At 71.3% G+C, this 57,671-nt stretch carries 48 protein-coding genes and 9 pseudogenes; 32 read left to right on the forward strand and 25 right to left on the reverse strand.

All coding sequences use genetic code 11. The features are described from left to right. A partial coding sequence (locus tag VSR01_RS00395) for a hypothetical protein (protein WP_326447294.1) occupies window positions 1-723 on the forward strand: 723 nt, incomplete at its 5' end. 162 nt (window positions 724-885) lie between these two features. Here VSR01_RS00395 and VSR01_RS00400 read toward each other — a convergent pair. Continuing rightward, on the reverse strand, window positions 886-1,098 hold the full coding sequence (locus VSR01_RS00400) for a hypothetical protein (RefSeq protein ID WP_326447295.1): 213 nt from the start codon (window positions 1,096-1,098) through the stop codon (window positions 886-888). 665 nt (window positions 1,099-1,763) lie between these two features. On the opposite strand from VSR01_RS00400, the gene VSR01_RS00405 reads away from it, so the two are divergent. The 5 genes from VSR01_RS00405 (at window position 1,764) to VSR01_RS00425 (ending at window position 4,924) form a co-directional block, all read left to right on the forward strand. Continuing rightward, window positions 1,764-2,801 carry an ImmA/IrrE family metallo-endopeptidase gene (locus VSR01_RS00405; RefSeq protein ID WP_326447296.1) on the forward strand — a complete coding sequence of 346 codons (1,038 nt, stop codon included), beginning with the start codon at window positions 1,764-1,766 and terminating at the stop codon, window positions 2,799-2,801. A gap of 165 nt (window positions 2,802-2,966) precedes the next feature. Then, window positions 2,967-3,770 (forward strand): hypothetical protein, encoded by an 804-nt coding sequence (locus tag VSR01_RS00410; protein WP_326447297.1) that lies wholly within the window; start codon window positions 2,967-2,969, stop codon window positions 3,768-3,770. Then, window positions 3,767-3,988 carry a hypothetical protein gene (locus VSR01_RS00415; RefSeq protein WP_326447298.1) on the forward strand — a complete coding sequence of 74 codons (222 nt, stop codon included), beginning with the start codon at window positions 3,767-3,769 and terminating at the stop codon, window positions 3,986-3,988. Before VSR01_RS00410 ends, VSR01_RS00415 begins: the two co-directional genes overlap by 4 nt. Window positions 3,989-4,259: 271 nt before the next feature. Next, window positions 4,260-4,430 carry a hypothetical protein gene (locus VSR01_RS00420; protein ID WP_326447299.1) on the forward strand — a complete coding sequence of 57 codons (171 nt, stop codon included), beginning with the start codon at window positions 4,260-4,262 and terminating at the stop codon, window positions 4,428-4,430. Continuing rightward, complete coding sequence (locus VSR01_RS00425; protein WP_326447300.1) at window positions 4,427-4,924, forward strand: hypothetical protein; 498 nt, start codon at window positions 4,427-4,429, stop codon at window positions 4,922-4,924. The genes VSR01_RS00420 and VSR01_RS00425 overlap by 4 nt, the downstream gene beginning before the upstream one ends. Before the next feature lie 170 nt (window positions 4,925-5,094). Here the strand turns inward: VSR01_RS00425 and VSR01_RS00430 are convergent, their stop codons facing one another. Further along, window positions 5,095-5,571, reverse strand: a complete 477-nt coding sequence (locus VSR01_RS00430; RefSeq protein WP_326447301.1) for a hypothetical protein — start codon at window positions 5,569-5,571, stop codon at window positions 5,095-5,097. Between the two features lie 256 nt (window positions 5,572-5,827). Here VSR01_RS00430 and VSR01_RS00435 point away from each other — a divergent pair, with 256 nt between their 5' ends. After that, window positions 5,828-6,529 carry a hypothetical protein gene (locus tag VSR01_RS00435; protein ID WP_326447302.1) on the forward strand — a complete coding sequence of 234 codons (702 nt, stop codon included), beginning with the start codon at window positions 5,828-5,830 and terminating at the stop codon, window positions 6,527-6,529. 37 nt (window positions 6,530-6,566) lie between these two features. On the opposite strand, the gene VSR01_RS00440 is transcribed toward VSR01_RS00435, so the two are convergent. Continuing rightward, a protein-coding gene (locus VSR01_RS00440; protein ID WP_442785383.1) for an IS5 family transposase occupies window positions 6,567-7,377 on the reverse strand; the annotation gives its coding sequence in 2 pieces (ribosomal slippage) (window positions 6,567-7,023 and window positions 7,022-7,377; 813 coding nt in all). Window positions 7,378-7,675: 298 nt separating this feature from the next. Here VSR01_RS00440 and VSR01_RS00445 point away from each other — a divergent pair. Then, the gene (locus tag VSR01_RS00445; protein ID WP_326447304.1) at window positions 7,676-7,924 is read left to right on the forward strand and encodes a hypothetical protein; all 249 of its coding nucleotides are present in this window, start codon (window positions 7,676-7,678) and stop codon (window positions 7,922-7,924) included. Beyond that, window positions 7,912-8,337, forward strand: a pseudogene (locus VSR01_RS00450) (transposase family protein); the annotation flags it as partial. The gene VSR01_RS00445 and the pseudogene VSR01_RS00450, both read left to right, overlap by 13 nt. Before the next feature lie 16 nt (window positions 8,338-8,353). On the opposite strand, the gene VSR01_RS00455 reads toward VSR01_RS00450, so the two are convergent. Further along, a protein-coding gene (locus VSR01_RS00455) for an IS5 family transposase (RefSeq protein WP_442785384.1) occupies window positions 8,354-9,198 on the reverse strand; the annotation gives its coding sequence in 2 pieces (ribosomal slippage) (window positions 8,354-8,856 and window positions 8,856-9,198; 846 coding nt in all). Between VSR01_RS00455 and VSR01_RS00460 the strand changes: the two are divergent. Both VSR01_RS00460 and tpg read left to right on the forward strand, forming a co-directional pair. Further along, a pseudogene (locus VSR01_RS00460) lies at window positions 9,183-9,578 on the forward strand (transposase family protein); the annotation flags it as partial. The gene VSR01_RS00455 and the pseudogene VSR01_RS00460 overlap by 16 nt on opposite strands. Before the next feature lie 333 nt (window positions 9,579-9,911). Further along, entirely contained in the window at window positions 9,912-10,271 is a 360-nt protein-coding gene (gene tpg, locus VSR01_RS00465; protein ID WP_326447305.1) for a telomere-protecting terminal protein Tpg, read from the forward strand. Window positions 10,272-10,508: 237 nt separating this feature from the next. Here tpg and VSR01_RS00475 read toward each other — a convergent pair whose 3' ends face one another. The 4 genes and pseudogenes from VSR01_RS00475 to VSR01_RS00490 form a co-directional block, all read right to left on the reverse strand. Next, window positions 10,509-11,096, reverse strand: a complete 588-nt coding sequence (locus VSR01_RS00475) for a hypothetical protein (RefSeq protein ID WP_326447307.1) — start codon at window positions 11,094-11,096, stop codon at window positions 10,509-10,511. Then, window positions 11,093-11,644, reverse strand: a complete 552-nt coding sequence (locus tag VSR01_RS00480) for a hypothetical protein (protein ID WP_326447308.1) — start codon at window positions 11,642-11,644, stop codon at window positions 11,093-11,095. The genes VSR01_RS00475 and VSR01_RS00480 overlap by 4 nt, the downstream gene beginning before the upstream one ends. Then, window positions 11,641-12,384, reverse strand: coding sequence for an ATP-binding protein (locus VSR01_RS00485; RefSeq protein ID WP_326447309.1), 744 nt, complete (start codon window positions 12,382-12,384; stop codon window positions 11,641-11,643). The genes VSR01_RS00480 and VSR01_RS00485 overlap by 4 nt, the downstream gene beginning before the upstream one ends. After that, window positions 12,384-14,005 (reverse strand): annotated as a pseudogene (locus VSR01_RS00490) (transposase). Before VSR01_RS00490 ends, VSR01_RS00485 begins: the two are co-directional and overlap by 1 nt. A 343-nt stretch (window positions 14,006-14,348) precedes the next feature. On the opposite strand from VSR01_RS00490, the gene VSR01_RS00495 reads away from it, so the two are divergent. The 12 genes and pseudogenes from VSR01_RS00495 to VSR01_RS00550 all read left to right on the forward strand — a co-directional run bounded on the left by VSR01_RS00495 (window position 14,349) and on the right by VSR01_RS00550 (window position 25,431). Further along, window positions 14,349-16,595, forward strand: a complete 2,247-nt coding sequence (locus tag VSR01_RS00495) for an RHS repeat domain-containing protein (RefSeq protein ID WP_326447311.1) — start codon at window positions 14,349-14,351, stop codon at window positions 16,593-16,595. A gap of 70 nt (window positions 16,596-16,665) precedes the next feature. Then, a complete protein-coding gene (locus VSR01_RS00500; protein ID WP_326447312.1) occupies window positions 16,666-17,028 on the forward strand; it encodes a toxin glutamine deamidase domain-containing protein in 363 nt (120 codons plus the stop codon). A 10-nt stretch (window positions 17,029-17,038) separates the two neighbouring features. Continuing rightward, complete coding sequence (locus VSR01_RS00505; protein ID WP_326453433.1) at window positions 17,039-17,308, forward strand: YrhB domain-containing protein; 270 nt, start codon at window positions 17,039-17,041, stop codon at window positions 17,306-17,308. A gap of 174 nt (window positions 17,309-17,482) precedes the next feature. Then, a pseudogene (locus VSR01_RS00510) lies at window positions 17,483-18,349 on the forward strand (integrase core domain-containing protein). A gap of 324 nt (window positions 18,350-18,673) precedes the next feature. After that, entirely contained in the window at window positions 18,674-19,051 is a 378-nt protein-coding gene (locus VSR01_RS00515; protein WP_326447313.1) for a hypothetical protein, read from the forward strand. Window positions 19,052-19,265: 214 nt separating this feature from the next. Beyond that, window positions 19,266-20,342, forward strand: a complete 1,077-nt coding sequence (locus tag VSR01_RS00520; protein WP_326447314.1) for a tyrosine-type recombinase/integrase — start codon at window positions 19,266-19,268, stop codon at window positions 20,340-20,342. Beyond that, on the forward strand, window positions 20,336-20,671 hold the full coding sequence (locus VSR01_RS00525; protein WP_073882510.1) for a helix-turn-helix domain-containing protein: 336 nt from the start codon (window positions 20,336-20,338) through the stop codon (window positions 20,669-20,671). Before VSR01_RS00520 ends, VSR01_RS00525 begins: the two co-directional genes overlap by 7 nt. A gap of 47 nt (window positions 20,672-20,718) precedes the next feature. Beyond that, the gene (locus VSR01_RS00530) at window positions 20,719-22,728 is read left to right on the forward strand and encodes a hypothetical protein (protein ID WP_326447315.1); all 2,010 of its coding nucleotides are present in this window, start codon (window positions 20,719-20,721) and stop codon (window positions 22,726-22,728) included. 245 nt (window positions 22,729-22,973) lie between these two features. Beyond that, the gene (locus tag VSR01_RS00535; RefSeq protein WP_326447316.1) at window positions 22,974-23,771 is read left to right on the forward strand and encodes a HEAT repeat domain-containing protein; all 798 of its coding nucleotides are present in this window, start codon (window positions 22,974-22,976) and stop codon (window positions 23,769-23,771) included. Between the two features lie 201 nt (window positions 23,772-23,972). Further along, window positions 23,973-24,131: a hypothetical protein gene (locus VSR01_RS00540; RefSeq protein ID WP_326447317.1), complete on the forward strand. Its 159-nt coding sequence runs from the start codon at window positions 23,973-23,975 to the stop codon at window positions 24,129-24,131. 282 nt (window positions 24,132-24,413) lie between these two features. Beyond that, entirely contained in the window at window positions 24,414-24,665 is a 252-nt protein-coding gene (locus VSR01_RS00545; protein WP_326447318.1) for a peptidase inhibitor family I36 protein, read from the forward strand. A gap of 448 nt (window positions 24,666-25,113) precedes the next feature. Beyond that, window positions 25,114-25,431, forward strand: a complete 318-nt coding sequence (locus VSR01_RS00550) for a hypothetical protein (protein ID WP_326447319.1) — start codon at window positions 25,114-25,116, stop codon at window positions 25,429-25,431. Between the two features lie 830 nt (window positions 25,432-26,261). Here VSR01_RS00550 and VSR01_RS00555 read toward each other — a convergent pair. Both VSR01_RS00555 and VSR01_RS00560 read right to left on the reverse strand, forming a co-directional pair. Further along, on the reverse strand, window positions 26,262-27,041 hold the full coding sequence (locus VSR01_RS00555; protein WP_326447320.1) for a hypothetical protein: 780 nt from the start codon (window positions 27,039-27,041) through the stop codon (window positions 26,262-26,264). Then, a complete protein-coding gene (locus VSR01_RS00560; RefSeq protein WP_326447287.1) occupies window positions 27,022-27,612 on the reverse strand; it encodes a sigma-70 family RNA polymerase sigma factor in 591 nt (196 codons plus the stop codon). Before VSR01_RS00560 ends, VSR01_RS00555 begins: the two co-directional genes overlap by 20 nt. A gap of 733 nt (window positions 27,613-28,345) precedes the next feature. Here VSR01_RS00560 and VSR01_RS00565 point away from each other — a divergent pair. Both VSR01_RS00565 and VSR01_RS00570 read left to right on the forward strand, forming a co-directional pair. Next, window positions 28,346-32,422 (forward strand): SGNH/GDSL hydrolase family protein, encoded by a 4,077-nt coding sequence (locus VSR01_RS00565; protein WP_326447321.1) that lies wholly within the window; start codon window positions 28,346-28,348, stop codon window positions 32,420-32,422. Beyond that, a complete protein-coding gene (locus tag VSR01_RS00570; RefSeq protein ID WP_326447322.1) occupies window positions 32,419-32,910 on the forward strand; it encodes a hypothetical protein in 492 nt (163 codons plus the stop codon). The genes VSR01_RS00565 and VSR01_RS00570 overlap by 4 nt, the downstream gene beginning before the upstream one ends. Window positions 32,911-33,220: 310 nt before the next feature. Here VSR01_RS00570 and VSR01_RS00575 read toward each other — a convergent pair. The 3 pseudogenes from VSR01_RS00575 to VSR01_RS37615 form a co-directional block, all read right to left on the reverse strand. After that, window positions 33,221-33,383, reverse strand: a pseudogene (locus VSR01_RS00575) (replication initiation protein); the annotation flags it as partial. Continuing rightward, window positions 33,384-33,858: pseudogene (locus VSR01_RS00580) on the reverse strand (transposase); the annotation flags it as partial. It abuts the pseudogene before it with no gap. Between the two features lie 258 nt (window positions 33,859-34,116). After that, window positions 34,117-34,278, reverse strand: a pseudogene (locus VSR01_RS37615) (hypothetical protein); the annotation flags it as partial. A 474-nt stretch (window positions 34,279-34,752) separates the two neighbouring features. On the opposite strand from VSR01_RS37615, the gene VSR01_RS00595 reads away from it, so the two are divergent. The 5 genes and pseudogenes from VSR01_RS00595 (at window position 34,753) to VSR01_RS00615 (ending at window position 42,208) form a co-directional block, all read left to right on the forward strand. Next, on the forward strand, window positions 34,753-35,292 hold the full coding sequence (locus VSR01_RS00595; RefSeq protein WP_326447324.1) for an RICIN domain-containing protein: 540 nt from the start codon (window positions 34,753-34,755) through the stop codon (window positions 35,290-35,292). A 405-nt stretch (window positions 35,293-35,697) separates the two neighbouring features. Beyond that, entirely contained in the window at window positions 35,698-36,237 is a 540-nt protein-coding gene (locus VSR01_RS00600) for a hypothetical protein (protein WP_326447325.1), read from the forward strand. A gap of 525 nt (window positions 36,238-36,762) precedes the next feature. Next, a pseudogene (locus tag VSR01_RS00605) lies at window positions 36,763-37,332 on the forward strand (chitinase); the annotation flags it as partial. A gap of 130 nt (window positions 37,333-37,462) precedes the next feature. Then, complete coding sequence (locus VSR01_RS00610) at window positions 37,463-38,134, forward strand: hypothetical protein (RefSeq protein ID WP_326447326.1); 672 nt, start codon at window positions 37,463-37,465, stop codon at window positions 38,132-38,134. Between the two features lie 429 nt (window positions 38,135-38,563). Next, window positions 38,564-42,208 carry a glycoside hydrolase family 3 C-terminal domain-containing protein gene (locus VSR01_RS00615; RefSeq protein WP_326447327.1) on the forward strand — a complete coding sequence of 1,215 codons (3,645 nt, stop codon included), beginning with the start codon at window positions 38,564-38,566 and terminating at the stop codon, window positions 42,206-42,208. 162 nt (window positions 42,209-42,370) lie between these two features. Here VSR01_RS00615 and VSR01_RS00620 read toward each other — a convergent pair whose 3' ends face one another. The 3 genes from VSR01_RS00620 to VSR01_RS00630 form a co-directional block, all read right to left on the reverse strand. Continuing rightward, a complete protein-coding gene (locus VSR01_RS00620) occupies window positions 42,371-42,562 on the reverse strand; it encodes a DUF6228 family protein (RefSeq protein ID WP_326447328.1) in 192 nt (63 codons plus the stop codon). 155 nt (window positions 42,563-42,717) lie between these two features. Continuing rightward, window positions 42,718-43,320 (reverse strand): hypothetical protein, encoded by a 603-nt coding sequence (locus VSR01_RS00625; RefSeq protein WP_326447329.1) that lies wholly within the window; start codon window positions 43,318-43,320, stop codon window positions 42,718-42,720. A gap of 128 nt (window positions 43,321-43,448) precedes the next feature. Further along, on the reverse strand, window positions 43,449-45,674 hold the full coding sequence (locus VSR01_RS00630) for a tetratricopeptide repeat protein (protein ID WP_326447330.1): 2,226 nt from the start codon (window positions 45,672-45,674) through the stop codon (window positions 43,449-43,451). 376 nt (window positions 45,675-46,050) lie between these two features. Between VSR01_RS00630 and VSR01_RS00635 the strand changes: the two are divergent. After that, window positions 46,051-46,722: pseudogene (locus tag VSR01_RS00635) on the forward strand (5'-methylthioadenosine/S-adenosylhomocysteine nucleosidase family protein); the annotation flags it as partial. Between the two features lie 480 nt (window positions 46,723-47,202). Here VSR01_RS00635 and VSR01_RS00640 read toward each other — a convergent pair. From VSR01_RS00640 to VSR01_RS00650, 3 genes are all read right to left on the reverse strand, one after another. Then, window positions 47,203-47,472, reverse strand: coding sequence for a hypothetical protein (locus VSR01_RS00640; protein ID WP_326454005.1), 270 nt, complete (start codon window positions 47,470-47,472; stop codon window positions 47,203-47,205). A 287-nt stretch (window positions 47,473-47,759) separates the two neighbouring features. Next, complete coding sequence (locus tag VSR01_RS00645; protein ID WP_326447331.1) at window positions 47,760-47,939, reverse strand: hypothetical protein; 180 nt, start codon at window positions 47,937-47,939, stop codon at window positions 47,760-47,762. Window positions 47,940-48,223: 284 nt separating this feature from the next. After that, the gene (locus VSR01_RS00650; protein WP_326447332.1) at window positions 48,224-48,850 is read right to left on the reverse strand and encodes an NADPH-dependent F420 reductase; all 627 of its coding nucleotides are present in this window, start codon (window positions 48,848-48,850) and stop codon (window positions 48,224-48,226) included. A gap of 256 nt (window positions 48,851-49,106) precedes the next feature. Between VSR01_RS00650 and VSR01_RS00655 the strand changes: the two genes are divergently transcribed. Beyond that, complete coding sequence (locus tag VSR01_RS00655) at window positions 49,107-49,574, forward strand: MarR family winged helix-turn-helix transcriptional regulator (protein ID WP_326447333.1); 468 nt, start codon at window positions 49,107-49,109, stop codon at window positions 49,572-49,574. A 118-nt stretch (window positions 49,575-49,692) separates the two neighbouring features. Here VSR01_RS00655 and VSR01_RS00660 read toward each other — a convergent pair whose 3' ends face one another. The 6 genes from VSR01_RS00660 to VSR01_RS00685 all read right to left on the reverse strand — a co-directional run bounded on the left by VSR01_RS00660 (window position 49,693) and on the right by VSR01_RS00685 (window position 56,792). Next, the gene (locus tag VSR01_RS00660; RefSeq protein WP_326447334.1) at window positions 49,693-50,238 is read right to left on the reverse strand and encodes a carbonic anhydrase; all 546 of its coding nucleotides are present in this window, start codon (window positions 50,236-50,238) and stop codon (window positions 49,693-49,695) included. A 71-nt stretch (window positions 50,239-50,309) separates the two neighbouring features. Further along, on the reverse strand, window positions 50,310-51,323 hold the full coding sequence (locus tag VSR01_RS00665) for a GlxA family transcriptional regulator (RefSeq protein ID WP_326447335.1): 1,014 nt from the start codon (window positions 51,321-51,323) through the stop codon (window positions 50,310-50,312). A 165-nt stretch (window positions 51,324-51,488) separates the two neighbouring features. Then, window positions 51,489-52,829 (reverse strand): MFS transporter, encoded by a 1,341-nt coding sequence (locus VSR01_RS00670; RefSeq protein ID WP_326447336.1) that lies wholly within the window; start codon window positions 52,827-52,829, stop codon window positions 51,489-51,491. 9 nt (window positions 52,830-52,838) lie between these two features. After that, a complete protein-coding gene (gene lanKC / locus VSR01_RS00675; RefSeq protein ID WP_326447337.1) occupies window positions 52,839-55,523 on the reverse strand; it encodes a class III lanthionine synthetase LanKC in 2,685 nt (894 codons plus the stop codon). Window positions 55,524-55,658: 135 nt separating this feature from the next. Continuing rightward, the gene (locus VSR01_RS00680) at window positions 55,659-55,823 is read right to left on the reverse strand and encodes a hypothetical protein (protein WP_326447338.1); all 165 of its coding nucleotides are present in this window, start codon (window positions 55,821-55,823) and stop codon (window positions 55,659-55,661) included. Between the two features lie 198 nt (window positions 55,824-56,021). Next, entirely contained in the window at window positions 56,022-56,792 is a 771-nt protein-coding gene (locus VSR01_RS00685) for a hypothetical protein (protein WP_326447339.1), read from the reverse strand. Window positions 56,793-57,671 lie beyond the last annotated feature (879 nt).

Here is a 57,671-nt window from a genome sequence, read left to right on the forward strand (position 1 = left end):
TTGATTGACTGGGTGCGCAAGACGCCCCGCGGAGCGTTGCGTCGCCGGTTGGAGGACGTCCTGGAGGTGGACGACGCGTTCGGACGGGTCCCGGCCAGCCATGCGGGAAGCGGCCGTTGGCGGCTTTCCGGCTCGCAGGCTGGCCCGTGGTCCGGGGCCCTGAGCGGGCTTGTACAGGCGGCGTACGCGGTCACGGACGTCCGTGTTCCGGTGTGGTCCAGCCAGAAGCGTCGCTCGCCGGTGGCTGATCGGGCGTCGATCGTTGCTATCTTGCGCGCGGTGCTGAGCACAGCGCAGGGGTCGGTGGAGGTGGCGGCGCTGGTGTCGGTGTTCGCACAGCGGTTCCCGGCGTCCTTGGACCCCGTCGAGGTCGCAACGGAGGACAGTGATCTTGCCGATCTGCCTGTCGGCGGTGACCGCGAGGACGTACTGGACCCGCAGCGTGCCGTCATCCTCCAGGAGGACCAGCTCGATGTCGCCGTGAGCGCTGCGGAGGTCGTGGGCAGACTATCCGCCGAGGAGTGTGCCCTGGTCCTGCTTCTGGACGGCCCCTCTCCCGCCGCTGCCGCCCAGGAGCTCCTGGGCTGCGGACGTTCTCAGGCCTATCTGCGCGTCCAGCGGGTGCGGGAGAAACTGAAATTGTTGGTCGGGGAGCAGCCGGACGCGCAGGCAGTGATGGCGGAGGTGATGCTGCTGTGCACAGCGGCAGCCAAGACCGCCTGAGAGCGGACCGGAGCAGACTCGGCGTGCGGTGTGACGTCAGAACGTGGTGGAGGCCTGCTGGGGGCGTCGATGCAGGAGGAAGCCATGCATGAATGGGAAGTGCCGGAACATCTGCTGCGTCTGGCAGCGCAGGCTGCCAAGCCGGACTTGCAGCCTGCCCGGCTACGCGAGCGTTTCGGGGCAGCTGAGCAGGTGCGCATCGAGGAAGGCCAGGTGTGGCGGGCTCGCTGGAACAGTGCCGTCGTGCTCGTGCTGGTCCTGGACGTTGGCGACCGTGACGTGTGGGCCGTGCCGGTGACGTTGGATCCTCCGGCGGAAGACGAGTCCTGCCTGGTTCTGGACGAGCAGGCGGTCGGTCTTCGGCGTCGATGTCACCGTCTAGGCCGGCATGGCGCAGACCGTTCCGGTACGCGTACTGGATCAGGTTCTCGATGCCTGGGACAGCGACCTCGTCGGGTGCACCAGAGCCGTGGCCCAAGGCCGACCCGGGGATCCCGCGGTGGGCATGCGCGCGGGGAGCGCTCCGGCATCGCTGTTCGAGGACTCGGTGGCCCTGCGCGCCGAACTTGAGGACGACCTGGCCGAGCTGCAAGCGGCGCCCGGACTGGCCTCGGCCGCCGGTGCCAGCCCCGCCCAGGGACCTCTGGCCGTCCTCCTCGGTCGGCCAGCCCGACATCGCACAGCTGACCAAAGCGCTGGGCAAGCCCCAGTCCCAGGTCATGGCGATATTGCGGGGCAGGAACTCCTGGAGCCCGAGGACATCGCCGGCCTCGCCCGTGCGACGGGCCTGTCGCAGGAGCAGATCGCCGACACCGTCCAGCCACTGCCCGAAGATCTGGTCGAGGCAGTGGAACACCCACGGTGGCGACCGGTGATGACCCACCTGGCCAAGCACGGCGCGGGAGACGAGGTACAGGCACGGCGGCAGGCCGGGTACGGCGCCTTCGCCCTAGCCGCGCGGGAGACCGGCGGCAGTTCCCGGACTGGGACGCCCGCCTCAAGCAGTTTCTGGCCAGCCACGGGCGGCAAAGGGAGGCGTGATGGCGCGGGTCTTCACCACGGCGGCGCCCGAGCAGGCGCGCGCGATGCTGGCCGTACTGGAGCAGCGGCACCCGGGCCGGCGCGAAGCCTTGCGTACGGAGACGTTGGCAGAGCTGGGCGCCTGGCCGGAGATTCAGATACGCATGGTGCCCGAGAGCGGCGGCGGGGGCCGCTGCTCGGTGGCCGGCAGCTACGACGACGAGACCGTGCCGCCCACCGTGCACGTCGGCCAGGCGCGGTCGCTGCGGAGGCAAGGGTTCACCGCCCTGCACGAGCTGGGGCACCACCTGCAGCAGACCGACCCGGACCTGGGCGACCGGCTGTTCGACTGGAGCGACTCCGAAGCTCTGGAGGAAGCGGCGTGTGACGCCTTCGCCGCGCGCATTCTGCTGCCCGAGTCCCAACTTCCCGACCACCTGCGGGAGAGGGGGCCGACTGCTGCCGACGTGGTCGCGCTGTTCGAAAGCTCGCGGGCCTCACGGGAGGCCTGCTGCGTGCGCGCCTCGGAGTTCATCATCAGCAGCGGCACCGTGGTGCTCCTCGACACAGACGGCACAGTCGTCTTCGCGGCCCGCCACGGCATGATCCCGCCGGCCCGCGGTTCCGACCAGGCGGCCACCCCTCTGGTCCGTGCCGCACTCAAGAGCCGCGGAAGCGCCCAGGTGGACCGGACCCACATCCTCTTCCGCGACGGGCACCGCGGCGAGGATCTGTACGGTCAGGCCGACTGGATGGACCAGGACTACCTGGTGGCGGTCCTCGGCGTCGACCAGGTGGCCTGGCGCCGGTTCACCGCACCCCGGCCCGGCACCGGCACGAACCGATTCCGTTCGGGGTGGATCTGCGAGACCTGCCACGAGGGCTTCGCGGTGTCCGGGGACTGCGAGCAGTGCCGGCAGCCGCAGTGCCCCCAGGGACACTGCGGCTGCACCGCCGCCCGGGCCGCCGCAGATCCAATGTGCACCCGGTGCTACCTGAAGAAGTCCACGGTGCAGTTCCCGCCGGGCAGCACCATCTGCCGGGACTGCCTGGAATAGCTCCGCCCGGGGCCCCTCATACCCGCTCTCACCAGCGGTTCTGCCACGGGCTCGGACGATTCGCCCGGTGTGACGTCAGGCATCGGTGGACGCCACCGGTGGCGTCCCGCCCCACGCGGGGGCGCCACCCGGGCCCCACGGGCCCTACAGCGAACAGAGCTCGCCATGGGACACACCGAAGACATCCTCAACGACATCCGCGCCCAGATCGACGCCCACCCCGAGCCCCTGGCCGAGGCGCGCAAGCGCCTGGAACTGGTGCGCTCCTCGGCGAGCGGCTTCAAGGGCGCCAAGCGCACCTACGCCAGCGGCTCCCTGGCGCAGCACACCTTCATCCACCCGGTCGGCGACGGCGACGGCGGCCTGGTCCTGGACCGGCGGGTCTACCCGCATCTGGGCCCGGACGGAGGCGGGCAGACGCCCCGGGACATCGCCGCCGAACTGTGCGCCCTGCTGGGGCCGGCGGTGCGGAAGGTCTACCCCAACGCCCGGTGCGGCACATCCAAGCGGGGGCCGAAGCTGACGTTCGGCCAGCCGGTCGACGGCCAGGACCCCACCGTCGACCTCGTCGTCGCGCTGACCCGCCGCGACGGGTCGGGGCTGTGGATCCCGAACCTGAAGCAGAACCGGTGGGAGGCGTCGGACCCCGAGAAGCACGTGGAGCTGTTCACCTCGGGCAGCCTGGCGCTGCGGCGGACCCGGCGCCGGATCGTGCGGCTGCTGAAGGCCTGGAACAAGCAGTACAGCGAGCCCGGCTTCTCCTCCCACAACCTGACCGTGTGGGCGTGGGAGTTCGTGACGCCGGGCATGGGAATGGCCGGCGGCCTGCAGACCGTGCTCAACAAGGCCGCGGCCCGGGTGGCCTCCGGCTCGGCGACGCTCGACCCGGCGGGAGTCTCCCCAACGTGCGGCTGCTGGTCTCGCGGGACGTGGCGGCGCGCCGGCTGCGCACGGCCGCCGGCGGCGTGACCCGCGCCCTGGCGAGCGACAGTGACCGGCAGGCCGTGCAGACGGCGCTGTCGACAGTGTTCTACAACTACCTCACCGACCCCTCCCCGCGTGGCCTCGGCGCCCGGATCGCCGCTCTGCGGCAGCCAGCCCCGGTCTCCACGGCCACGCTCGGGCTCGGCGGCGCGGCGGTGACGCTGCCCCCCACCCGCGCCTTCGGCGACGGCACCGGTCAGTGACACGCCCCGGACCGCACCGGCAGGCCTGGTTCTCCAGGCCGGCCCCGCGGCTGCTCTTCCAGCACCGCATCGCCTCCACCGGGCTGGCCGTGCGGGCAGTACGCCCGCCCAGAGCGTTGCGAGGCGGCTTCGCCGTGGCCATCGACATCCGCGACCCCGATCTGCCCGAGCAGACCGTGACCATCGTCTTCGGCCGCGGGCGGCCGGACACCCCGCACGTCTTCTCCGACGGCCCGCGGCACTCCCCCCACCGCTACGACGACGACTCGCTGTGCATGTGGTACCCAGAAGATCCCCCGAGCAGCGCTGGGACCGGCGGCGCGACGGACCGGTCGTGCTCCTCGGGCTGGTCCTCGCCCATCTGCTGCGCGAGGAATGGTGGCGCCGCACCGGCGAGTGGGCCGGCCCCGAGGCCCCGCACACCGCCCAGGAGGCCGCATGACCCGTCTGCCGCTCGTTGCGCCGCCCGTCGCTCCCTCAACGGTGATCGCCCACACGACCGCGCCCGCCGTGCACACCGCCGCCTCCGGGGGCGGAACCACGCTGCTGCTGGGAGTGCTCTCCGGTGCGTTCCTCGCCGCGCTGATCACCGCGAGCATCAACATCTGGCTCGCCCGCCGCAAGAGCCACGAGGAGGAACGCAACCGGCTGCGCGCCGCCTTCGCCGAGGCCTTCGCGACGTACAGCGCGTACAAGGAGCTGCCGTACGCGATCCGCCGGCGGCGCGCCGACCAGCCCGCCGAAGAACGCATCCGGCTCTCCGAGACGCTCCGGGAGATCCAGTCCCGCCTGGCCTACCACCAGGCGTGGACCCTCCTGGAATCACCTACGGTCGGGGCCGCGTACCAGAACCTCGTCGATCGTCTGCGCGCCACCGCCGGCCTGGCGATGAACCAGGCGTGGACCGCTCCCCGCTGGACAACGACGCCGGCATGAACATCCCACCGTCCGTGATCGATCTACGGCCCCTGCGCGAGCACGAGACCGCGTACCTGAATGCTGTCGCCGCACACCTGAAGGACCTCAAACCGTGGTGGAGCGCGTAGGACCGGGACCAGCCCACTCACCGGTGCGCGGACCGCAATCCGCCACGTCGTCGGCGCCGCTTAAGCGGCCACAGCGGTGTTCGTACCGAAGACTTCCTCGAAGGGATGTGCCTGGCGTGTGGCGACCAAGACCCAGGCTCCACTGGGGTGATGTCGGGTGTGCGTGCTGTAGTGGTGGACCTCAGAAGGGGTCAGGACGCTCAAGTCACCGAAAACGTAGTACATCGGCGTTGGGGCGTGGGTGGCGGTGAAAAGCAGACCCGCTTTCAGCGCAGCGGTGCTGATCGCGTAGCGGTCCGAGTGGGTGCTCGGCATGCGGTCCTTGGCATCGATGGTGACCAGTTCACCGTCGCGGGCAGCGATCAGGTCAGGGAAGTACCGCAACGCGGAATCGGTACGCGCCAGAGCATGCCTGATCGCAGGCGGGAAGGTGCCCTGTCCGCAGCGCTGGACCGTCCATCCGCGTAACTGCAGTTCTGCGGCGATGCGCTGCTCGTGCGCCTCGCCGACTCTCTTGCGGTCCTGCCATTGCGTCAACGACGCCTACCCCTTCCCAGCTTCCGCGTGCGTGATACGAACAACTCCCTTTTCGTGCCACCCCCGCATAGCTATGATGCCCCGTATGGCGGCATACGTTGACCCACGCTTTCGTCCCACGCTCTGGCCGGGGACACCCGTACCCACGCCGGAGTTGGAGCCCGTACCCAAAGCACGAGCCGACGGCGACTGGATCGTCTGGGAGCCGCACGTACGAGGCACCCAAGAGACCAGTCCGCTTCCGGAGGACTTCTACTTGCGTGAGTTCATGGAACTTGACCCCGCCGATCTCGACGGCGTGGCCACCTTGATGCGCACCTATGGACACCTGGGCGGCAGCATCACCACCGGCAGTTGGGACGTCGATGAATACGAGCGCCTCAAGGAGCTCACCGAGCGCGAGCACCCGCGACACGGTCCGTTCTGCCTGCATGGCGAACTGGCCACGCTCTACATCACGCAGGCCCAGGCGGCCATCACCACCTGGCTCGCCCTGCGGCGCAAAGGCGGACTCGACGCGCTCATCGAGCCCGAAGTCGGCGAGGAGCAGCTGGCGTACTGGCGTTCCCAGAACACACATCGGAACGAGGCATGGCCACGCGACCTGGGCCATCTGCGCGAACTCGTCCTGGACATCAAGATCGGCGACCTGGTGGCTGAGTTGAATGGCGCGCTAGAACCGTTCAGCATCGGCATCGGCAGCCTGACCGAGCGCTACCCCACCATCCTCTCGGTCGCCTTCCTGCAGCTCTACAACCACCTTGCCGAAGACGCCACGATCCGCGAATGCGCCAACGAGACCTGCCGTCGCCCCTTCGTACGCCAACGCGGACGCGCCGAGTACGGGCAAAACCGCACCAGTGGCGTCAAATACTGCACCCGGGAATGCGCCCGCGCCCAAGCCCAACGTGCCCTGCGCCGCCAGGCACAAGACCAGCCAGCCCCGCAAGAAAGCTGAGGCCAGCGGCACACGACGCTCACCGAGCTAACAGCGGCTAACACAATGAGCTGAGTTGTCGGTGAGTGATGAGGCAGCAGGCGAGTTTGAGGAAGGCCTCGTGGATGTCGGCCCTTCGTTCCCAGCGGGTGCGGAGTCGTTTGAACCCGTGGAGCCAGGCGAAGGTGCGTTCCACGACCCAGCGGTAGGTTCCCAGGCCGGTGCCGTGCCTGGTTCCCCGGCGGGCGATGGCCGGCACGATGCGGCGGGCGCGGACCTGGTCGCGGTAGACGTCGTGGTCGTAGCCGCGGTCGGCGAACAGCGAGTCGGGCTTGCGGCGCGGGCGGCCACGTCGGCCGCGCACCGGCGGAACCGCGTCGAGCAGTGGCAGGAGCTGGGTGACGTCATTGCGGTTGCCGCCAGTGAGCAGCACTGCCAGCGGGGTGCCGTGCCCGTCGGTGATCAGGTGGTGTTTCGAGCCCGCCCGGCCTCGGTCGACCGGCGACGGGCCCGTCGCGAGCCCCCTTTAACGCCCTGACGTGCGAAGAGTCCACCACGCATCGTGACCAGTCCAGGCGCGAGGCCGCGTTGAGCTCGGCGAGCAGGACCTCGTGAAGACGCTGCCAGACTCCAGCCTCGTTCCAGTCCCGTAGCCGCCGCCAGCACGTCATCCCTGAGCCGAAGCCCAGCTCCTTGGGCAGGTACTCCCACTGCACCCCGGTATGCAGCACGTACAAGATCCCGCACAGCACATCCCGGTCCGGCACCGGCCTGCGGCCCGGATACCGAAACCGCCGCTCCCGCCTCGGCAACAGCGGCTCGATCCGCTGCCACAAGTCATCCGACACCTTCCACGGCTCAGCACTCACACCAAACCGAACGCGCAACAACCACCCTGGACAGGGCCACCAGGACCGAACCACCTCATTGTGTTAGCCGCTGTAAGAGCTGTCCCGTAACCGCTTGTCGAGCCGCCGAGCGACAGGCCCGGCGGCGACCGGTCGACCTCGCCCGATATCCACGCGACTCCAGCCCGGAGCCCGTGGCAGCCTGCGGACATGCCAGAGCTGCGAGAACACGCAGGCCGTCACTACGCCGTGCAGTTCCACTACTCCTTGCCCGACGACGCCTGGTGCGTGGAGCTAAGCGAAGCCGTCCGCGCCGGCCGTGTGGACCGAGATCCCCAACGCCGCGACCCACATGCCCGGAGCCGCCTTCCTCGTGGCGGTGATTCCCGACGAGGACCCGGACTTGGAGCCGTCCGTCCATTTCCACAGCCACGACGAGCACGTCATCCCGTACGAGATCGTGCGCTGGTTCATGAAGCAGGTGGCCGAACAGGTGGAGCAGTGCCGGGCCGCACTGACACACGGGGGGTCCCGAAGCGGTGGGATGATCTTGCGGTGGCTGGTGTGATCACGGCGTCGGAGCCGTCCTCGATAGCCCCGTTCACCGGGCTGAGCCCCCGCGACTTCCGCAAGCTGACCACGATGCTGCATCGTGAGGGCGCTAACGCGGGCCGCCCCGGCCGGCCATGGGGCCTGCCCTTGGAGGACCGGGTCCTGCTGGTCGCCGCCTACTGGCGTACCAACCTGACGCTGCGACAGCTCGCGCCGCTGTTCGGGGTGTCCAAGTCGGCGGCCAACCGCATCATCGACCACATCGGCCCACAGCTCGCGCTCAAGCCGCGACAACGCTTCCGCAAGGGCACCGTGCTGATCGTGGACGGCACCCTCGTGCCCACCCGCGACCACACGATCGCCGAGCAGTCCAAGAACTACCGGTACTCCACCAACCACCAGGTGGTCATCGACGCCGACACCCGCCTAGGGCGTTTCTTTCGGATCATCGTGCTGACCAGATGAGGATGGCGGCGAGGTGGAGTCCGGCGAGGTAGATGGTTGCGGTCTTGTCGTAGCGGGTGGCCAGGCCGCGCCATTGCTTGAGCTTGTTGATGCACCGCTCGACGGTGTTGCGCTGCTTGTATGCCCGGCGGTGGAAGGCCGGCGGGCGGCCGCCGCGACTGCCGCGCCGCTTGCGGTTCGCCGCCTGGTCGGCGGGCTGCGGGATCACCGCCCGGATCTTCCGCTGCCGCAGGTGGAGGCGGATCGCCCGGGACGAGTAAGCCTTGTCGGCCAGGACTGCGTCCGGTGTGATTCTGGGGCGGCCGGTCCGTCTGGGCACCCGTAACCGGGCCATGACCTGCCCGAACGCGGGGGCGTCGCCTGCCTGGCCCGGCGTGAGCACGAATGCGAGTGGCCGGCACCGGCCGTCCGCGGCGAGGTGGATCTTGGTGGTCAGCCCGCCGCGGGACCGTCCGAGGGCATGGTCGTCCGGCTCGCCTGCCGGAGCCCCTTTTGACGGGCCCCGGCGGCGTGCTGATGAGCGCGGACGACGGTGGAATCGACCGCGACGACCCATTCGAGGTCGCCTTCGGCGTCGGCCTGCGCGAGCAGGGCGGTGAAGACCTTCTCCCAGGTGCCGTCGGCCGCCCACATCCGCAGCCGGTTGTGGGCGCCCTTCCACGACCCGAAATGCCCGGGCAGGTCCGCCCACGGCGTGCCGGTGCGGTACTTGTAGGCGATCGCATCGATCACCTGCCGGTGATCACGCCAACGCCCACCCCGCCGAGGGGTCCGATCCGGCAGCAACGGCTCGATACGCGCCCACTGGGCGTCGGTCAACGACACACCAGACCAACGATCCGATGATCCGAAAGACACGCCCTGTCGTCGCCATTGGCAAGCCCCTTCCCGGCAACCGGAACGACTGCAAGGCATGGGAGGAATCCGGCGCCAAGGACGCGGTCGGCCGGACCGCAACGATCGCTGACGGCGGCTACCCGAGCACGGGCCTGGTCATCCCGCACCGCCGGCCACGCGGCGGCGAGCTCACCGAATGGCAGGCCGAGCACAACCGCGAACATAAGCAGGTCCGTGCCCGCGTCGAGCACGTCTTCGCCCGGATGAAGACTTGGAAGATCCTCCGCGACTGCCGCCTCAAGGGCGAGGGTGTCCACCACGCCATGCTCGGCATCGCCCGCCTGCATAACCTCCTCCAGGCCGCCTGAGGCCAACGACCACCGAGCATCGACCCACGTCCGAGACTCCCGAAGATCAATTACGGGACAGCCCTTAGGCATATGCCAATAACGACATGGCCCCCGAAGGCGGAGGCCGAGCCGTAGGGCACCCCGGGCGGTACCGACAGCCGTACCTAGAGAGATTGCCCCTCGGCGCCTGCCGGCGTACGGCGCCGCCCACTCGATCTGGCAGCCCTGTAGACCACGAAACGAGTAGCAGAGGAAGCCGTCGCGGGCAGCGGTACGCAGGAACAGGGTGGGGGCCGCAGTGAGGGTGTGGGACACCTGGGTACCGACAGCGGTGTGTGAGAGGAGCGGGCCTTGGGTGAGATCAATGACGGTCTGGAGCGGGCTTTGCGTACCCGGCCGCTGCCGGGCAGTGTCACAGCCCGGCTGGGCTTCCTGCTCAGGTTGGAGAAGGGCTCCACGAAGAGGCTGGCGGGGGTTCTGGGGGTCTCGCAGCGGACCGTGCAGCGGTGGGTCACGCCTGGCCCGGGGCGGCGCCCGCCAGGCGCGGTACAGAGGCGCGTGATCGAGGACGTCGTCCGGGCGCGGTGGCAGCCCCGGATTCGCGAGCGGTTGCGGGTGCGGGCCGAGGAGCGCGGCTTGTCCGTGCACGCCCGGGCCCGGTTCGGGTTCGCCTCCGCGGCCGGTTCCTCCGACGACCCCGCCGGCGGCTGATCACCCAGCACCTGTCCGGTGCGGTCGCGCGGGAGCTGTTCGCCGCCCGGGACGCCGGCGCCAGTGAGGCGCAGCAGATGGTCATCCTGGCCCGGGCACTGGGGCACGCCTACTTCCGCGACGGTGAGACGCGGGCCCACGGGCTTCGAGTGGCCTTCTGCGACGTGGAGTTCGCCGACTTCGCCGTCGGCTGACCCGGCCCTCCCCCGTACGAGGGCGAGTGTGGGGTGCCGGGGGCTACCGGTCGCGGGTGGGCGCCGTGCGTGGGACGGCCAGCAGTCGCTGGTAGTGCTCGGCTTCCCTGTGCTCCGCCCAGTCCCACACCACCGGCCCGCCGGGCGCGGCCTTGCGCCGTCCCGGAGGTTGGGTCGGGCGCAGTTTGGCGCTCTCGGCGAGGCGCAGGAGGTGGTGGCGTTCGTTCGGGTGGGCCAGTAGTTCCTGGCTGCCGGTGAGGGTGGCGTAGCAGGCGGCGGCGCGCAGGAACGGGCGGGCCCAGGTCGGGGTGGGGTGGGTGGCGCAGCCGTCGGTGTAGCGGGCGGGGTCGTGGAAGGCGATGGTGGCTGCGTCGGGGCCGAGGTCGTCGGTGCGGACGGTGAGGAGTTGCTGGAAGGACGCGCCGGTCAGCAGGGTGGTGATGAGGGCGGCGGCCGAGCGCGGGTGGGCGGTCGCCTGGTGGATTCTGCGGGTGATCTCCAAAGCGGCTGCATCAGTGAGCGGTTGGGGTGGTGGACGTTGCTTCCAGTCGATCGGTGCGGGCGTGCACGGGCCGGTGCAGGGCTGGGCGGGGTTGTAGGAGACAAGGCGGTCCAGGGCGGGCAGTGTCATCCACCGGGCCGTCGGCGGGCGTGGGAGGGACGCTGGCGTGGGAAGGCCCGCGGAGGGGGTGGGGGCGCCGTCGTAGTAGTGGCGGCGGGCGGTGCCGAGGTCGCTGGTGACGGTGTGGGGCAGGGCGTGCAGAGCCCGGTGGAGCGCGGCGGGCGGGGTCGGTGGCAGACCAGGGTCAAGGTGATGCCGGTGGCCTCGCGCAGGCGCAGGAGTTGCTCGAGACGGCGGGTGGTGAGTCGGTGGGCTCGCAGGACGGTGAGGCGGGCTGGGGGCATGGCGTGGATCCAGGCTGTGGCGGCCTCCCATGCCGGTTGCCGGCCCGGCGGGTAGCGGCCCGGCAGCAGCGGCGGCTTGCCCAGGGCAGCCAGGAGGTCGTGGGCAAGGGCGGTGTCGCTGGTAGTGCCGGGCCCGGGATGCAGGGTGATCCGGCCAGCAGCGGAGTCGTGGGCAGCCAGAGCGGCGTGGGTGTGTGCCGCGTCGTCGTAGCGGTCCAGCACGAGCACCACCGGAGGAGGCTGCGTGGTGGTGCTGGTGGGGTGGGCGGTCATGCGAGGCGGCTGAAGGCCCAGCGCAGGAGTTCCCGGTCAGGTGTGGTGCGGCCGGTGCGGGCGAGCGCGGTGCGGGTGTGAGCGGTCAGCTGGGCCCAGGCGCGGAAGTTTCCGTGCGCGGCGTGGCTGTCGGCGAAGGCGATGTCGTCGGGATCGGCGCCGGCCCATACGGGATGGAACAGGGGGATGACCTGCTGGACCTCTTCGGGGGTGAGGCGGGTGAAGTGCTGCCAGATGAAGACCCGCGAGGAGAGCATCGGTTCGCGGCGCAGCACCGTGTGGCAGCCCTCGCCGCCGACGAAGACGACCGCGAAGCGGGTGGCGGGCTCGTCCCACAGGTAGCGGAAGTACTCGAACGCCTCCCCGTTGAGCCACTGGGCCTCGTCCACCAAGAAGGTGCGAGGATGCTCGGCCAGGGCGTTCTTCAGCAGGCGGTCGAACTCGCTGGGGTGGCGGGGCGGCTCGCCGGGCAGGTCCAGCGCGGTGAACAGTTCGTAGCGCACCGCGCGGGCCGTGGGGCGGGCCCGGAAGGTGACCCGGCGGACGTCTTCTGCGGGTTCGAGTTCGTGCAGGCAGATGTTGACCGCGAGGGTCTTGCCGAAGCCGGCACCGCCGTGAATGCACATCATGGCGCGTGCGGCGACGGTGTCGGTGATGTTCTCCCGCGCGGTGAGCAGTGCCCGGGTGGTGACCACGGCGGCGTCGGGCAGGTCGACGTACTGGTAGGTGGCAGCGGTCATCAGGCATCTCCTGCCGGGTGCGTGTCCGGCTCCGGCACTGCGTGTGGCGGAGCGTCCGGCGGGACATCGTCTGGAGCGGAGACGGGCGGGAGCGGGGCGGTGCCGGCCGCGACGGCGGGCGGGGTGCGCCAGTGCGCCGGCGGCGGGGCGTGCGGGATCAGATCGGGCAGCGCCAGCTTCGACAGGTCCGACTCGGCGGCCTCGCCGAGCTCGCGGTCGGCCTCAGCGGCGCTGAGCGCGCCCAGGCGGCGGGGCGGGGCGGGCTTCGTGGCGGCGGCGTAGCGCTCGCGCTGGGATGCCTCGAGATCCTTCCTCAGGCGGCGGGTGCGCGCGGCCCGCACTTTGCGTACGGCACTGATCTGCTCTGCGGTGGCCTGGTCGGCCAGGTCCGCAGAACCCAGGTAGCGGCCGGTGACGGGGTCGAAGACCTCGATGCGGTGGTCGTGGTGGGGCATGTACCGCACCTGCACCCGGATGCCGGCCTGGCCGGTCATCCACGCGGCGCTGTAGGTGCGGCCGCGCCAGTGCACGCCGTGGCCGGTCAGTTTCCAGGGCCGGCCGTCGTCTTCGAGGGTGAAGGCCCACAGGTCGGCTGCGGGGATGTCGGTGACAGGGGTCGGATCGGCCTGCCACGCCTCCAGCGGTGTACGGCCTGACAGGGCTTTCGGATGATGCGCGGTGTTCCACCAGTTCGTCCAGGTCAGGACCTGCTCGGTGAAATCCTGGAACGACAGGGTGGATGCTGGCTTTTCGGAACCGGCGGTGCGTCCGCGTCTGCCGGAACCGCGGCGCGCGGTGGGGCCGGCGGTGTAGCCGGGCAGGGCGGCGAACAGCATGCGGTCTGCGGCCCGGTTGAGGTTCTCCACCGTGCCCTTCAAGTGGGGGCTGTAGGCGGGCAGGTCCTTGACGGTCACGCCCATCGCGCCGAGCGCGGTGGTGACGGCGGTGGACAGAAAGTCCTTGCCCCGGTCCACCCTCACCTGTTCCGGCACTCCCCCGGCCGGGCCGTAGGGCTCCTCCCGCACCACGGCAGCGCGCAAGGCCGCCAGTACCGACGCGCGGGAGGGATGGCCCGGGGTGACGGCGGTACCGGTGATGACCTTGGTGGCAGTGTCGATGAACCAGGTGATCCACGGACGCACCAGGTCGCCGTCGGCGTCGACCAGCAGCGGGGCCTGGACGTGGTCGCTCTCCCAGGCGTGGTTGCGCCACGACGCCGGCCGCTTGCCGAACACGTCGTGGGCCCGTGCCGCCTCCGGCCCGAGAGCGAGACCGGCGCGCTCCCCGCATCCAGATCCCGGCGCAGCGCCCGGTGCAGCGTCGTCAACGACGGCACGTATCCCGGCGGAGACTGCCGAGCAGCCCGCGCGACCAGCTCACGATGAACCGCCCGCACGTTCCCCTTCCACAACGCCAGCAGGCAGCGCACCTCAGGCGTGACCGTGAACCTCGTATCCTCCCGGGCCCGGGCACCAGGCCGCGCGGCCGCGGCCTCGTCGCGCCCGGCGGCGGCCAGCCACCGCCACACGGTGCGCTCCGTCACCCCCAGCGCGTCCGCGGCCACCCGCACATGGCAGGCCGTCAGCCCTCCGGCCGTCCGCACAGCAAGCAGCCGCCGCACCGCCGGGCCCCGCAACGCTGCCCTCGACGCCGCCGGCAGCCCGCCCCCGGTGGCCACGCGCGCTGCGCCACCGCTCTCCCCCACGCCCGTTCCTCCACTGCAGACACCGACGCCCACCACGGTGCAGCCGCACGTCCATCCAACGGATCAGAAGTGCCGTTCCCATGACAGTGAGCCGCGGCAGGGTGTACCGCGCCATGACAGCGACACCCACCACATGTGCCGCCCCACGTCAGCAAACCAAACCACCACTCCCACCCCCACCAGCACAAACACTCAACCTGACACGCCGTCACTGACATCACCCCACTGACACGAAAGCGGCACATCGCAGCTGGAGAACATGCTCCACCTCACCCCGGCGGATGCCTCGGAGCAGCCACCAGCACCCGTACGCAGGCCGACAAATGGGCGGCCAACGTTCGGGCGGCGAGGCAGGTACACCGGCGACGGCGCCGGCGGCTTCGCCGCAGGTGTCCAGGTCGGGCCGGGCTACACCACGATGAACATCATCGGCGGCGACTTCAACGGCGACGGCAAGAACGACCTCATGGTGCAGGACACCAGCGCCGCCAGCGGCCATCTGTACTTTTACCCGGGCAACGGCACCGGCACGTTCGGCACCCGCACCGACCTCGGCGCCAACTATGGCGGCCTGCGTCTGACTGCGATCGACTTCAACAACGACCACAAGCTCGACCTGCTGGCGATCTACCCAGGCAACGACCACCTGTACTTCTATCCCGGCACTGGTACCGGCACCCTAGGCACCCGCACCGACCTCGGCGTCGGCTGGACCAACTTCCAGCTCACTGCCGGGGACTTCACCGGTGACGGCAAGGACGACTTCGCCGCCGACGACACCACCAACCACAAGGTGTACGTCTACCCCGGCACCGGTTCCGGCACCTTCTCCGCTCGTATCCCCCAGGCCGACACCTGGACGTCCTACGGGATACCGGTGGCCGGCCGGTTCGACTACGGCTCCGGCCTGGGCATCGCCGCCACCGACTCCAGCTCCCACGTGCGGACCTGGAGTGGCGACGGCGCCGGGCACTTCAGCGGCGCCCTGACCGCGACCACCGCGTACACCGGCAGCCGCACCCTCTACAGCTACGACGACGACGGCAACACCCGTACCCAGTCCGGGCCGGCCGGCACCGCCGTCTACCGCTACGACCCCGCAGCGGACCTGACCGCCACGATCCTGCCCACCGGCAACGGCTACACCGAGAAACGCTCCTACGACAACGACGGCCGCCTCACCGAGATCAGCAGCACCAAGGGCAGCACCACCTTCGCAGACTGGCAGCTCACCCTCGACGAAGCCGGCCAGCTGCAGCGCGTCGACGTCAACCGTTCCGGTAAGCCTGCCAGCCACCAGTACTACACCTACGACTCCGCAGGCCGGCTCCTGACCGACTGCACCTCGGCCACCCTGGCCGCGCAGTGCCCCGCCGCAGACGCCACCGCCGGCACCACCTACACCTACGACGGCGTCGGCAACCGCACCACCGCCACCACCGCTGGCACTCTCACCACCTACACCTACGACGCTGCCGACCAGCTCAGCAACGCCCTAACCGGCAACAAGACCACCAGCTACACCTACGACAAGAACGGCAACCAGACCGGCGACGGCACCAACACCTTCACCTACGACGCCACCAGCCACCTGTCGTCGCTCACCACGCCAAGCGCCACCTACACCTACGGCTACGACGCTGAAGGCAACCGCACCAGCGCCTCCAAAGCCGGCACCGGCCTGCTCCGCAACACCATCTGGGACCCCAACTACGACCTCCCCCAGGTCGCCGCGGAATACGGCGCCAGCGGCAGCCTCATCGCCGCCTACCAGTACAACCCGCTGGAACAGATCCAGTCCCAGACCACCAGCGCCGCCGCGCCCTTCTACTACCACCACGACCAGCTCGGCTCCGTCACCGACATCACCGACACCGCCGGAGCCCTGCAGACCAGCTACAGCTACACCGCCTACGGCGCACTCACCCAAACAGACACCGCCACCAACCCGCCCACCAACCGCTTCACCTACACCGGGCAGTACAAAGAACCCACCACCAACGCCGCCGGCTACGACCTGCGCGCCCGCAATTACGACCCCACCACCGGCCGCTTCACCAGCACCGACCCCATCCAGCTCCGCCCAAGCGACCCCTACACCTCCGCCTACTCCTACGCCGGAAACAGCCCCACCAATGGCATCGATCCCTCCGGCCAGAACTGGCTCGACCCGATCACCAGCCGCCTCCAGGCCATCGGCAGCGGCCTGAAAGAAAGCGCCGAACTCCCCTTCACCTTCGTCGGAGACCTCGCCGACGCCGTCTCCGGCCGCAACGGCGGCGCCGGAAACTTCCTCGACACCTACTTCCCCATCCGCCCCGCCTACCGCCTCTACCGGGCAGCCGAAATGCTCCACAACCAAGGCTGCGACCAACTCGCCGACCAGTACGACGCCGCAGGCGACCAACTCACCCAGCAGTTGGCTGTCACAGTGCTAGGTGGATTCAAGGGGGGGTGGAGTAGGTACATCTCTCGCAGAAGACGAGATCCGGCTCGGTGCCGCTGATCTCGGCTCGGCAAACACCGCAGCTAACGGGCTGCGCTACTACACGCCGGAGACTCCCCAGGCCAGGGCCTTGATCAACCCGGACAACGGGTACTCCAACTGCGTTCTGTGCACCCTCGCAGGGGACGACCTGATCGCTGGTAGGCCTGTGAAACCGGCACCAGGTGGAGTCGGCCCCTACGACCGTGACTATCTGGAAGCTGCCACAGGCCGAACCTTCGTCAAAGAGGCAGGGCGCCTCAGCCAGGTGGTGAAGGATGTCCTCGGCTGGGGCTCTGGTGGCCGGGGTTTCATTGCAGTGTGGCCACAGGATGGTGTAGGCCACGTCTTCAATGTGGTCAACGTGGATGGCAGTGTTGTCTTCCTCGACTACCAGCTCGGGAAAGCCAAGCCGACCGGCTGGGCAAGGTACGAGATCATGAGGACGGACTGACGTGCTGTCAATGGAGCAAGCGCTGGAAGCAGCCGCGGTGTTCTTGGAGCAGAACTGCGGCGGCTGGGATCCGAACACGATGCGACTTCAACCGGAGAGGGCTCGCATCGAGAACGGCCACGTCTTCGTACCGTGGAACGCTCGGGCGTTCCTGGACGAAGGCCAGCACGGCAAGGCACTCCTCGGGAATATGCCGGTCCTCGTGGACCCCGTCACGGGCGCATGCCGATTCATGACCCTCGAAGAGGTGATGACTCAGCTGAGGATCGCAGACGCATGATCGGCTCTTGAACTCTACTGGTTCGGGCGGGTGGACAGCTCAGCCGCCCGCCCGAACCCACCCCAAGTGGCCACGGCCTGATGGGTGGTTTCGTCTGCGCGCCGTCGCCAGCCGCGCAGAGGCTGGTGAACCGCTCCGTTCGGTGGAGGCTCGATCGTCTGAGAGGACCGAGTCATGGCACGTCCTTCCCCGTACCCGCTTGAGCTGCGGCGCCGTGCGGTGCGGATGGTCGCCGAGGTGCGGCCTGATGACGACACCGAATGGGCCGCGATGAAAGCGGCCGCCCAGAAGTTGGGCATCGGCACGACCGAGACGCTCCGGAAGCGGGTGCGGCAGGACCAGATCGACACCGGCGTCCGGCCCGGCTCGACGACGGAGGAGGCCGAGCTGAAGCGGCTGAAGAAGAACGCCGAGCTCAAGCGGGCCAACGAGATCCTGAAAGCCGCGGCGTCTTTCTTCACGGCCGAGCTCGACCGGCCACATCCGCGCTCGTAGCGTTCATCGACGAGCATCGCGACCGCTTCGGCGGTGTCGAGCCGATCTGCCGCGTGCTGACCGCGCACGACTGCCAGATCGCCCCCCTCCACCTACTACGCCCACCACAAACGCCGGAACACGCCCTCCGCCAAGACCGTGCAGGACGCCGAACTGAAGGAGCACACCAGCAACGTCTTCGAAGCCAACTACCGCGTCCACGGGGCGAGGAAAATCTGGCACCACAGCGACGCCAGGTCGCAGTACACCAGTGTCCGGCTCGCCGAACACATCCAGGCCACCGGCATCGCCGCCTCCATCGGATCCGTCGGCGACGCCTACGACAACGCCCTGACGGAGAGCACAATCGGCCTGTTCACGACCGAGCTGATCAAACCCCGACCGCCCTGGAAGACGCTGTCCGACGTCGAACTCGCCACCGCCGAGTACGTCGACTGGTACAACCACCGCCGACTCCACGGTGAGATCGGCTACGTCCCACCCGTCCAATACGAGACCCACCACTACCGAGCAACCACAAACCCCCAGGTCACAGTCAACATGTGAAGTCTTCACCGAACCCGGAGCGGTTCAGTCCGTACGGCCGGTGGCCGCCACCGGCCGTACGTCGCAAACTCCTGGCGGTACGTCGTCAGTGAACAGCTCTTCCGTCCCGTCGAAGCCGGCCTCCGAAGCCTTCTTGAACTCCCCTGGCGCATCGGCCAGGCGCCGAACAGGTCCACCCGGCCCAGGCGACTCGCCGCGCCACGGCATCAGCGGCAGGCTCCTCCGTCTGAATGAACATCAGGGCCCGGCCGCATGGGGAACCGATTCGCCGGGACACGTCCCGATTATGCGAAACCCCCGTCCACGGCGGCAGCGGCCGCCGCGGTGGCACTGCTGGCCGCCTGTCTCACCACCTCTGTCCCGGCCGCCGCCTCAGATCACGACAGCGCCGGCGCGCGGGCCGGCACCGATCACGTCGCCCTGCACGCGGCCGTCGCCCAGCTCCCCGTCGCAGCCGAAGACCGCACCGGCTACAACCGAGCAACGAGCTTCGGCGGCTGGGTGGACGCCGACCACGACGGCTGCAACACCCGCAAGGAGGTGTTGATCGACGAGGCCGTCACCGCGCCGGCCGTCACCGGCACCTGCACCCTCACCGGCGGGACCTGGTGGTCGTGGTACGACGACACCGAGGTCGACAACGCCAGCGCGCTGGACATCGACCACTTGGTACCGCTCGCCGAAGCATGGGACAGCAAGTAGGCGGAGTTGGGCTCGACGCATCATTCTGCTCCCGCACGCTGACGGCGCGGGGTAGGTCGCGGATGGGGTTGTCACTCGTAGAGGTGACGGTAGGTGCGTTCTGACCTGCGGAGGGGCGTTCAACGCCACGATGTTGCATCTGATGCAACTCTCGGAGGCGGTATTGAGCAGGGCGAGTTTGCCTGGGGCGATCCGGCTTGTGCAGGCGGCGAATGTGGCCGCGTTGGATCCTGAGGCGGCGATGTTCGCCGCGATGCTGACCGGGTGGGAACAGCAGCAGCGCAGTCGGCTGCTGACGAAGAAGACGATCAGTGACCGGGTCAGTCTGGTACGTCGGTTCGCCGAGTTCACCGGCACCTACCCCTGGGACTGGGCCCCCGAAGACGTCGAGGCGTACTTCTCCGCCAGGCTCTCGCGCGGCGAGCTGGTGTGGTCGACGGTGCGGGGGCAGCAGGGCGACTTGGAGATGTTCTGCGCGTTCATCACCGACGCGCGGTACGGCTGGGCGGCGGCCTGCTCGGAGGAGTTCGGCCGGTTCCCGGTTCAGGTGTGTCACGACTGGAACACCGCGGCTCACGTCGTGGAGTACGAGGGCCGGCCCGGACGGCGGGCGCTGACGTTCGACGAGCTTCAGATGTTGTTTGATGCCGCCGACGATCGGGTTGAGGAGACCCGCCGGAAGCGGCGCAAGGGGGTGCTCGCGGCGTGGCGGGACGCGATCCTCCTCAAGCAGGTCTACGCCTACGGGACGCGGCGCCGGGAGACGGTGATGCTGGATCTGGCCGACCTGCGGCGGAATCCGCGTGCGCCGCAGTACGGGCGGGTGGGTGCGGTGGAGGTGCGGTTCGGGAAGGCGTCGCGGGGGAGTCCGCCGAAGCGGCGGACGGTGCTGACGGTTCCGGAGGTCGAGTGGATCGTCCCCCTCATCGAGGAATGGGCGGCCGAGGTGAGGCCCGGCTTCTCTCCGGGCCGGCATCCGGCACTGTGGGTGACGGAGCGGTGTGGTCGGATCGGGGTGCGCCGCCTGGACGAGGTGTTCGCTTCGGTGCGCGAGCGTGCCGGGCTGCCGGGCGAGCTGGACCTGCACTGCCTGCGGCACACCTACATCACGCACCTCGTCGAGTTCGGCTATCCGGAGCGGTTCGTGCAGCAGCAGGTCGGACACGCCTACGGCTCGACGACAGCCTTGTACACGTGGGTGTCTGACGAGTACCGCAACCGGCTGATCGAGAGCGCGCTGCGGCGACGGCTGGAGCCCGGCTCGAAGGAGGAGGGGGTGCTGTCGTGGTGAAGCGCATGGGGATCGTGTGGAACCTGCGCCGGCTGATGGCCGAGCGGGACATGTTCCAGACCACCGATCTGATCCCGGCCCTGGCCGAGCACGGGGTCCATCTCTCCCGCGAGCAGGTCTACCGTCTCGTCGCCCAGGTCCCGCAGAGGCTGTCGATGGATGTGCTGGCCGCGCTCTGCTCGATTCTCCACGTCACCCCGGCAGACCTGATCACCGTCACCGAGACCCACGTCCAGGTCGCCAAGCCGACCGCGACCGGCGAGACCACCGCCGTCGCGAAGGCTCCGCCGGCTCGCCGCGTACGCCTGACCCGGCCGGGAGACCGATGATGGCCCCTGCCTCTGCCCCGGACACCTGGCGGGAACTCGCCCGCCTGATGACAGCCTCCCTCCCCGACCTTGCCGATCCGGATGCGGCCCGGATCGTCGCCGACCTGACCCCGGCAGCCCGCGGCCGCATCCGGGCCCACCTCATCGTCCACCCCGACGCCCTGGTCAGCGGAGCATCCACCGCACCCCGTTCCGTCCAGGCCCTCATCACCACCCTGGCCGACCACGGGGTCACCGGAGTGCGGGCCCCGGCCTGCCTGCGCTGCGGACGCGTCCGGCCGCTGCGCCGGGCCGTCCCGGGCGGCCGGGTCTGTCTCGGTTGCGAAGGGATCCTCGCCAACCGCGGCAACGTCGGCGCCTGCACGGTCTGCGGAACCATCGGACCGCGACCGAGCCGGAACACCTGCGCGGCCTGCCGCCGCCGGCAGGCCGCGGCGACCCGCACCTGCTCGGCCTGCGGTAAACCGGCCGAACTGGACCCCTGCTCGAACTGCCGCCCCCGGCCGGCGACCCCATGCGCGCTCTGCCACACCACCGCCCCCGTGACCGCACGATGGCCGCTCGGCCCCGTCTGCACCCCCTGCTACCGGACCGCCCGCAGCCACCCCATGCCCTGCCCGGACTGTGACCGGGCCCGGGTACTGATCGGTCGCGCCGAGCACCGCCGGGTCTGCGGGCCCTGCGCCGGCGTCCCCGACCCCTACGCCTGCGAACGCTGCGCCGGACCGCGCTCCTACAAGGTCGGCCGACTCTGCGACCGCTGCGCCGTCGCCGACCACCTGGAGGAGCTGTTCACCGACGTGCCCGAAGCGGTGGGCACCAGGCCGCTCGCGGCGATGCGGACGGCGCTGGCCGAGGCTCCGGATGCGGGAACGGTCCTGAACTGGCTGCGCGGCTCCCGGTCTGCCCGCCTCCTGCGCGACCTCATGGCCACCGGCCGCCCGCCCTCCCACACCGACCTCGATGCCACGATCGACGGCCGTGGCACGGCGATGACCGCCGAGTACCTGCGCGGCCTGCTGATCGCCTACCAGGTTCTGGAGCCCCGGGACGAACTCGCGGTGCGGATCGTCCGGCACCTGGAGCGGACCGTCGCCCGGCATCCCGAGCACGGAGCCCTGCTCCGCGCCTACGTCCGCTGGTCCCTGCTGCCCCGTGCCAAACGCCACCAGGCCGTCCGGGCCGGCGGGGTCAAGCACCGGATCCGCTGGGCCTACACCCGCATCAATCTCGCCGCTGAACTCCTCACCACCATCGCCGGCCACGGCCTGACCATCGCCACTCTCGACCAAGGCCGCCTCGACACCTGGCTCGCGGCCAACCCAGGAACACGCTACGAAGTCCGTGACTTCGTCGTCTGGGCCCACCGCCGCCACCACGCCCGCGACCTCCTCGTGCCGCACCGCCCGAAGGCCGACCCGGTCGGCCTGGACGAGGACTCCCACTGGGACCTCCTCCACCAGTGCCTCACCGACACCCGCCTCGACCTCGACGTCCGGGCCGCCGGCGCGATCCTCCTGCTGTTCGGCCAACACCTCACCCGGATCGCTGCCCTGCCCACCACCGCCCTGACCACCGGAGACGGGACGACGTTCCTCACTTTGGGCAGGACCCCGATCCCGCTCCCCACCACCCTGGCCGACCTCTTGACCACCCTGGCCGACCGCCCCGCTCCCCAGGGCTGGGCCGTGAACACGAGTGCCGGCTGGCTGTTCCCCGGCCACCTGCCCGGTGCCCACATCTCCGCCGCGGCCCTCAGCCGACGCCTGGCCGCCTGTCACATCCCCAACCGGCCCGCCCGAGCCACCGCCCTGGTGGCCCTCGCTGGCGACCTGCAGCCCGCGGTCCTCGGTCCGATGCTCGGCCTCCACCCGATCACGGCCGTCCAGTGGCGCCGCCGCGCCGCCACCGACTGGACCGCCTACCTCCAAGCACGCCAGCGTGCCCTTGCCGACGGGCCTCCATACCCCGGCCCTGATTCGTTCGTCAGGCAAGTCCGCCAGGCCGTGCCGGCTGTTATCCGCCCCGTCGGGCCGATTTCGGCAGATCTACACTGAGCTGCGAGAACGCTACGGGGGAACAGGATCACGGGTGTGGGCACGGGTACGAGCAATGCGGTGGACGGCCAGTCCTCCCTGATCTCCGCGGTCCAGGCTGGAGACACGGACCTGTCGCGCGCCGCTGGCACGAGACGGGGGTCGAGGCCGAGCTGCGACGCCGTACCGGATCCCGGGACGCTGTCGGCCGTAAGCGGGTTCAAGACAGCGAGTACGACAGGGTCGTCGAGTTCACCCTTGGTGGCATGACTGTGCGGGACGGCCATGGGGCGATCCTCACGCACGTCGAGGAACTGCTCGGGGTACGAACCCCGTTCGAGGAGCTGATGGACCGCGCGTTGGCCCAGGTCGATCAGCAGGACCATGCAACGTGGAGCCGTGCCAGCCTCCAGTTGAGTGGACGGCGAGAGGAGGCGACCTGGGCTGCTGCGGCGGTACTGCGTACGAGCCCGGACCCATCCCGCCGATTGTTCGGTGCCGAGGTGCTACGCCTAATTCATCTGTTCGACGACAGCGACGAGGACGCGTTCGCTGGTCCCGCTCTGGACTTGTTCACCGGCTGGGCGGCCGCAGAGACGGACGTCGCCGTCCTCACCGAGGTGCTGGTCGCTCTTGGAGAACACAGCGACCCCCGCGCGGAGGCGGCCCTCCTGCCCCACGCCGGCCATCCCGATGCCCGGGTACGGCGTGCGGTGGCGCATGGGCTCAGTGCTTTGTCCTCGCCGCCGGCCTTTTCCGGCGATGCTCGCACGGCGTTGCTGCGGCTGATGGCCGGTCCGGACGCAGCGGTACGAAAAGCTGCCTGCTACACGGTTGCCGTGGGCCGGGACCACGATCCCGTGTTCGCGGACGCCATGGCAGCTGCGCTGGACGATACGGACCGTCTGGTCCAGCTGGCTGCCGTCTACGGGCTTGCCCTCCACGACGACGAACGGTGCGTGGAAGCAGCACGCCTTCTCGGCCCGCCGCAGCGCGGTTCCCTGGAAGAGGAGGGCTACTTCGACGCGGTGTGGCGTTACGAATGGCGCCGCGACGGCCGCTGAACGTTTCCGCCTGCGCCTGTCAGCCGCCCCGGAGCCGGGAATATCGCACGGTTCGAATGACGCTCCCCGCCAGCTGGCGCCTCGGCATGGACGAAGGCCCGCCGCGTCGCCTACGCCAACTACCTGGACGACCCGCGGCATCTAGTCGCGGTCACCGCCCGCTCCAACCGGCAGAAATCAGACCAGGACCCGTCCACCTGGATGCCGCCGGCCGCCGACGCAGTCTGCCGCTACACCGCCGACTGGATCTCGGTGAAACTCACCTGGCACCTGGCCGTCGACCCGCCCGAGCAGGCCGCGCTCACCCGCCTCGCCGACTCCTGCCCCGACCAGGACATCCCCTACACCCCCGCCCCCTGACCCCAACGCCAGCAGGAACGCAGAAGCCAGCCGGCCCACGGCAACCAGCTTCGCCGCGGTCGCCTCCCGACGCGGCACCCGCACCCCGCGCCCTCTACCGAAGGAGTCTCATGCGCATTCCCAGGATGCTCGCGCTCGGCGGCACGGTCCTCGCCCTCACGGCCGCGCTCACCGGCACCGCACCCGCCACCGCGGCACCGACGCACCCCGGTGCCCTCGCGCAACCCCGCGACCAGATCGCCTGCCCGCGGGGATTCGTGTGTATCTACCCCGAGATCCACTATGCGGGCCCAGCCCTACGTGAAACGCGCCGTCGACGGCTCCGTACGGCACCTGCCCGACTACATCCGCGGCAAGGGCAGTTCCATCATCAACAACAGCTCCCGCACCGCCCGCGTCTACCAGAAAGACAACTACTTCGGCCGCCACGTCTGCGTCGGCCGCGACGGCGGCACCATCTCCGACCTGCGCTCCTACCAGCTCAACGACACCACGCACAGCTTGAAGAACAACGACACCCCCTGCGGGGCATAGCCGCACCGGTACAGCCGGCCGCCAACCGGAACCGGACCACCCCGGGGCTACTGCGGGACTGCCCCCGGCCCCGCCCCGCCTGCCGCGGAACGGCAGGCGGGCCCCACCCCGCACAACAGGTGTCCACCACCGCCCACGGCCGGCCCGCGCCAGGCCCCCTCCCCCACCACAGCGCACCGCCCCCGCTGTCACCCCGCCATCGGCCCCCATCTCGCGCCATTCGAATGCGCAAAGGCGGCGGCACAGCCGCCGCGCAGTCGTGCACGAGGTGGCAGCCCTCCCACCACTCTCCTAACCTTCCGAGCCAAGAGGGCTTTATCCCGGATGGGGCGTTTGGTCGTGGAGCGCAGTCGAGGATGATGGCTGCGTGTTGGTCAAAGTTGGGGTAGTGCAGCAGGGCTCATCGACGCACGCGTCGGTCCGAGTGCATTCCGCGGTCGGCGCTGCCGTGGTGCTTTGGCGGGGCGCCCTTGATGCGACGGGTCGTGAGCAGCATGTCGAGTGGACCGTCGACGAGGAGATCTTCTGGGCGAGGAATGCGGGTCCGGCGGCCTCCGCAACACCTGAGCTGCGGGAGGACGGCGACCGCATCGTCTTCCGGGGTCGGCTGAGCCTCACCGAGGACGGAGCGGCCGTGCTGGACGTGGGCGGCGCGTTGGTCCTTTTCGACGTCGCCGAACCATCTCCCCCCGATGATGCTGATGGGTCGTGGATCGAGGTCCAGGTAGGACGCGAGAGCGTCAGCGTCTGGCCCTCTGAACTCTGACGTTCGGAAGAACACGGATTCGGCCGCGGAACGGGCGAAGGTCCTGAACGTCGCAGCGCGCGGGCACGGCCGCAGGGGCGATCCACCGCTGCCCGGGCGACGGCCTGCTACCACCGGCAGCGGGGCCGCCGCGCGCGGACCGGCGGATCGCGCGGCGGGCACCGCTGCCCTGCCCATCCCGGCCGACACGGCGCGGCGGCGCGCTTCAGGCGCCGCCCGGATCCGCCTCCTCCTCCCGGGCGTGCCTGCGCACCTCGACCTCCACCTCGTAGGTGGGCAAGGCCAGCCCCTGCCAAGGCCCGGGCCCGCGCCTCGCCCGCAGCGGCCGCGGCCGCGTGCAACGCGGCGAACTCCTGGTCCTCCTCCGCCGTCCAGGCGCGCAGCACCGGGCGGTCCCCGCGCTCCGCCGAAGGCTCGGCAGCGGCCCTCCGCTGCGCGTCCACCTCCTCGCGGTAGGCCTCCACAGCCTCCCAGGCCGCGTCCGCCGCCCGCTGCGCCTCCAACACGGCCGGCTTGCTGTGCAGGTCAAGGGGGTCTTTGTGATCTCCGGTCTCGGGCATGGCCGCAGCATACGAACCACCACCGACACCACCGCCCCGGGCCGGTGGCCGTACCCCCGCACCGCGGGCGCGGGAGCGCCGTACCCGGGATGCCCACCCGGCAGTCATCCGGCGTGCGCCGTGCGGGGGTTCGCCAGCGGGCTCAGCCCGCGCGCTTGGTGCCGCGACCGCCGGCTTGGCCGCGGTCTTCTTGGCCGCCGCCTTCGACACGGCCTTCTTCCTGCTCTTCCCAGTTGTCGCGGACGCGGTCTTCGCTCCTCGGCCCCTTCGTCACACGGTGGTCGTCATCTCCTCTATGCGGGCGGCGAAGCCGTCCGCGGGCAGGGGCAGGTCGACGTCGTCGTCGACGAAGTGGACGTTCTCCTTGACGTAGACCACGACGGCGTTGGCTGCCTCGGGGACGTCCTTGAGGCGGGCGATGATGTTCAGGACGTTCCCGGCGCGGGCCTGGTGGCCGTTGCGTATGGCGCGGGTCCACATGCGGCGGCCGGGCTCGGGGATTTGCTGCTGCCACCAGTTGGCTTCCTGGCTTTCCCCCAGGGCGAGGTGGTGGAGCACGGGGCAGAACTTCGCGGCGTGGTCGTCGGCGCCGGCGGCGAACTGCCACCAGAAGCGGGCGCTGTCCTCGCGGTCGGCCAGGTGCAGGACGCAGGCCAGGACCCGGGCGCCGTCGGGTTCGAGTATCCGGCTGGGGTCGCCTCCGGCGCCGCTGGAGCTGCTGACGAAGGTGGCCATGGTGTGCAGGGCGTCGGGCTGGCTGATGACGATCTTGCACATGTGCTGGAGGGCGGCGGCCGACTCCTGGCGCTCGCGGGACTCTGCGTCGGTGTAGGCGCCCCAGTGCGTGCTGGGCTCCCACGGAGTCGGGCGGGGCGGGTCGGACCACAGGTCGGGGGCCGTGGCGTCGTCGAAGGTGAGGGCGCCGGACAGCAGTTGCTCGGTCGCCGCGGCGGCCAGGCGGTTCTGGGCGGCTGCGAGTTCCTCGCGGGTGTAGGCCGGGGAGATGAGCCTCGCCTTGGCCAGGAGCTGGTCAATCGACGTTGCGGGCATCGTCGTGTCCCTTCTTCAGGTCGTAGCCGAGGGCCTCGGCAAGGCGGCGGCGGGCATCGCGGAGGGTGGAGCGGACGGTGGCCTCGGTGATGCCGAGGACGCCGGCCGTCTCGCGGGTGGTGCGGCCCAGGGCCAGGCGCATGAGGGCGACGTCGTGCTGGCGTTCGGGTAGGGCGTCGATGGCCTGCCAGAGCGCCATGGTGGTCTCCAGCTCGCCGATCGGGTCGACGACGTTCTCGTAGAGCGACCGGGTGGCGAAGATGGCGTCGGCCATCTTCTGCCGGCGGTCGCGGTCGCGGGCGGCGTCCTTGACGCGGTTCTTCACCAGCCACCAGGCGTAGGCCGCCGGCTCGGCCTGCTCCAGCACCTTGGCCCACTGCGCCAGAAGTTCCAGCATGGCGCCGTCGACCGCGTCCTCGGCATCGGCGCGCGAGCCGAGGTACAGCTCCGCCCACCGGACATAGTCGCCCCGGTACAGGGTGTGGAACGCCTGGAAGTCCAGCGGCTGCGTGTCCTCCACGACGATCTTCGTTCGGCGCGGCCGGCGGCCGCGCAGACCGTACTCGTTCACCGCTCCTCCTCCCGGGCGTTGCTCACGGCGGGAGCGGACCAGTTCAGAGGCGCCCGTGCGGACTCCCGCCGCCAGGACGCGCCTCACCAGGCGCCGTACGTCAGGCCCGTCGACCCGTGCACCGCGGCCGGTGCGGACCCGCCTCTTCGCCTTCGGGGAGCCGGGGGCGTCGCCGCACTTGCGGGCGGCCTCCTTTGCGGCCTGGAGCGCGACCTGGGCCAGGTCCACCCCCGACGACGACGCGGTCGCGCGATCTACCACCTGAGCCGCCGCGCGATGGGACTTGTTCGTGATAAAGATGTCCAATTTTGGGATAGATGGCATTACTTCCGGACTGGCAGCCAGGTCAATTGACGGTAAAGCATGGGGCCATCGCGTAGAAAACCAGGCGGAGGAGATTACTCCGCCTCTGGGGTGCGCATGGTTGAACGCTGGGAGCGGACAACATCGTATTCCACGAGGGGGTGGCGGGGTTAGGTTCTTGTGGCCGGAATCCACCCTCCACCTCTGTTGACCATGTCGCGCTGCGGGGCTTCACCCCTATCTGTGCCGACACAGGCGACTCCGGCACCCCGACCTTCGCCGGTGCCACCACCCAGAGCGTGTCCCTGCCCTCGCCCAACCGGGAGAGTGTCACTCTTTTGAAGGGATAAACCAGTACGCCATGAGACAACAGCCACGGAAGAGGCAGAGCCGACGATCATCCGCTGTCGTCTTCGCTGCGGCAACCGCGTTGGTCGCTTCCGCCCTCACCGTCAACGCCGCACAGGCGGCGACATCGCAACCGGCCGCGAACCCGGCGCAGAAGCAGGCCGCCGGCACGCCGGAGAAGCAGAAGCAGGCCACCACACCATCGGCCGCGGTCCCGCTGAAGGACCGTGACAAGGTTCTCGGGAAGGGCTGGAAGACCTCCCCCGACCGGGCCGTGACCACAGCTGCTGACAGCGACGGACTCCACCTCCTGATCGCCGACAGCACGACCGGCTACGCCTGGAGAACGGCCGCGGTGCTGACCGAGCCCCAGCTCCCGGCCGACACCTGGATCGGCAACAGCTGCGTCATGGACGACCACCACGCGGCCGTCGCCTACGCCCCCCGCACCTTCACCAACAAGCAGGACCTCATGATGGGCGGCGCGCTCACCGCGATCGTGAACCTCGATGACGGCCGCGTCACCAAGCTGCCCTTCACCGCGTCCCTGGCCTATTTCGACCCCACATGCAGCCCGGCCACGCACAGCGCCGTCTTCACCGCGCTCCGCGACTCGCAGACACGCCTGGTCACGGTGAACACCAAGGGCACAACCCTCGCGGACACCACCGCGAAGGGCGAGATCACCTCTGCCGTGCCCACCAAGGACGGTGTCATCGCAGCCTCGGGGAACCAGCTCGTCACCGTCGACCGCAACGGACGGACGATCAGACTCACCGCCACGAAGCACGCCCCGTACGGCATCCGCGTCACCGGCGACGGCACGGTCGACTACATCGACCGCACAGGCGACACCGACGCCAACGTGCAGACTTACGCACACGGCAAGAAGACCACCGTCGCCAGTGGCAAGATCACCGCGATGAACCTCCGCCAGGGCACGGACAGCACCGTCTACCTCGCCGGGAGAGCCAGCCACGGCAAGGGCTTCACAGCCAGTCGCATCAAGCCGCTGGACGTCTCGCCCGACGCGGAGGTCTCCACTCGCGGCCGCCTGGCTGTCGACCCGGTTCTGTCGCCCGCTGTGCAGACCGGCCTGACGAGGATCGCGGGGGCGGGGCGAGCCGTGACCGGCACCGAGCCGCAGCCGGCCCCCACCGCAGCCTCCGAGGGCCCGCTCGCGGTCACGTCCACGGCCACACCCACGGGCAGCAAGGTCACCCAGACCGTCGCCCCCTGGTCCGGCGGCGCGCCCGCCGCGCGATCCGCCGCGCCCGCCGCGCGATCCGCCGCGCCCGCCGCGCGGTCCGGAGCGCCGGCGGACGCGAACGGCACGGCCCCCTCCCCGGCGCTCGCCGGCATGTCGAAGGCGTCTGGCGGCGCAACCGCCAAAGCCGCCGCGACCACCGCGGACCACGACCCGATGGACACCGACCGCTGGTGCTCCGTGCCGCGCAACGACGTCAACGCCCAGGCGCTGCAACCCACACCGAACCAGGTCGAGTGGGCGGTGGACATGGCCGTCCGCGGTGACCTGACCTCGGCATGGGTTTCCCAGGGCGGCTGGCGCTCCCAGGTCGGACTGGGCACCATCAGCCCGCAGGCCCTGTTCGCCAAGCCGGCCCTGACCGGCGGCGGAAGCATCCCCGCACAGGTCGAACTAGGCATCCTGGCCCAGGAGTCCAATCTGTGGCAGGCCGAATCCGGCGCGATCCCGGGCCAGATGGGCAATCCCCTGGCGTCGGTGGCCGGCTTCTACGGCCACACCGGAACCGACCCCTCCGACTACTGGAAGATCGACTGGGAGAACTCCGACTGCGGCTACGGCGTCGGCCAGGTCACCGACGGCATGCGCCTGGCAGGTCACGAGAAGACCGGCGAGACCAGCCTGTCGCCCGCCCTGCAGAAAGCCGTCGCGCTGGACTACACCGTCAACGTGGCCGCATCACTGCAGATCCTCGCCGACAAGTGGAACGAGGTGCACACCGCCGGCCAGACCGTCACCGTCAACAACGACGACGCCTCCAAGCCGGAGAACTGGTTCACCGCCGTGTGGAACTACAACCTCGGCTACAACCCGCCCGGCTCCGGCCCCGGCGGACCCGACGGCCCGTGGGGGCTGGGGTGGTACAACAACCCCGCCAACCCCATCTACCCGGCGGGCCGGCAGGCGTTCATGGACACCAGCCTCGACCCGGGCGCCAACCACGACGCCGCCCACCCGCAGGACTGGCCCTACGAGGAGAAGGTGATGGGTTGGGCCGCCTGGTCCATCGACACCGGCCACTCCTACGCCACCTCAGGACGGCAGGACTGGCCCGGCGACAGCGGCTTCTCCTCCGCCGGCTTCCAGCCCTCCTGGTGGCTCACCACCGCCGACCGCAGCGACATCAAGCCCCCGCTGGGCACCTTCTGCAACGCCGCCAACGACTGCGACATCGCAGACCCGCCCCCGTGCGAGACCGACCACATCGAGGGCTGCGACCAACTCCACTGGTGGCACGAGCAGAACACCGTCTGGAAGACCGACTGCGCCGACACCTGTGGCCACGAGAGCATCAAGTACGTCACGCTGCGCGCCGAACCGGGCCGCGGCTACCGCCTCCAGTACGGCGAACCCGACTGCGCGGCAGCCCCCGCGGGCGCCATGGTCGTCCACTCCGTGCCCGACGGAACACCCACCTGGAGCCAGACCTGCGGCAACGCCGCCTCCTCCGGAACCTTCCAGTTCACCTTCTACCCCGACAGTGCCGGCCAGTACGAGGCCAAAGGCGACCTGAGCCAGATAGGCGGCGGCTACCAAGGCCACTACTGGTACGCGCACACCCGCAATGACGCGCACCTCGGCGGTGACGGGGGAACGATGACCGTCGATGGCACGTGGACGCTCAACCAGAGCCTCAACCAATGGGCCCGGGTCATGGTGCACGTGCCCGACACCGGCGCCCAGACCCAACAGGCGCACTACAAGATCTACGGAATCGCAGGGCAGAGCGGCGGCTACGACCGCTACATCAACCAGCACCGGCAGTCCAACGCATGGCTCTCCCTCGGCGTCTACCGGTTCTCCGGAACCCCGAAGGTGGACCTCAGTAACGCGACCGGCGACGGAACCGCGGACGACGACGTCGCCTGGGACGCGGTCGCGTTCCAACCGCTGCCGGGAAAGCCGAAGCACATCGTTGCGGCTCTCGGCGACTCCTACTCCTCCGGTGAGGGTGCGGGCAACTACTTCCCGGAGACCGACCAGGACCACGGCACCAGCACCTGGAATGCCTGCTCGCGCAGCAAGGACGCCTGGCCCCGCAAGCTCGTGCTACCGGGCGAGACCGCCACGCTGGGCTCGCTCAGCGACGCCTGGAGCACCAGCGCGGAACTCGGCTTCGTCGCCTGCTCCGGCGCCCAGAACTGGAACGTCCAGACGCAAGGCGAACTGACGACGCCGGACACCTACGGCTCGTACCCGGTCGACTGGGACGACCGCACGAATAACCCCGTCGACGGGCAGTTCCACGAGATGAATCAGATGGACTCCGGCGTACTCGACGGCGACACGACACTGGTGACGTTGACCATCGGAGGCAACGACCAGAACGCTTTCAGCGACGCGATCTCGGACTGCGCCGGCAGTCCGTTCAGCTGCGGCGGCGACGCCTTCACGGCCAAGTACGACAAGCTCATCGACGACGCCGAGAAAAACATCCTCGAAACGCTCAAGGAGATCAGGGACAGGGCACCCAACGCCCAGATCGTACTGGTCGGCTACCCGGCCCCGATCAGTACGGGCAGTACCTGCGACGCTGCCGGCGGTGCCGTGGGCAGCGACCCGCAGACCCTGACCGACCTGGCGTTCTACTTCGCCGCGGGGGACCAGGACACGATTTTCAAGATCAACGACACGAAGGTCGACCAAATCGATCCGTACTCGTGGTTCACCGACCACGAGGTCTGCGACAGCGACTCCTGGATCAAGGGAGTCAGCATCGGGCCCAACAGCGAGGGCGACTTCCACGCCGGCGACCCCAACGCCACGTGCGCATGGGTGTTCGACACCTGTGTGAGTCGGGAGTCCTTCCACCCCAACGTGTCGGGAACCACCGGCTACGCGGAGTTGGTCGACGAGGAGTTGGCCAACACCCTTGGATATACTGGAGGGTGATTAAAATGCAGCCCGCCCGCACGCCCGGCCACAACCGGTGGCCGGTCGTGTGGGCCGTCGGCCTCTTCCTTGTGCTGCTGTTCATCGGGACATGGATTCCGTACACCATGCTCAGGGGCCTCTCGCCGCACGACCCCAAGCCCCACAGCCCCGAGACGCGATCGGCCGTAAAGGCCGCCGAGCAGACAGCGCACGCCCTGGCGCAGGCCGACGCCGACGGAACCCTGTCCGAACCGGAGGCCCGATCGGCCGTCGCAGACGGCGGCGTACTGACCCAGCTGAGTCTAGAGGACGACTCGGGCAGCCTGACGGTGGCCTTTCCCTACGCCGAGGAGCCCCCGGGGACCGGCATCACACTCCGCCGCTACGTGTGCGTGTACTTCCTCGTGCTCACCGGGCAGGCCGTGGAGACCAACTACTCCGGCGGCTGCCCCGTGCACCCGCGGCCCCTCACCACCACTACCGGCGTCGGCGGGTTTGCACGGTGACCGGCTCCGTTCCGTAGTCGGTGGTAGTCACTGCGGCCGGACGCGATGACGGAAAAGGTCGAAGCCGGCTCGGAATGTGCCGCTCCCGCTCGTGAACTGGCGTCGTGCTGATGTGCCGCAACTCACGCCTGCACAGCGCGACAGTGTTCTGGCCTTGGTCGCCGGCAATCCGCATGCCACTCTCGGCGGCGTCTGGGACCACGTACCACCTATCACATTGAGCTCACCGCCGACGCGGTAGAAGGTCCGCCGGGAGATGCCGCCCAGCTCGTCCAGGACTTCCCGCACGGTGAGCAGCCCGGTCACGCGTTCACGCGCCATGCCGCTCACCGCCCTCCCGCACCGAAGCCGCGATGAGCGCCGCTTCCGGCGAGTAGCCCCGCCCGGCGTACCGCCACTGCCCGGCCGTGACGACCAGCCTTCCCCAGGCCGAGAGCCGCGCGCTGTTCCTCCGCCCGATGCTCGGCACGCGCCCCGGGAGACCTCGGCTCCGTCGACCTCGGCCAGGTGGGCTTGCACCTCTCCGGTGGTCAGGCCCTTGGCGGCCAGCGAGATGACCGTCTCATCGACCCCCGTCAGGCGCTTCTGCCGCTTCTTGACGATCTTCGGTTCGAAGGAGCCGTCGCGGTTGCGGGGCACGGCCATCTCCGCCGGTCCGACATCCGTCAGGACGGTCGTGAAGCGTTTGCCGTTGCGAGAGTTGCCACGGTTCTTGCCGGCCGGGTCATGCCGGTCATGGCCGGGGTGGTCAGCGATCCCGCCCTCCCGAGCGGACTCCAGCAGGCGGTTGGTCAGTTGCCGCAGCAGCCGGCCCTCGCCGGCCGCTGCAGACCTTCCGCCTGGGCCCGGCCCACCAACTCGTCGATCAACCGGTCGTCCACGGCCCTCACCGACACAGCCCTCGTGGGCCCGGCGATCTCGCACCCCGGACACGTTCTCACCGGCCATCGATGCACCTTCCACGATCGGGAGTTTCACCGAACGTCCTACAGTCCCCCGCTTCGGTGGCGGGGTCACTCTGAGCGCCCTGGTTCGCGTGCAAGCCGGCCGCCGCCAACCGGACCGCGGCGGTGGTCCGTTCCGGAATCAGGCGGACGGCGGACTTTCCGCCGCACCGGAAGGCGTCAGCGGTCGGGGACGGGCTTGCACGGCTGCCTTGGGGGGCTGCCGTCGTTGAGCGGGCGCATTCCACGGGTGTGGAGTCCACGATGCGGCGACCTCGTCCTCGCCCTGCGCCGAGCCGTGGGCCTTGCCGGTGTTCTGCTTGGCCGGGGCGGGCCAGCCGGTCAGGGCGCGCAGCATGACCAGGCAGGATCGGCGGGTCTCCTGCGCAGCGGCCCGGACAGCTGCCAGGAGCGCGTCGACGTCCGCGGCGGCTGGAGGCGGGCAAGGGTGACCAGCAGCGCGGCGTGGGTGGGGATCGGGCGCGGCAGGAGGTCGGCGGCGGCCTGACGGGCGGCGTGGTCGGTGCAGTGACTGCGGCCGGTGGCCAGGGCGCGCGCGAACCAGGCGTCGATGTCCCGCTGGACGTGGCCGCCGGCCGCGGCGGGTGAGCAGGTCCCGCACCGTTTCGTCACCCGCACGGGATATTCGAGCGCCACCCCGCAAAAACCGGAAGGCGAAGACCGGCAGCGTTTCCGGACCCGTTGAACCCGGCGCACCCGCAGCGTCATGCGACGGTCCGCCTCGCACGCCCCGAGGACATTATGGGCGAACCGCCGAATCAGTCAACGATCGAATCTCTCTGATGAATCAAGGGTTGAGGCCAGTAGTCCTGGATGATACCGTCACGACCAGCAGGAGACAGACACAGAAGCTTCAAACGGGGGAGCACACAACATAATGAAGCTTGGATATTCCGTTTTCGGCGCGGTAACCATCACCCTTGCCGCGTCCTTGACCGGTCTGGCTGGAAACGCCGAAGCCGTGACTCCGAGGCCTGCGGCATCTGAATCCCATGAGATCGTCAACAGGGATGCCTATACGCAGTGCATGGACTTCGGGTCCAATGCGCCGGGCACGGTCGTGGGACTTTACCACTGCTATTCGGGTGGAAGCCAGCTGTGGACGGACACCTTCGGCCTTCCCGATCCCTATTCCGACAATAAGATACGCAGTGTCTTGAACGGCATGTGCATGGACCTTCAGTCGAACAACATAGGCGCTCCGATTGTCCTGTCCGAGTGCCGCGACGGGTATACCAGTCAGTCGTGGTACCTGGAAGTGCCGCAGGACGAGCCGGCCAACACGTCATACCGTCTGATCGTGAATGACAACGGCCTCTGCGCGGACATAGGCTCGATAAATCCCGGCACTCCGGTCACGATGGCCATATGCCGGATCGGCTACAAGAGCCAGGAGTGGAGCTTCAGGTATCAGTAAAGCTCGCGTCGGGCCGGGCGGAACAGCCCGTTGCGCCTGACCTGCTGGCAACTGACCGCGTGGGGACAGGCGATACGCCTGTCCCCACTGCTGATATCCGCCACTGACCTTCGACGACCAGCGCTCGCTCGTGACGATCCCGAAAAAGCGAACGTCACCTTCGAGATCCCCGAGGGCGAGGAGCCCGTGCTGAACGTCATGGGCCCGCCTGGCGACGGCGCCGTCGAGGAACACGCCGACGCCCCCGTCCTGCGCGTCGGCGTCGTCATCTTCTTCTCCGGTCGATGCCAGGCCGGTGGGGGTCGTCAGAACTCCAGTTCGATGTCGTCGACGTCGGTGAAAGGAGTTCACCGAACGCCGCTGGCGGACCGTCACCGGGCACCCGGTGCACTACCCCTACTAGCCGTGGCCGGCGGCGCCGTGCACGCGCTGGCCGCGGCCGCCGGGCTCGCGGGCGCCGCCGCGTGCCTCGTGCAGAGGCTGGCCGGCCGGGCCCGCGACTGGGCGCCGGCGGCCGTCGTCCTGGTGGTCATGGCCCTCATGGCCGGCGGGGCGGGCGGCACGGCGCTGCCGGCGGGGGCGTGCGCCGTCGCCGGGGCCTGCGGGTGGACCGCGCTCGCCGGCCCGCGCGACGGCGGCCGGGCCGCCGCCGTGGTGGACCTCGCCGTGATGGCCCTGCTCACCGCGGAGGCCGCGGCGGCGGGGCCGCCGGGGCACCCCGCGGGCATGCGGATGGCCGGCGGGGCGGGGGCCGCCGGGGTGTTCGTGCTCCTCGTCACCTGCTGGGTGCTGGCCCGGGCGGGCGCCGGCCTCGCCGCCGTGGTCGAGTCCGCGCCGCGGCAGCCGCCCGCGCCTCCCGCCCGGCGTGCGCGGTGCGGACGGGTCCTCCTGCGGGACGCGGGCAGCGCGGCGATGGTCATGGCGATGGCGGCGATGCTCGCCTGAGGGCGCGCCTCGCGGGCTCGGGGCGGCCCCGCGAGGCGGCCGAGTACGTACGGCCGCCTCGTACGCCGGCCGCGCGCCGCCCGCGTACGTTGGCACGAGCCAGCGCCGCCCGGACCCCCGGGCGGCGTCCGGGGCAGGTCCCCGGAAGAACCGGCACGACGGAAGGTACCCATGGGTGCGCTCGACGAACGACTTCCCGACGATCCTGACCGCCCACCTCGGCCACGGCCTCGCCGCGTCCAAGGCCGTGGTCGCCGTACTCCCCGACGGCCTGCCGCCGCGGGGCGCCGAACTCCTCGGCGGCGACCGCCCGGTCGCGCTCGCGCCGGGACCGGTCGGACCGGTCCCGGGCTGGCGGGCCGGCCCTTCGCCCGCATCCCGCTCCCGCGGGACCTGCCGCCGGGGACGTACGCGGTGCGCGTCGTGGACGGCAGCGGACGGTCGTGCCAGAGCGCGCCGTTCGTCGTCGCCCCCGACCGTCTCCAGCGGCAGACGATGCCGGACGTGCTGGCGTACTTCAGGGCCATGCGCTCCAGCGGCGAGATCGACCGCAAGGACCGCCGGGCGCGGCTGTGGGGGGATGTGAGCGGAAGGGAGGTGGACGCGCGCGGCGGCTGGCTCGACGCCAGCGGCGATCCGAGCAAGTTCCTCAGCCACCTCACGTACACCCGCACCATGAGCCCCCAGCAGATCCCGCTGTGCGCCTGGGCGCTGGCCGCCGCCCGTGACGCGGTCGCCGAGCGCCACCCCGCCCTGCTCCGCTCGCTCGGCGCCCGGCTGCGCGACGAGTGCCTGTGGGGCGCGGACTTCCTGATGCGCTTCCGCGCGCCCGAGGGCTACTTCTACACCGGCGTCTTCGACGCCCTCACCAAGCGGCTCGACGAGCGGTTCGTGACCGCGCCCCTCGCCGAGTGCGTCCGCACCGACCGCTACCAGGCGGCCTACCGGCAGGGCGGCGGCCTGGCCATCGCGGCGCTGGCCCGCGCCTCGGCCCTCGGCGACAACGGCGACTTCTCCGGCGCGCAGTACCTGGACGCGGCGCTGACCGGCTTCGCCCATCTCGAAGCACGCAACCTGGAGTACTTAGACGACGGTACGGAGTCGGTCGTCGACGACTACGCAGCGCTACTGGCCGCGGCCGAACTGACCGCGGCGGGCGCGACGCCGGCGGCACCGGTGACCGAGGCGGCCCGACGCCGCGCTGCACCGGCTCACGGACCGTTACGTGCGCCCCGCGGACGGCGGACTCGGCTGGTTCACCGCGGACACCGAAGGGCGGCCCTTCTTCCACGCGGTGGAGGCGGGCCTGCCGGTGCTGGCCCTGCTCCGCTTCGCCGCGGTCCTCACCGGCGCCCCCAAGGCCGGCCCGGCGCGGGCGCCGGCGGCCGAGGCGATGCTCGACACGCTGCGCCGCACCTCGTGCGTACCGAACCCCTTCGGCTACCCGCGGCAGCGGGTGCGGCCGGCCGGCGGCGAGGACCGCGACGCGTTCTTCTTCCCGCACGCCAACGAGACCGGCTACTGGTGGCAGGGCGAGAACGCCGCCCTCGCCTCGCTCGCCGCGGCGGCCTGCTTCTGCGCGGACGTGGACACCGTCCCCGTGTCCGACCGCGAGCGCCTGCTGGACTTCGCCGACGACCAGCTGGCCTGGATCACCGGCCGCAACCCCTTCGACGCCTGCATGCTCCAGGGCCGCGGCCGCGGCGACGTCGACTACGCCACCGACTTCCCCAACCTGCCCGGCGGCATCGTCAACGGCATCACCTCCGGCTGGACGGACGAGGACGACATCGCCTTCCTCCCCGCCGACGCCCCGGAGTCCGAGTCGTGGCGCTGGGCCGAACAGCGGATCCCCCACACCGGCTGGCTCCTCCTGGCCACGGCGGCCTGCCGCTGACGGTCCATCCGGCGCCCGGGCGGCGCGCCGTCATCGCGTGCGCGCCGCAGCGGTCTCCCCCGTCCGATGCCTTGACGCCGTGACAGTGAGCGCTAACACTGCTGGGGGCAGCCCGCAGACCACCACCCCGCTCCTGATCGCGGGGCGGTCCGGCATGACGCGACCGTGGTCGAAGGCCCGGACCCGACGGCACAGCGCACGGCTCCACCGGCATATGCACGCACTTGACCGGCGTCCCCGGACGATGGGCGCCGGCCTTGTTGTCAGGCGCTCACACCCGCTCGGCCCGCCGTACGTGCGGCCGCACGTACGCTGCCGCGCGGCCACCGGCCCGGCACGTCCACGCCCCGGCCCGCCACGTCCCGGAGCGCCCGGACCCGCCCGGCTTCCGCTCCCGCAGTCACCAGCTCCGACGTGCAAGGAGGCGCGATGCGCTGGAGGAACTCAACGGCGAGACGCGCGGTCACGGCGACCGTGTGCTCCCTCGGCCTGATCGGGACGGTCGCCGCGACGGCGCAGGCGAGACCGCCCGCCGCGGTGCGGGCCGCACTGCCGATCTACCTCGACACCGGCTACTCGTTCCAGGAGCGGGCCGCCGACCTGGTCTCGCGGATGTCGCTCGACGAGAAGGTGCAGCAGCTGCGCACCAACAGCGCGCCCGCCATCCCGCGGCTGGGCGTCCAGCAGTACACGTACTGGAGCGAGGGGCAGCACGGCATCAACACGCTGTTCGCCGACACCAACCCCGGCTCCGTCACCGGGGGCGTGCACGCCACCAGCTTCCCCACCAACTTCGCCGCGTCGATGTCGTGGGACGACGACCTGATCTACCGGGAGACGACCGCAGTCTCCGACGAGGCCCGGGGGCTGCTGGACAAGTCGCTGTGGGGCACCGGCCAGAACAACCTCGGCCCGTCCAAGGACGACTACGGCATGCTCACCTACTGGGCGCCCACCGTGAACCTCGACCGCGACCCGCGCTGGGGCCGCACCGACGAGGCGTTCGGCGAGGACCCGTACTTCGTCGGCCGGATGGCCGGCGCCTTCGTCAACGGCTACCAGGGACAGACCCTGGACGGCAAGCCGCTGGGCAAGTACCTCAAGGTCGCCTCGACCGCCAAGCACTACGCGCTCAACAACGTCGAGCAGGACCGCACCGGCATCAGCTCCGACGTCAGCGACGACGACCTGTTCGACTACTACACCGCGCAGTTCAAGAGCCTGATCGAGAAGGCGCACGTCGCCGGGTTGATGACGTCGTACAACGCCGTCAACGGCACGCCGTCGGTGGCCGACACGTACACCACCAACCAGATCGCGCAGCGCACGTACGGCTTCGGCGGCTACATCACCTCCGACTGCGGGGCGGTCGGGACCACCTACCAGACCTTCCCCTCGGGCCACAACTGGGCGCCGCCCGGCTGGACGACGGACGGCAAGGGCGGCAACGCCACCTGGACCGAGACGGCCACCGGCCGTACGCTCCCGGGCGCCGCGGGCGGCCAGGCATACGCCCTGCGGGCGGGCACCGACGTCAACTGCACCGGCACGGAGGCGACGACACCCGGTCTGGAGCAGGCGATCCAGGCCGGTGTCCTCAGCGAGGGCGTCATCGACAACGCGCTGGTGCACCTGTTCACGGTCCGGATGCGCACCGGCGAGTTCGACCCGGTGGACAAGCAGCCGTACACGAAGATCACCAAGGACGTGATCGAGTCCAAGGCCCACCAGGACCTCGCGCGGACCGTCGCCGACAACGCCCTCGTGCTGCTGCAGAACAACCGGCTCGCCGCCACCGGCAAACCCCTGCTGCCGGCCGACCCGGCCGGGCTCGGCAAGGTCGTGGTCGTCGGCGACCAGGCCGGCAAGGTCACCCTCGGCGGCTACTCCGGTGACCCCACCGAGAAGGTCGACGCCCTCCAGGGCATCACCGCCCAGGTCAAGGCCGCCTCTCCCGGCGCGCAGGTGGTGTACGACGCGGCGGGCACCTCCACCACCGCGACGGGCGCCGCGGTGCTGAGCGCCCAGACGCAGGCGGACATCCAGGACGCCGACCTGGTCGTGATCGCGGTCGGCACGGACGAGGCCACCGCGGGCGAGGGCAAGGACCGCAGCGGGCTGGCACTGCCGGGGAACTACGGCAGCCTCATCGACCAGGTCACCGCGCTGGGCAACCCCAGGACCGTCCTGGACATCCAGTCCGACGGGCCGGTGGCCATCGAGGCCTACCGCGGCAAGGTCGCCTCGATCGTCTTCGCCGGCTACAACGGCGAGAGCCAGGGCGACGCTCTCGCCGACGTGCTCTTCGGCCGGCAGAACCCCGGCGGCCACCTCAACTTCACCTGGTACAAGGACGACTCGCAGCTTCCCGGCATCTCCGACTACGACCTGGCGCCCAGCGGCACGGGCGACCTCGGCCGCACGTACCAGTACTTCACGGGCGTCCCGACGTACCCGTTCGGCTACGGCCTGAGCTACAGCACCTTCGCCTACTCCCACGTCCGCGCCGACCGCTCCACGGTGGACGCCGACGGTACGGTGAAAATCGGCTTCGACGTCAAGAACACCGGCGCCGTCGCCGGCACGACCGTGGCCCAGCTCTACGCCGCCACGGACTTCACCGTCGCCGGCCGGGAACTGCCGAGGAAGCGGCTCGCCGGCTTCCAGAAGACCAGGAACCTCAGGCCGGGCGAGACCCAGCACGTCACGCTGCGCGTGCGCGTCGCCGACCTCGCCTTCCACGACGGCGGCAGCGCCCGGCAGGTCGTCTACGACGGCGGGTACCGCTTCGAGGCCGGTCCGGACTCGGCCACGACCGCCGGGTCCGCCACGGTGACGGTGCGCGGCAAGCTCACCCCGCACGTGCAGTACGTGACCGTCCAGCCGGAGTCCGTCGTCTACGACGCGGGCGCCACCGTCGACCTGACGGCCCGCAACCGGTGGATCAAGGACGACACCGACCCCACCGCCCAGCCCGGCCGCAACCTCGCCGTCACCGCCGACCACGTCGTCGAGGCGGTCAACGACGACGGCTCCTTCGTCGACCTATCCAAGGCCGGCGTCCGCTACTCCAGCAGTGACCCCTCGGTGGCCACCGTCAGCAAGAAGGGCGTCGTCACCACGGTGGGCAACGGCGTGGCCACCATCCGGGCGACCGTCGGCGGCGTCACCGGCACCGCCGTGATCCGCGTCCACCACACCCTGACGGTCTCCGCGGCCCAGATCGTCGAGCCCGGCACTCCTGTCACGGCGACCACCACCTACACCAACACCGGCCCCACCGCCCTGCCCGGCGCGAGGATCGGCCTCACCGTCCCGGACGGCTGGAGCGCGGTGCCGGTGACGGCGGCCACCTTCTCCAGCGTCCCGGCCGGCGCCTCGGTGACCACCGCCTGGAGCGTCACACCCCCGGCCGACGTGGCACCGGGCAGCTACGCCCTGGCCGCCTCCGCCACCTACCGGGGCGCAAAGGCCAGTGACGACGCGGCCGGACGCGTGTTCGTGCCGTACGCCTCCCTCGCCGACATCGTCACCAACATCGGCGTGAGCGACGACGCCGCTCCCGGCTCGGGCAACCTCGACGGCGGCAACGCGAGCCTGTCGCAGCAGGCCCTCGCCGCCCAGGGAGTGGTCTCCGGCGGGACGGTGGTCCACGACGGCCTGACCTTCACCTGGCCCACCACGGGCACCGGCAAGCCCGACAACATCGTCGCCGGCGGCCAGACCGTGCCCTTCACCGGCAGCGGCACCACGCTCGGCTTCCTGGGCACCGCCGACTACGGCGACGCCTCCGGCACCGGGACGATCACCTACACCGACGGAACGAGCCAGACCTTCGGCCTGTCCTTCTCCGACTGGTGGAATAACAGCGCCGCGCAGGGCAGCGACATCCTCGCCACCACGGACTACTTCAACAACAGCGGAGGCAAGGTCCAGCAGAAGGTCAGCGTGTACGGCGCCACCGTCGCGCTCCAGCCGGGCAAGACCATCGCCTACCTGACCCTGCCCGACGTCGGCCCCAACGCCGACATGAACCAGGTCGCCATGCACCTCTTCGCCCTGGCCGTCGGCTGACCCACGCCGGGGCCGGACCGCGCGAGCGGCCCGGCCCCGGCGCCGGTGCGACGCGGCGGCGGTACGCACCCACGTGCCGGCGGCGTGTCGTCAGGCCGGCGCGGGCGGCGTGCCACTGGGCCGCAGCGGCACCCGGGGTTCGCAGGGGGATAACCGGTGCGGTCACCACGGTCGCCTGGAAATCCTCGCGCCGCCGGACCGGAAGACCGCCGTCACTGCCAGGTCCTGGTCGTCGGTCTGCCGGACCCGCTCGCCGTTCCAGCCTCGGTAGTCTCTGCCCAGTCCCTCCAGGAACGGGACGAGATCCATTTCCTCGGTCCCGTTGCGGTCGGGCATGTCGGCCGGCGTGATCATGACGAACAGCGGCAGGCCTCTGGTGTCCGCGGCCAAGTGGCGTCGCGGCCGCTGGCCGGTCGCGGTCTCCAGGCCGGCCCGCGCCCACAGGGCGGGAAATGGCGGCCAACAGCCGGACACGGCTCACGCACAGCCGCTGCCACCGCGGCGCCCACTCACAAGGGGGGCTGCGTCGGCGGGCAGACGGGGGCGCGGGACGGCTCGGGCGCCGGCGCGGTGAACGGCAGGGCGTAGAGGACGAAGTGGACGCCGAGGGCCAGCACGGCGAGCGCTTCGAGCGCGGACAGGACCAGCAGGGCCGCGCGGCCCGGCGCGTCGGTCCAGTAGCCGACCAGCGCGGCCAGCGGCACCGCGCAGAACGCGCCGAGGTCGACCAGGCACTGGACGGCCTTGCGCGAGCGGCGGCGTGCGTCGCCGCGGTGCGCGGTCTCCCAGCCGAAGACCGCTCCCGCGCCGGGACCGGCCAGTTCACCCAGCCGGGGGGCCAGCTCCGTGCGGACATAGCGCCCGATCGCCGAGATCTTCTCGTCGTTGACCAGGTACGTCCAGCCCAGCACCACGCACACCGGGGGAAGCGCGAGCAGCATCGTCGCCCGCGCGGCCTCCAGCGACGCCGCCGCGACTCCGGCGACGGCCGCGAGCGTCACGTACAGGAGGTTGTCGCGGAAGCCGATGCGCGCCCGCTGCTCCTCCTTGATGCTCTGGTACTCCGCGATCAGCAACTGCCCCACCCCGACCAGCGGTTCCCGCTCCCCCACCGCACGCTCCCTCCGCGCTACCGGCATGGCCATGTCCCGCACCGGTTCATGCCCGGACAGCGCCCCGATGAGTCCGGCAGAGGCGTACAGCGTGCCGGCCGCGCGGGTTCGCCGCGGGCCGCGCGCGCTCACGGCGAGGGGTCGGCCCCTCGGCCGTCGATCAGCGCCGCCACGTCGTCCGCCTCGACGTCGCCGACGTCCTCGAAGATCTCCAGCGCCCGTTCCCAGCTGCCGCGCGCCGCCTCGCGGTCGCCGAGCGCGGTCAGCACGACGCCGAGCCGGTGCAGCGCCCGCGCCTCGCCGCGCAGGTGCCCGACCCGGCGGTGCACCGCCAGCGACTCGCGGTAGGAGGCTGCCGCCTGCCCCCACTCGCCGCGCTCCTCGTGCACCTCGCCGAGATTGTGCAGGGTCATCGCCTCGCCGAAGGCGTCGTCACCGACCGCACGGCGGATCTCCAGCGAGCGCCGGTAGCAGTCGGCGGCCCGGTCGGTGTCGCCGCAGACCATGTGGGCCGCGCCCATGTTGTTCAGGTCCGTCGCCTCGCCGCGCCGGTCCCCCAGCCGGCGGTGCGCCTCCAGCGCCTGCGTGTGGCAGACGAGCGCCTCGTCGTAGCGTTCCAGGTCGTCGTAGACGTCGCCGAGTCCGCTCAGCAGCCACGCCTCGGCCGGCCCGTCGCCTGCGGCGCGCGCGGCGTCGAGGCCGATGCGCTGCACCTCCAGCCACTCCGGCCACTGGCTGCGGCGCTGGAAGTACGACCTGAGCACGATCGGCACGCGCGAGCCGATCGTGAACAGGCCGGCGTCGGCGGCCTGCTGGGCGACGTCCAGGACGTTGGCGTACTCGGCGTCGAACCATGCGAGTGCGGCGTCCGCGTCGGCGAACCGCGCCGGCCGCACGCCCTCGGGCGCCTCGATCGGCGCGAGCACCTGCTCCCGGCCGTCGTTGAGCGCGCGGTCGGCGTTCTCACCGGTCGCCACGTACCAGGCCAGCAGGCGCTCCACCGCCCCTGCGGCCTCGGCGGGAGGCTCCTGCACGCGGCAGCGGTCCTGCGCGTACAGCCGCAGCAGGTCGTGGAAACGGAAGCGGCCGGGGGCGTCCTCCTCCAGCAGGTGGGCTTCGGTCAGCGCGTCGAGCAGGTCGCGGGCCTCGTCGCGCGGCACGCCGAGCACCGCCTCGGCCGCGGCGGCGCCGAACACCGGTCCCCGGTGCAGCCCGAGACGGCGGAACGCCCGCGCTTGCGACGGCGTGAGCTTGGCGTACGACCAGGAGAAGACGTGCCGCACCGCCGCGAACTCGTCCGAGCCGCGCGACAGCTGCGCCAGCCGGCCCTCCTCGGGCGCCAGTTCCGCCTCGACGTCGGCGAAGCCGAACGAGGGGCGCAGCGCGAGCCGCACCGCGGCGATGCGCAGCGCCAACGGGAGGCGTCCGCACAGTTCGGCGACACGCAGCGCGGCCGCGCGCTCGGCGGCGACCCGCTCCTCGCCCAGCACCCGGGCGAAGAACGCGAGCGACTCCTGCGGATCGAGCACGTCCAGCGTGAGCAGCCGGGCCCCGTCGCGGACCGCGAGCCCGGCCATCCGGCTGCGGCTGGTGACCACCACACAGCAGCCCGGGGCGCCCGGCAGCAGCGGCCGCACCTGCGCGGGGTCCTCGGCGTTGTCCAGGACGACCAGGACCCTGCGCCCCGCCAGGAGGCTGCGGTAGGACCGGGTCCTGGCGTCCAGGCTCGCGGGGACTTCGTGGGCCGGCCCCCGAGCAGCCGCAGCAGTTCCCCCAGGGCGCGGCGCGGCTTGGCCGCCGGAGTGGGCGCGTAGCCCTGGAGGTCGAGGTGGATCTGCCCGTCGGGGAACCGCTCGCTCGCCGCGTGCGCCCAGTGCACGGCCAGGGTCGTCTTGCCGACGCCCGGGGTGCCGTCGATGGCGGAGATCACCACGGTGGGCGTGGCCGCAGGGCTTTCGAGGGCGGTCACGGAGCTGTCGGAGGTCCCGGAATCGGCGGGGGCCCCGGGATCGGCCCCGGGATCGGCCCCGGGCGCCCGGGACGGAGCGTCCAGGGTGCGGAGGTCGTCCGCACGGCCGGTGAAGTCGGGGATGTCGGGCGGCAGCTGCCGGGGAGGAGGCGGGACGGCCGGCGGCGGGGGCTGCGCGGCGGCGTGGTAGTGGGTGTGGTGCTCGGCCGTGCCGGTCACGTCGCCGAGGAACAGGCCGTTGCCGAAGTCGACGTGGTCGCCGAGGTAGGAGGAAGCGGTCGGCGCGGGAGCGGCGTCCGCGAAGCCGTGCGCGCGCAGGTTCGCCGCCAGCGCTGACGCGAGCGCCGGGTCGGCCGCGAGGACGGCCCGCAGCCCGGCCGCCCACTCCTTGAGGGCGCGGACGCCGTCGGCCCCGGCGTCCGCGCCGTGCCCGGCCCCGTCACCGCCCTCGGGCAGCAGCGCCAGTTGCGCGCGGACCGCCCCGCCGCCCGGCTGCGCCGACGTCGCATCAAGCGCCCGGAGCAGCGCCTGCCAGTTCGCGTCCATCCGGCCCCCCTGTGCGGTACGGCGCGGCGTACGGGATCTGCCGCGGCCCGCTCCAGCCTACGGCTCGGGCACCTCGTCCGACGTACTGTCAGCACAGCCCGGGCGGCGGCGGTTTATCGTGGGACGAGGCCCTCGGCACGAGCGGGCACGAGCCCCCTGGCCGAACAAGCCCGCAGGCCGGGAAGCCGGTAGGCCGGAACACGGGAGCGACGCACATGACGGCTCGGCACAGCGGAACCGCGGTGGTGCTGACGGCGCTTCCCGTCGAGTACCGAGCCGTGCGCGCGGCTCTCGGCCCCACCACGAAGCGGCAGCACCCCTCGGGGACGGTCTTCGCGGCGGGGACGCTGCCCGGCACGGACTGGGAGATCCTGCTGGCCAGGGTCGGCGAGGGCAACCTGCGGGCAGCCGTGATCACCGAGCGCGCCCGCGACTGGCTCGCGCCCGACGCGCTGTTCTTCGTCGGGGTGGCAGGAGGCCTCGCGTCCGACGTACGGCTCGGCGACGTCGTCGTGGCCACCCGCATCCACCACGTCCATCCCGGCAAGGAGACCGCGGACGGCTTCCTGGCCCGCCCGGTCCCCGGGGCAGTCTCCCACCTGCTGGAGCAGAACGCCTGGCATGCGCTGAGCGACGACGCCTGGCACGGCGGGCCCGACCCGGCGCCCGCCGTGCACTTCAAGCCGCTCGCGGCGGGCGAGGTGGTGCTCAACGCCGCGGACAGCCCGCTGCGGGAGCAGATCCGCTGGCACTACGGCGACGCAGCCGCCGTCGAGATGGAGAGCGCCGGGGTCGCCGCCGCGGCCGCGCTCACCCACGACCTGCACGTCCTGACCATCCGCGGCATCAGCGACCATGCCGACGGAGCCAAGGCCGCCGCCGATGCCGCCGGCTCCCAGCAGCGCGCCGCCGCCAACGCCGCGGCCGCCCTGCTGGCCCTCCTGCGCGCCCTCCCCCCTTCCGACCTCCCCGCCGCGTCGAGCAGCGCCCGGCCCCCCCGCCTCCGGCGACCACATCGACTTCCGCCACGGTCTCTTCCTCGCCCCCGTCACCGGCAAGTCCACCCCGCCACCGGCCTCCTGACTGCGCCGAGCACCCCACATCCCACCGTGAGGGGACGAAGGCCGGAACCGAGGGCGCGCAGCATGGTGGGTGGAACGCCGTCGCCCTTGAGACGGCAGTCTCGCGGTATCCTCCGGGCAACCCGGCAAAGACGCGCTCGACGCGGGCACGGACCTACAGCTTCGTCTGTGGGCCGCCCTTCCCCCGTCAGCGATCTGCTCGGCGCAGACGACCGTGTACCGGGCGTACGCCATCGGCTGCAGTATCGGCTGAGGTTCCGGCCGGGGGTTCCGGCCGGGGTTCGGTCAGGGCGTCAGTATCCACAGGGCGTACGATCCGGCCGGCCCGGCCGGGCAGGAGAAGTTGACGGCCTGTCCGCTGGTCACCTTCTGGTTGCCGACGTACACGCAGATCCACTGCTGCGGGTACGTCTCGCCGGTGTTCACCCACTGCCCGGTCTGAGCGGCGGCGGGAGTGACGGCGGCCGGGGCGGCCGCTGCCGCGGCCGTCGCCAGGGACAGCGGCGCGACGCCGAGCACGAGTGCCAGCGCGGTGGTCGTGGCTAGTCTCCGCATGGTGCTGCCTTTCCGCGTGGGAGCGATCAAGGACCGTTCGGGAGTGCCGCATACGCCGGCCAGACTATCGGAGAGCGCTCTCCGACGATACGTGTGCGCCCGGAATCGGCGTCAATCCCGACCGTGAGATCGGACGGCTGTCCAACCCAGCACGCCCGCCCGCTCCCGCCCGACGGACGCGGCGCACCCGGCTCCGGCCACCGCTCCGGATCGGGCCGGCGATGGCCGGCGCGGCCCGCCCGGCAAGTCTTCCGACGAGGCCGTCCGCCTCCCGCGCCCGCGGCGGGTCAGCCGATGCTTTGGTTGCGCCCGGTCGGTCCGACGTAGTGACGGGACAGACCCGCCTCGTGCTGCCGCCGGGACTGCGTCATCCGGTGCGCCTCGGGAAAGTCGTAGCGCTTCATCCGGTCCCGCTCCGACACCGCGGCACGCATCCGCCGCACCAGCCACTTCCATGCCGACGTCACGGCAACTCCCCTCAGCCGTCGTACCCCGCGCCGGATCACCGCCGGCCGGGCCCGCCTTCGAAGCGCGTGACCGCTTCGTACCCGACCCGGCGGGCGTCACACGGGAGTTGAGCGAAACGTGAGCATGCTCCGCGCACAGGCGGCTGTCCCGCAACGATCGGGACGCAGCTGGTCAGGGAAGACGATCCCGTCCAGCGCGCGGGGGCCGCGTTCACACCTCGGGGCAGGCGGCGGCAGTGCGCTTCGCCCGACCCGCTGACCTGCTCGGGCCCTGCGCCACGTCGTCAGGAGCGGTCGGGCATTCCCGGGTGCGCAGCGTTCTCCCGGATGGCGTGCAGTCCGGTCAGGGGGCCGTCGACCTGCATCAGCCGGCCCATCGTCAGGGGCCCGAGGTCGACGGGCGCGAAGCCGAACTCCTCGACCGCGGCGCGGAACCGGGCCTTCGCGTCCACGTCGTCACCGGCGTGGAAGAGGATGCGGCGGCCTGCGGGGGTGACCGGGTCGGCCGCGATGACCGGCCCGAAGAGGTTGTCGAAAGCCTTGATCACGTGGGCGTCCGGAAGGAGGGAGGCGACGAGTTCGCTGCCGCCGACGGCCAGGACGTCGGGGACGGCGGCCGGCGGCGGGTCCGCCCACTGGTTGGTCGCGTCGATCAGGATCCGCCCCGGCCGCGGCGGCAGCGCCGCCAGGGCCTCGCGCACACGGCGCCACGTCACGGCCAGGACGACGAAGTCGGCTTCGCCCGCCTCGGCGACGGTGCCGGCGGTGGCGCCGGCGCCGAGTTCGCCGACCAGCTCGGTCAGGGTGCCGGGTCCCCGGCTGTTGCTGAAGACGACTTCGTGGCCCGCCTTCAGCGGATGGCCGGCGATGGCCCGGGACAGCGTCCCGGCCCCGATCATGCCGAACCTCATGTCAGTACGCCTCCGGCAGGAGAACGCCGGCGGCCGTCGCCGGGGTGGGGAAGGTGGCCTCGGGCAGCTCCGGCTCGCCGACGCGGCGCGGTTTGCGGGGGTTCGGCATCGCTGTTCCTCGCATGGATGGGTTTCCCGGAAACGGAGGTCGGGCGGTCGCTCGGCGGAGCCGTCGCCTCCCACACTTGGTTAACGTGTTAACCAAACGCTATCCCGCCACTTGTTAACATGTCAACCAAGTGGGTAGGGTCCTGGCATGACCGAGGTGCGGTGGCTCGACGAGCGGGAACAACGGGCCTGGCGGAGCCTGGTGGCGATGCAGGAAGGACTGACCGAGTTCATCGACCGGCAACTGCGCCACCGATGCGGACTGTCCAACGCCGACTACCAGGTGCTGGCCCACCTGTCGGAGGCAGCGGGCCCGCTGCGGCCGTACGAACTCGGCAGGCTGCTGCGCTGGGAGAAGAGCCGCCTGTCCCAGCACCTGACGCGGATGGAGAAGCGCCACCTGGTACGCCGTGAGAGCTGCGCCGCCGATCAGCGCGGCTCGGTGATCGCCCTCACGGCCGAAGGCAGGAAACTGATCGAAGCGGCAGCCCCCCGGCACGTCGCGGACATCCGGGAGGTGGTCATCGACCCCCTCACCCCGGACGAACTGGAGGCGCTCACCGCCATCAGCGCCAAGGTCCGCGAGCGGCTGGCGGCGCAGGACCGGCGCGGCTGAAGGGATCTGCGGAAGGGCTGGAGGGGTCCGCGCGAGGGGCGTCCGGTTCTCCGTGCCGCCCGTCCCACATCCGCTCGGGCGCCCCACCGGGATCGTCGGCGCGGCCGCGTGGTCGTGGTCAGCCGCCGTCCCGGGACCGCGGGGCGACGACCTGCTCGATACGGCCGGTCTTCACGTCGTAGCGGTAGCCGGAGACTTTGATCCGTCCCGACACGGTCGGCTCGTCGATGATCGCCCGTACGTCGACCGGCACCGTCGTCGCCGGGTCGACGACCGCGGTCCGGCGGATCTCCTCGTCGTCGAAGCCGAGTTCCACGAAGCCCTTGCGCAGCGCCGGGTCGGCCATCAACGCCGAACCGCAGTCCGTGTGGTGGACGACCGCGATCTCGAACCACTCCGCGTCCGGGGTCATGGTCTCGTGCAGGTAGCTGATCCAGGCCAGGTCGTCCAGGAAGGACCGGTTCGCCCGGCCGCCGACCGTGCGGGCGACGATGGCGTCACCGAGGTCGAGCCCCATGGTGGCCGCCGGGTCCACCCGGGGGTCGATGCAGGTCAGGACGTAGACCTGCTTGTTCGGGATGAACGGGATGGCCGGCACCTTGTCCTTGGCGTCGGTCATGGCGAATCGTGCGTTGTTGTCCAGCAGTTTCGTGACGTTGTTCATGATCCGATCCTGCTCGCCCGGCCCGGGTCCGGCCACGGGCAGGACGGCCAGGCGGCGTAAAACTCCCGCCACTACGACGCGCCGAGCGGTTTCCCCGCCGGGCGCAGCTTCCTCCGGTAGGCGGTCGGGGTCGTCCCCAGCTGGCGGGCCATGTGCAGGCGCAGGTTGGCCGCGGTGCCCAGTCCGGTGCGCTCGGCGATGTCCTCGACGGGCAGCACGGTCGACTCCAGAAGCCGCTGCGCTTCGAGCAGCCGTTGGGCCGCCAGCCACCGCATCGGGGTCATGGCCGTCCGGGCGCGGAACTTCCGCGCGAAGCTGCGTTCCGGCATTCCCGCGTGCCTGGCCATCTGGGCCACGGTCAAGGGCCGGTGCTCCTCGCCGACCATCCACCCGAAGGTCGCGGACAGACCGTCGTCGTCACTGACCTGGCTCGCGAACTGCGCCTGCCCGCCGGGCCGGTGCGCCGCGACGACCATGTGACGGGCGACCCGGGAGGCGGCCGCCGCGCCGTGATCCTGCCGGATCATGTGCAGGCACAGATCGATCCCGGCGGACAAGCCGGCGCTGGTCAGCAGCTGGCCGTTGTCGACGTAGAGAACGTCCGGGTTCAGGCGGATCGCGGGGAACCGGCGCCGGAACTCGGCGGCCTCCCGCCAGTGGGTGGTGGCGGCGCGGCCGTCGAGCAGTCCCGTGGCGGCCAGGGCGAACGCGCCGACGCACACCGAGGCGATCCGCGCGCCCCGGGCGTGCGCTTCCCGCAGGGCGTCGAGCACGTGCCGCGGCGGATCGGTGAGCGGCCGGAACCCGGGCACGACGATCGTGTCGGCCCGCTCCAGCGCCTCCAGCCCCGATGCGACGTCGACGGCGAACGGCGACTGGGTCGCCACCCGTCCCGGATGCGGCGTGCAGACCTCGAACCGGTAGAGGTGCGACTGCTCCTGGTGCCCGAAGGCCTGAGCGGCGATGGCGAGGTCGAAGGTGATCACCCCGGGAAGCACGAGCGCGACGACGCGGTGCACCGGCCCGCCGACCGAGGTGACGTGGCGTCCACCCGTCGGCGACGGGGCGGGGTGTGGCGATCCCATGAACCCGATTGTCCCACGCCGGCCCGGGGCAGGACGGCCCGGCCAGGCGCCCGCCGCACCCGTCGGCGCCGCCGACCGGCCCGGCGCACCCCGCTCGACCGGAACCCGCTCCGCACCGGATCGGACGTTCCACGACCACCCGCCTCCGGGCGGTCGTCCCGGGGGTCACTTCGCCGCGGCGGCCGGCTCCGCGGTCCTCGCGGCGGCCGCCTCGGCCTCCTCGGCGCGCCTGGCCCGATCGGCGGCCCGCAGGGCGGGTGGCAGGGTCGCCGCGATCGCCGCCAGCGCTGCCAGGCCGAGCACCCACAAGGCGCCCCGGACGCCGAAGTGGTCGCCGAGCACGCCGCCGCCGAGTGATCCGGCCAGCCCGGCCAGCGCCGCGCACACCTGCATCGCCGACATCGCCCGGCCCAGCACCTCTTCGGACATCCCGGACACCAGTACGGAGCTGACCGCCACGTTCGCGATCGCCCCGAAGAACACCGGCGTCCCGATTCCGAGCGCCGCGCAGGCTGCCGCCAGCGGCAGCGGCCCCGCGGCCAGCGGCAGCAGCAGGCTGCACAGCATCGCGGCGCTGAAGGCGCCCAGCATCACCCGCCGCGCGTCCCGCCCCGGCGCCAGCGCCCTCCCGGCGACCGTGGAACCCGCCAGCCCCATCAACCCGGACAGTGCGAACACCGAACCGTAGGCGGCCGTCGGCAGGTGCACGGTGCGCAGCAGGAACGGGCCGGTCAGCGTGGTCACACCGGCCAGCGCCGCGACCGGCACCACGATGAAGACCCCCAGCGCCCGCCGGAAGGCGTCGCCTCTGAAGGCGTTCAACCCGGCCGCCGCCCCTCGCGCCATCTGGACCACCGACGGCGCCGGTCCCCGCTCCACCCGGTCCGGTGAGCGCATCGCCAGCAGCGCGGCCGCGCTCACCAGGTAGCTGGCCACGTCCACGGTCAGCGCCGTGCCGGCGCCCAGCACCGCGATGGCGGGTCCCGACAGAAGCCGCCCGGCCAGCGCGGCACCGTACGTGCCGGCCTGGAGCCGGGCGCGGGCGGCGCCGATGCCCTCGGTGCCCACGAGCTGGCGCAGGTGCAGGAAGTACACCGAGGCCGACAGGGTGGACCCGCCGCTCATCACCACGCAGAGCGCGACCAGCCAGAGCACCGACACCGCGTGCAGGAACAGCGTCAGCGCGACCGTCGCGGCGGCCAGCGCGGACAGCAGGTCCAGCAGTATCAGCGCGCGGCGCGGACGGCTGATCCGGTCCGCGAGGGCGCCCAGGGGGAAGCCGAGCAGCAGGACGGGGGCGGTCGCGGCGGCGCCGATCAGGCCGATCTCGCCGGGCGACGCCTTCAGCGTGACGACGGCCACCACGGGCAGCGCGATGGTGGTGAAGACCGAGCCGAACGCGGACGTGGTCTGTCCGGTCCAGTAGAGGTTGAGGTCACGGCGGCGGGCGACGCCTGGGGAGGCAGCGGCCGCGGCCGGGTCGGCGGTGGTTTCCGTACGGGCCATGCGAACACCTCACGGGGCCACGGTGGCGGGAGCGGCGAGCGCGTCGGCGGTGAAGAGCGCATCGGGACGCGGGTCGAGCAGCTGGGCGAGGAACAGCAGCACGCCGGACGAGCCGCTCCACAGATCGGCGCTGAACCGCATCAGCTGGTCGCCGAGGAAGCGGGTGCCGGTCGGGTGCGGCACCGCGAACTTGAACAGTCCGCGTGCCACCCTGACGGCGTCACGGCGACTGTCCTCGTCACCGGTCAGCTCCGCGTGCCCGGCCAGTGCGAAGCCCAGTCCCGCCAGGCCCTGGTGCAGTCCCGGCATCACGGTGAACGTGGTGCGCAGCGGGCTGAGCAGCCGGGGCAGCGCGGCGGCGAGCCGCTCGTCGTCCACCACCCGCAGCTGGCGGGTGACGGCGTGCACCATTCCCGCCGAGCCTGCGAAGAGGTAGGGAAGGCTGCGCGGGTCGGCCGCCGACAGCGGGAAGGTGAGCCCCGGGCCCTGGGGGTCGATGGCCCGGTCGAGTTCGGCGTGCAGCAGCCGGGTGCCGCGGGCCAGCAGTGCCGCGTCGCCCGTCACGGCGGCCAGTTGCTGCAGCATCAGGGCGACGCCGGTGCGCCCGTGCAACAGGCCGGTGGCGTCGTCGGAGCCCAGCCGGGCCGTCAGCTCGCCGTCCTGGGGCAGGGCGGCGGCCAGCTCGGCAGCCCGGTCGACGTGGTGTTCGTCGCGGGTGCGTCCGTACAGCGCCAGGTGCGCCATGGCGATCCCGGCCGTGCCGCCGAACAGCGTCGCGGACGCGCCCCGGGCCGTGAGCGGGTGCCGGTCGGCGGCGTCCATAAGGTCGCCGGCCTCGGTCAGGCGGCCGTGGTCGGCGAGCACCAGCGCGATCCCGGCCGATCCCGAGTACAGGCCCGGGGGGAGCGTGCCGACTGCGGCGAGCGCGTCGGCGCTCAGTCGGTCGAGCAGTCCGGCGGGCAGCTCCCGGCCGGCCCTCCCCAAGGCGTGCACGACGCCCGCGGTGCCGTAGGCCAGGCACAGGACGTTGGTCTGGTATCCCTCGGGGATGGTGGGGAACACCCGGTCCGGGTGGTCGAGCCTGGCCATCGCCAGCAGCGCGTCGCCGGTGCGGTCCCGCAGCTCCGCCAGGTGTCGCAGGGGGTCGGCGGCGACCTCCTCCGGAGAGGGCAGGACCGCGGTCTCGTGTGACGGCGGCGCGGCAGTCTTCTGCGACGACGGCTCGGCGGCGTCCCCCGCCGGCGCCGTCCACGGGTGGAAGCGCGTCGCGCGAGCCCACAACCGCGCCGGGACCGGCGCGTGTTCGGTCAGTTCGGCGTGCAGGTGCGCCAGTGCGGCGCGGTTGCGCCTGACGACCTGGTGGAAGGGGCCGAGCAGCAGCAGGGCAAGCGCGGCCAGGCCGTAGTCGTCGTGTATGCGCAGGTCGTCGCCGACCAACTCGGGCGGGGCGACGTAGCCGGGCGTGCCGATCAGGCGGAACGGGCCTGCGCCCAGCCGATGTGCCGCCTCGAAGTCGATCAGCCGGGCCCGGCCGTCGTCGGTGACCATGACGTTGCCGGGGCTGACGTCCACGAAGACGTACCCGAGCGTGTGCAGGCGGTCGAGTGCGTGCTCGATGTCGTCCAGGAGCGTGAGGCAGCGCGCGTAGTAGTCGTCGTGCTCCTGGCGGGTGCGGCCGACGCCGAGCATCGGGTGGTTGCCGGCCATCCAGGCGTTGAGGGGCTTGCCGTCGATGAACTCCGTGACCATGTAGTCGTGTTCCCACTCGCGGAAGTAGGCGAGCGGCTCCGGGGCCAGGCCGGGGGCCACGTCGTGCATCGCTCGCAGGTTCTCCCACTCCGCGCGCAGTTGCTCGGGCGCGGTGGAGTCGGCCTCGCCCACCCCGCAGTGCGCCCGCGCCTCCTTGATGAACACCTCGCGGCCGGTGGCTTCCTCGCGTCCGCGGTAGGTGCCGCCGGCGTTGGAGAAGCGTATCGACCGGTCGAAGGCGAAGCCCTGGAAGCTGACGGACCGCTTGGCGGGCGGGGGCGCCTGCCGCGTCCCCGGTGCGGGGGCCCTGCGTACCGGCGCCGGTCGGAAGGGGTCGGTCACCCCCTCCGGCAGGTGGAAGGCGACACCGCGGCGGTCCTCCACGTAACGGTCGGCGCTGGTGCGCACCAGCGGGGTGCGGGTGCCGTCGGCGTTGAGCCGGTCGTGGGGGGCGAAGGCTCCGTAGCGGTAGTGGACGGTGCGCGAGTCGCGGTAGCGCCGGTCGGTGAGGATGTACGGGCCCTCCTCGCCGGCGAGCGCGTGGCGCAGCTCCTCCATCAGCTCGCGGGCCGCCTCGGCGCTCGTCGGGTAGGCGGCGATGAACTTGCCGCTCTGCGGGCGGGCCGCCTGCTTGTGGTGGGTCCACCAGTAGAACAGATGGGACGACAGGTGCTTGAAGGCGGTCTCCCGGCGGAAGCAGATTTCGGAGACGGTGTCGAGCACCGCCTGCTGGCGCCCCGGCCGGGCCGAGACGTGGACCTTCCAGCCCTCGCCGACCCCGCGCAGCAGACCTTCGCGGTACCACATGCTCCAGACGCCGGAGGCCGCGAGCTTCCAGCCGTCGGGCACGTTCGGCGGCGCGTAGACCTGCCCGCGGTCCCGGGCCTCCTCCAACGGGGCGTAGTACTCGCTGTCCGCAACGGCGTACCGCAGGGGGAGGTTCATCGGCATTCTCCAAAGCGGGTGCGTACGGTGGGCGGCGGCCGCGGGACCTCCTGGGCGGGCACGGCCGGCGACGGCCCGCGGGAAGCAGCGAGCCGGTGGCCGCGCCGACATGGGCGCGCCACCGGCTCACGGGGATCAGGCGCAGGCGGCCAGGCTGACCGAGCTGCCGTCGGCGAGGCCGGGGCCCTCGACGAAGCCGTCCTGACCCTCGAGCTCCTGCAGCGACAGCGCGGACTCACCGTGCGCCTCGACCTCAGGCTGCTCGGTCTCCTCGGGGGTGGGCTCGATGGCGTCGGCCATGGTCGTCTCCTTCTCGTCCGTTGGTGCAACCAGCTGAGCTGTTGTGTGAACGTTAGGACGAGGCGGTTCAGAACCGGTCCAGCCTCGGTACAGAGCCGGTATCCCCGCAGGTGCGAGGCGTGATGGCCGCACCGTCCCGATCCCGCGGGACGACGTCGGACTCCCCGGCCCGCGGGTGCCGACCGGCGGTGCTTCCCGTCAGTCGGTGAGGAAGGCCCGGTAGACGGTGCTGACCGTCCGGTTGCCGCCGGTGTCGGTGACCCGGGCGCTGAGGGAGATCTCGGTGGCGGCCTTCTGCGCGGACAGGTCCGCCGTCCAGCCCGCGGCGGTGCGGGTGACGTGCAGCGGCTGCCAGGTGCGTCCGCCGTCGGGGGAGGCGAACACCTCGACCGTCTTCACCGTCGCGGGCCACAGGGGCACGCCGGCGCGGGTGCTGGTCCGGTCGAGCACCAGCGGGATCGTCGTGGCGCGGCCGCTGGGGGCGCGGTTGAACCGGTCGAGCCCCGCGGGCACGAAGCGGGTCAGGAACGCGGGCGCCACGGCGTTCGACGCGGGACCGGCGTGGAAGGAGAAGGCCGCGTCGGTGGCCGTGGACATCATCCCGGCGGGCTGCTGGACACCGTCGACGAATCGGGAGGCGTGCACCTTGAGGGTGTACGCGGCCGAGGTGGTGACGGGCGCGGTGAAGGTGGTCGGGCCCGGCACGGAGGGGGACGTGCCCAGGCCGCTACGGCTCGCCACCGCCTTGCCGTCGCGGTAGAGCGTCGCGGAGGCGTCGATGGTGCCGTCGCGGCCGGAGAGCAGCGGATCGGCGATCATGCCCGAGGTGTCGAAGCCGATCGTGCCGCCCTGCACCCACGGCAGGTAGCGGACGGGGCCCCAGGCCGCTCGGCCGAACTCCAGCGCGGTGGTGCCGCCGGCGGTGACCGTCGCTGTGGTGCTCCAGTGGTCGTACCCGGTGTCGTGCACGAACTCCCATGCGCCCGCGGTGGTCCGCGTGGTGCGTTGGTAGGGGGAACTCCACCGCCGTTCGGCGGCGCGTTGAGGTTCCGTTCGCACCCGGCGCCCTGCGGGCGCGGGGCGATGGAGGCGTACTCCTCGTTCTGCGCGGACGGGCCGGGGAGGATGTCGGTGGTCACGGCGCCGGTCGAGGCCGGCGGCACGGTGATCGGGTCACCGGTGAGGGGGACCGTTCCGGCGGCGGAGTAGGCGCCTGCCGAGGACACGCCGTTGGCGAGGTAGCCGAGCTCCAGGCGCGGGTCGGCGTCGGGGATGACGAAGACCCGTCCCCGTTCGGCGTTGCTCATGGCGAAGTCGTCGGTGTTCCTGCCGTCGACGCAGACGCGGGCGGCGAGGGCCTGGCCGGACTCGGTGCCGGAGTCGTCGGAGTCGGTGGCGATGTCCAGCTCACGGCCCTGGCGGGCGTCGATGGTGACCGAAGTGGCGGCCCCACCGCTGACGGTGACGATGTGTCCGCCGAGTGTGACGACGGTGGGGTCGCCTTCGAGGGCGGCTGTGAGCAGCGCGTACTGACCGGTCGGCAGGGTGGCCGGCCTTTCCGCTGGTCAGCTGCCGGGCCGCGGCGCCCGGTGCGCCCAGCGGGACGGCGCTCACCGTGTCGGCGACCTCCGCGCCGTCCCGGTCGAGCATGGTGACCGCGAGCGAGCCGGTGGCCGCCGTGCTCGTCCCGCTGCTCGCCGCGACCGGACCGGCGGCGCCGATGATCACCGCGGGCACAGCCACGGTCAGCGCTGCCGCGACCGCGCCGGCACGCCCTCCTCGGATGTCCCGGCCCGCGTTCCTTCTTGAGATGCCCCTCACAAGAACCCTCCCCCTTCGGCGGTTTCG

Origin of the sequence: Actinacidiphila sp. DG2A-62 (assembly GCF_035825295.1) — a bacterium.
GTDB lineage: Bacteria > Actinomycetota > Actinomycetes > Streptomycetales > Streptomycetaceae > Actinacidiphila.

Excerpts from the sequence above, each read along its gene's own strand:
- VSR01_RS00670 (WP_326447336.1), bottom strand. The coding sequence starts at position 52,829 with ATGGCCCGTACGGAAACCACCGCCGACCCGGCCGCGGCCGCTGCCTCC.
- VSR01_RS00620 (WP_326447328.1), bottom strand. The coding sequence starts at position 42,562 with ATGATCACGCCGGCCGACATGCCCGACCGCAACGGGACCGAGGAAATG.
- VSR01_RS00505 (WP_326453433.1), top strand. The coding sequence starts at position 17,039 with ATGGAGCAAGCGCTGGAAGCAGCCGCGGTGTTCTTGGAGCAGAACTGC.
- VSR01_RS00680 (WP_326447338.1), bottom strand. The coding sequence starts at position 55,823 with ATGGCCGACGCCATCGAGCCCACCCCCGAGGAGACCGAGCAGCCTGAG.
- VSR01_RS00650 (WP_326447332.1), bottom strand. The coding sequence starts at position 48,850 with ATGAGGTTCGGCATGATCGGGGCCGGGACGCTGTCCCGGGCCATCGCC.
- VSR01_RS00405 (WP_326447296.1), top strand. The coding sequence starts at position 1,764 with ATGGCGCGGGTCTTCACCACGGCGGCGCCCGAGCAGGCGCGCGCGATG.
- VSR01_RS00495 (WP_326447311.1), top strand. The coding sequence starts at position 14,349 with ATGCTCCACCTCACCCCGGCGGATGCCTCGGAGCAGCCACCAGCACCC.
- VSR01_RS00540 (WP_326447317.1), top strand. The coding sequence starts at position 23,973 with ATGCCGCCGGCCGCCGACGCAGTCTGCCGCTACACCGCCGACTGGATC.
- VSR01_RS00665 (WP_326447335.1), bottom strand. The coding sequence starts at position 51,323 with ATGGGATCGCCACACCCCGCCCCGTCGCCGACGGGTGGACGCCACGTC.
- VSR01_RS00475 (WP_326447307.1), bottom strand. The coding sequence starts at position 11,096 with ATGACACTGCCCGCCCTGGACCGCCTTGTCTCCTACAACCCCGCCCAG.
- VSR01_RS00545 (WP_326447318.1), top strand. The coding sequence starts at position 24,414 with ATGCGGGCCCAGCCCTACGTGAAACGCGCCGTCGACGGCTCCGTACGG.
- VSR01_RS00640 (WP_326454005.1), bottom strand. The coding sequence starts at position 47,472 with ATGCGGAGACTAGCCACGACCACCGCGCTGGCACTCGTGCTCGGCGTC.
- VSR01_RS00425 (WP_326447300.1), top strand. The coding sequence starts at position 4,427 with ATGACCCGTCTGCCGCTCGTTGCGCCGCCCGTCGCTCCCTCAACGGTG.
- VSR01_RS00485 (WP_326447309.1), bottom strand. The coding sequence starts at position 12,384 with ATGACCGCTGCCACCTACCAGTACGTCGACCTGCCCGACGCCGCCGTG.
- VSR01_RS00555 (WP_326447320.1), bottom strand. The coding sequence starts at position 27,041 with ATGCCCGCAACGTCGATTGACCAGCTCCTGGCCAAGGCGAGGCTCATC.
- VSR01_RS00595 (WP_326447324.1), top strand. The coding sequence starts at position 34,753 with ATGAAGCTTGGATATTCCGTTTTCGGCGCGGTAACCATCACCCTTGCC.
- VSR01_RS00410 (WP_326447297.1), top strand. The coding sequence starts at position 2,967 with ATGGGACACACCGAAGACATCCTCAACGACATCCGCGCCCAGATCGAC.
- lanKC (WP_326447337.1), bottom strand. The coding sequence starts at position 55,523 with ATGAACCTCCCCCTGCGGTACGCCGTTGCGGACAGCGAGTACTACGCC.
- VSR01_RS00530 (WP_326447315.1), top strand. The coding sequence starts at position 20,719 with ATGACAGCCTCCCTCCCCGACCTTGCCGATCCGGATGCGGCCCGGATC.
- VSR01_RS00655 (WP_326447333.1), top strand. The coding sequence starts at position 49,107 with ATGACCGAGGTGCGGTGGCTCGACGAGCGGGAACAACGGGCCTGGCGG.
- VSR01_RS00535 (WP_326447316.1), top strand. The coding sequence starts at position 22,974 with ATGACTGTGCGGGACGGCCATGGGGCGATCCTCACGCACGTCGAGGAA.
- VSR01_RS00615 (WP_326447327.1), top strand. The coding sequence starts at position 38,564 with ATGCGCTGGAGGAACTCAACGGCGAGACGCGCGGTCACGGCGACCGTG.
- VSR01_RS00660 (WP_326447334.1), bottom strand. The coding sequence starts at position 50,238 with ATGAACAACGTCACGAAACTGCTGGACAACAACGCACGATTCGCCATG.
- VSR01_RS00480 (WP_326447308.1), bottom strand. The coding sequence starts at position 11,644 with ATGACCGCCCACCCCACCAGCACCACCACGCAGCCTCCTCCGGTGGTG.